This window comes from Arenicella chitinivorans (genome assembly GCF_014651515.1).
Classification (GTDB): domain Bacteria; phylum Pseudomonadota; class Gammaproteobacteria; order Arenicellales; family Arenicellaceae; genus Arenicella; species Arenicella chitinivorans.
In genome coordinates, this window is record NZ_BMXA01000005.1 from 1 (window position 1) to 57,671 (window position 57,671).

The window sequence follows — 57,671 nt, forward strand, 5'->3', positions numbered from 1 at the left end:
TAAGCGCTCAGGTAAACGAAGCATTCGTGGTGGACGGCACAAGATCCGTTCAGTGTTGTTCGTCTCGATGATGTCGGCCATCCAACATCACCCCACGCTTAAACCGATGTATCAACGGTTAGTCGCGCAAGGCAAACCCAAGAAAGTGGCATTGATCGCCTGCGCCAGAAAGCAGCTAATTACCCTGAACGCGATGATGAAAACGAGGACTTATTGGAACGAAAAAATGGCCTGAATACTTGACCTGGGATCATAGTCTCTTGTTATAAAGGCTACTTATCTTCATAGCCTTTAACATTGCCATCCTTATCATATATGGCCTTTTTGCTAGACTTATCAAAATAAGGGTACGGACCCGAACGCCCAGAATCAATCATTTCGGATAGCCAGGAAAAAGCGAATACATTAATGATCGGTGCACAAATAGCCAATAATATTGCAAGGTTATCATGCCCAGCTCTCCATAAATCTGGAACAAAGTACCACCCTACAATGGTTATGCCAAAACAAAGTAGAAACCAAAGAACCGCACCACCAACAGCGATTGCTATAAGAATCGCAATAATTGCTAATATACCTACAATAATATCCATAACTGAACCCCTTTAATCTTTATAACGCCCTGTTAATGGGCAAAATCATGTTGGCTAAAATGTGAAGCGGAGCGAAGCCTAGCCAACGTAATTTTGTCCACTTTAAACAGCTTGTTAGCTTCCCTCTTACTTAATCTAATTTAGGTCGAAGATCCTCAATAAATTTTGCATTAACCCAATACATATCATGGTGTCTATTAAAAAACAGATACTTGCCATCGGGAGTTACATATCCGCCGGCTTCCCAAGATTCTGTATTGACTTTATCTCCCATGTTGATGGCCTCTCCCCATGACCCGTCTTTTTTTCGAAAACTTATGTATAGATCAGAATCGCCATGTCCATCTTCTCTTTCAGTATCCCAGATCAAATAAGATTCATCAGGCGATATAAAGGGGTGTGCGCTATTTTTACCAGTATTGATCGCTGGGGACATCTTTCTAGGTGGTAGGCGTTCGCCATTTTCCAAAGTAGATATGCGGATTCCATCACCTTTATAATCATCTAAAACATAGGTACCATTTTCAGAGGCGGAAAGACGCATTATGCCCCAATCTTCCCCATCAAACATCGGGCCAAGACTTTTTACATCAGTCCAGCCCGTCTCGGTTCGCTCCATATAATACTTGCCCAAATGCATCGTATTACCATCTGGAGAGAGAATGGGCCTACCAACTCGAGGCCCGACTGTAGACTCGCTCCATTGACTATTTTCATTTTTATAAACTATCAATGTCCACTCTTCAGTTTCATTATCCCTCCTTGTGAAATAGAACTCTTGCATATCTGGCGAAAAAAAGCCGCTAAAATCACGATGTTTCGTCGAAACAATACCTGGGGCAAAAACTTCAGCGTTTAACCCCGGAGGTTGCTGCCCCAAATAAGATCCTTTAATAACTAAGCTATCATTTTGACCGATGCTCTTGTTACTTATAGCTGACAAAAAAAGCAAAGAAATTAAACCACATATTTGTTTCACAACTGGCTCCTAGAATTAAAAAGATTCATCACATAATGGGCTTGATATATCCGGCTATAGCTCGCAATCCAGATTGGCAGCTAACGTCGCCAGCACGCGCGGCTTTGTAGTGGAGGCGAAGCCGCAGCGAAAAATCCGTCGCAGTGCCTGGCCTTGTTATGCACCAGCACCGTTTTCTCTATGAAAAACAGCTATTTTGTTACCGTCCAGGTCTCGAAAGTAAGCACCGAAATAGGCACCGTTGTTTCTTGGCCCGGGCTCTCCCTCGCATTTAGAGTTAAGGCTTATGGCGAGCTTGTAGATTTCAGTAACACATTCCTTGCTACCTGCTGTCAGAGCAAGCATGGTCCCATTTCCATTAGACGCTAACTGACCATCGTAAGGCCTGGATATGGCTAGCTTAGTCGTGGAGTTTGGGAATTGATAAAATACGACATTTTCAGTTTTAGCAAGTTGTTTAGCCTCAAGTAAGCCCAAAATTTTGTCGTAGTATTTAGTTGCGAGCAGGAGATCATTCGTCCCCAAAGTTACGTGAGAAATCAATTTCAATGTCTCCTTGATGCATAACGCCTCACAAACGGGCGCGCGACTTGGCGCGTCCGAGCCGCAGGCGTTGAGTTTTGTGACTTGTTAGTGTTTTTAGTTTTTAGGCTCATTAGGTTTTTTAATTAATGTGTATATCGAACCTAATAAAAACAAAATGCCTCCTATTAATAATGATTCTTGAGCAGATTCATAAGTTTCGCTTCCGAATACCCGACGTATATTCCAAGCGCTTGCCAAAAATACGACGCCCAAGAGAATTCCAGTAATACCAAATATTTTATCTCTCATACTATTCTCATATATTCTTGTAACACTAACGCCGCAAACAGGGGCGCGGTTTACCGCGTCCCAACGAACGCAGTGAGTTATGGTGGTTTGCCTTGTTATGTAGTTTTTTCAAGTTCATCTATGCATTTGCTGTAAATGGAAATAAGGTTTTTTACTACAATATTTGTTGTGACTTTATTTCCATTGCCCAATTTACAATGAAGTTGTATTTCTTCAGAGTTTCTTATTGTAAATCTACCAACAAAATCATCCGTGGTAGGCCCCCAATGGAGAGCGGCGTACCATTTCGGTAAACGCTTATTTCTTAGTATTTCTATCTCTCGTCTGACCGAAGTGACGAACTGAGGAACATAAACCAAATTATCGATATAAGTTAGGTTCACACCACCTGCCCATATATCTACATATTGTTGTTTTGGATTAATTTTCTTTCCAATAACGAAAGAGAATATATCTCGCTGTCCGATTTCCATTTCAATCTACATAACGCCCCGCTTAGGGGCAGCCTTGTAGTTGATTGTGTTGCGCTGGCGTAGCGAAAAGGCACAAAGCAAGCAATGGAGTGGAGGTCGCATTGAGCCGATTGTTATGTGCCCGCAAAATATCTTATAAGCTTTTTACCTTTAGCATTTATAACTATTACGCTAACAAATATAAATACCAAGCCGATAGCAAACAGCCATTTTTGGAAAACAATGCAGAGAATCAGCCCCACCATAGCGATACATTGCAAATTATTAACTAAAGCCTGAACTCTATAACATCCGTCACACCAAGCATCTGAATAAGGATGACATCCGGGTGCATGTTGCAAATGTCCTTGTGCGCCACATATGGAACAAATGCCACAAAATCCAGGCTTTACGCCTTGCTTTTGTAGTGTTGCGGGCGATTTTTCCCAGAGACTACAATAGCAATTCCTATTTTTAATTTTCATACGCTTAATTGTTCACACACATAACGCCAAGTGCAGCTGCAGTTTGGGCGGGGCGGAGCTTTGTGTAAACTGGCGCAGCCATACACAAAGTGAAGCACCGCCCAAACTGTCAGCTGGCACGCCTTGTTAAAACGTTTGTGATTAAAGATCGCGTACAACACGAAATCCATAGTCGACGGTACGGAAACTTGCTTCGTCTTTATTTCGGTAGCTCGATGTGATACCGACTGGCTGGCTTGCCCACGAGGCACCTCTTAATGTGCGCTCTTTACATTCTGCATTTATATGATCTAATGGGTCAGCACTTATGTCTTCGAGGTTCGGTTTATAGCAGTCCAACACCCATTCCCAAACATTCCCATACGCATCATATAGGCCGAAACCGTTTGGAGGAAACTTGCCAACAGGAGATGTTGTGAGATAACCATCATCACATGTTGATACAGCAGTATCTGCGCCCCATGCTTTGATCATTTGATAATCCGCGTGATTAATATATTGGCAGACAGTAGTGGCGTCATTTCCGTAATAATATTTACCTTCTGATCCACCACGCGCCGCAAACTCCCACTCAGCCTCTGTGGGTAAGCGATATCTAAACCCGGTTTCCGCTGTAAGCCACTTCGTATATGCTTGAGCGTCGTTCCAGCTAACACAAACAACAGGATGGCTTTCATCCTGATTTAGTCTATTAGTTTTCCAGTTTTCAGTTGGCAGCCATCCAATTGAGAGATCTGTTTTAATACCCCAGCACCCTTCGTCAGAACGCATTTCTGCCTCTGTAACATATCCCGTAGTAGCTACAAAGGTTTGAAACGATCCGACGGTAATTGGATACTTCGACATGGCGATAGGGTTTTTGAGAGAAATTATTTGTTCTGGTTTCTCGTCAGCTCGTCCATCACCTATCAGATCACCCATTTTAAACTGTCCCAGCGGTATCAGCTTCATTATTGGGCAGTCGTTACAATCGGTAAACTCAGAAGAATGGGAATTTTGATTAACCGGATGGATACATGATGTCAATACGGCTCCACCTAAAAAGATCAAACTAAATTTAATTGTGCTCATGAGCTCCCTATGGTTTTAACGATATGTGTTCAGTGGCGTGCCGACAGGCGCGTCCATCTGCAAGTTCTTGTTAGGTCTCAAAGCACTCCTTTCTTCCAGTTTATCGCTTACTTTGCTACTACTTTCGCTTATGGCCATCTTTCTATCCTAATTTTGATTTCCAAGTAATAGGCAAAAAATAGTGAGGCGGGCCTTCCCTGCTTAGCCGTGAGACGGACCTCAACGTCTGATTGAACCACGGGTCACCAGCGTGAGGTCCGTCTCACGGTAACATCGAAAGGCGGGTTTGGCCAGCTTCCTTATTGTCTTTTAATTTAGCAACCTAGGGCGATACACACAGCCTTTTGATGAACTTCATTTAGAACAGCATTATTAAATGATGCTCCTCGGTCATGAGCTGTAGTAGACCTGACGCCGCGAACACGGGCGCGGGCACCGCGTCCGAGCGAAGCGGCAGTGTTTTGCCTTGTTATAGCTCATTTATTGATCGGCCCATTTCTTAAGTACACCACTAATTCTCGAATCATTTTTAATCAATACTTCTTTAAATATTCCAAACACTACTTCATCAAAGCCTTTTTCTAAAACTTCCACTCTAGGCAGCGTTTCTAACAACCAATCGAAGCCATCCACTACGAGTGGGTACTTATCCTTATACGTTAAGATCGCTTGATCTTCTAGGCTCACCAAAAGCCCACAAACTATATAGTCGGTTTCTCTATTGATCTTTATGAAGAGAAGAAACCTATTTGAATGCTGGGGATCAAGGCTAATCAAATATTCTGAAAACTGACTTTCATCATTAACGATACTACCCGAGTAGGACTCATGAACTTTTAAGCACTCGTTGCATTGAGCGTCAATTGTTCGATGGTCTTCGATTACCTTCATATCTCTAAGTAGCTATAACACCTTAATTCTGTGCATGCGCGTATGCACGGGACATGGGTTCTGAGCTTTGCTTTGCAAGTTACTGTTTTTGCTGTCTTAACGTTCAATACCAATCTCCTTTGATTCCGTGTAAATGAGCGTGCTCACTAATTATGGTAACAGTGCGCATTATCCTAGACAACGAATTTATAAATCCTTGTTTATCAATGCATTTTTTAAGTGATATAAAAATATGCGCGCGCAGATATTCTCGTGTGAGGCTTAAGAAGGACTTGGTTTTATAAATATACTGTTTAAATATACAGCACTATGAATAATTGGTAATGAAGCCTGAGAGTCCTGTTATGGAATCTATTCAGTACTAGAGAAGAATCCGAGTCGATTTAGTCTCGTGCAGATTTTTGTTCGGCAGCTATTTTTGCGCAACCAACTTAAGGCCAAATATCAATTAGGAATGATTGTAATAAGAGAGAACAAGGAATGGTGCCCGGGGCCGGACTTGAACCGGCACGGTGTTGCCACCGACGGATTTTAAGTCCGTTGCGTCTACCAATTTCGCCACCCGGGCCAACGGGATACATGTGCAGGGATTGGCTCCCTATCCAAATTTTTCATTGCAGCTTGTTGCAAGCTGCTGTCTACCACAACGTCACCCGGGCCAACGGGATACATGTGCAGGGATTGGCTCCCTATCCAAATTTTTCATTGCAGCTTGTTGCAAGCTGCTGTCTACCACAACGTCACCCGAGCCAACGGGATACATGTGCAGGGATTGGCTCCCTATCCAAATTTTTTATAGCAGCTTATTGCAAGCTGCCGGTGCCGCGTTTTTTGCGGGCTTTAGATTGCCACGTCGCTTCGCTCCTCGCAATGACGAGTATTTAGCTCCGCCTTTCGCAATCACGGGGGAGATATTTCACTCCTCGCAATGGCGAGCGGTTAGCGTTGGCTGCTCGCACAAAAACGAAAGCTTTGCCACTTCGCAATGGCAAGGTGTCGACTTGACGCTCCCCGCATTGACGAGGTGGACGCCTTGGCCGCCGATCACTTAGTGATCTTTGTACAAAGCATTGGAGGCTCGAGCCGGAGTCGAACCGGCGTACACGGCTTTGCAGGCCGCTGCATAACCACTCTGCCATCGAGCCAATGCAATGAGGCTAATTTTAGCCAAAAAAATAGGGTAAAGAGAACTTTTCTTTACCCTATTCTACTTCGTCCAACATCGGGCCTTGATTTCTCTTGGCCAATGTTTTCTGCGCGGTTCGGGCGTTGCCGATCGTGATTTGCATCACCGCGATTGAAACTTGGAGCGGGAAACGAGATTCGAACTCGCGACCCCAACCTTGGCAAGGTTGTGCTCTACCACTGAGCTATTCCCGCTTGAGTGGCGCTATTATATGCAGATGAATTAACTAGTCAATCATTGATTTCAGATTTATTTCAAAAATTTTTGATTGGCCTAATCATGTTGCACAGCCTTATAGGCAGCGCGCAAGTAAATGCTCATTGACCAGATCGTCAGAACCCCTGCTGCATACAGCATGAGCTCGCCAATCAGTAAAATAGGCAGACCGATGAAGTCGTGTTGGAACAGCAAACAGCCGATGGCACCCATTTGAATCCCGGTTTTGTACTTGCCGACCACAGACACCGCCACGTTGGCGCGCTTACCGATTTCAGCCATCCATTCTCGCAAAGCCGATACGGTGATTTCACGGCTAATGATAATGATGACCGTGATGATGAACAGCAACTCGTTCAATAAACCACGCTGCAATTCGACATTACTCACCACCAGTAACAACATCGTGGAGACTAGCAATTTGTCGGCCACGGGATCGAGAAAGGCCCCCAGTTTACTAGTTTGGTTCCATTTACGGGCCAGATAGCCGTCGAGTGCGTCACTGATGCCGGCCAAGGTAAAAATTATGGTGCAGTACCAGTTTCCAAAACGAACGTCGGAAAAGTAAATGATCGCGATCAACGGAATCGCGATTATTCGAAACAAAGTTAAGCAATTGGGTATGGTTAGGCTCATGTTCGGCATCAACCGGAAGTGATGTTTAAGTGTGCTCTCTAAGGCGCGAGTTTACCATTAATGCGCCATAGCTGTTGAACAGACATATGGATAGACGGCATTATTTTTTCAAGTGCTGGTAGATTTTGTTCGCTAAATCCGCGTTAATACCTGGCACTTTCATCAGATCCTTGACCCCTGCCTGTTGAATGCCTTGCAAACCACCAAAATGCTTGAGCAGCGCCTGCCGACGTTTGGCCCCCACACCGGCCACCTCTTGCAACACCGATTGGGTTTGCGCCTTGCCACGCCGAGCGCGGTGTCCGGTGATAGCAAATCGATGCGCTTCGTCGCGAATTTGTTGCACCAAATGCATGGCCAGTGAGTTGGCGGGTAGTTTTATGCCCATTGATTGCCCTTCAACAAACAAGGTTTCCAAGCCTGGTTTTCGCCCCTCCCCTTTCGCCACGCCAACGAGCCGCACGTTGTTGATCTGTAATTCGCGCATAATCTCCGCGGCCGATGACAACTGCCCTTTACCACCGTCGATCAGTAATACGTCGGGCAGTTTGCCCTCTTCTTTCAATACGCGCTGGTAGCGGCGCTGAATCGCCTGACGCATCGCGGCGTAATCATCACCGGGTGTGATGCCTTTAATGTTGTAACGGCGGTAATCGGACTTGGTGATGCCCTTTTCGGTGAACACCACGCAGCTGGCCACGGTTTGCTCGCCTTGGGTGTGGCTAATATCAAAACACTCAATGCGTTTGATGGGTTCGTCGGTGTCAAACACTTTGGCAAAGGCTTGCAGACGTCCGGCGACACTTTCTTTTTCTGACAAGTGCCGCTTTAGACGCTCGCTCACATTCAGTTGCGCCATTTGCAGCCAGTCTCGACGGTGTCCTCGCACAGAGTGCACGATCGCGACTTTTCGATCCGATTGCTCGGTCAGCCAGCCAGCAAGACTGTCAGTGTCATCGAGTGCCACGCCGACAATGATTTCTTTTGGGGCCGGACGACGATGATAATACTGGCTGATAAAAGCACTGAGGATTTCGGCTTCGGTAAAATCGAGTGGCACCTTAGGAAAATGTCCATTACTGCCGCTATGACGACCGCCACGAATAAACGTGACCTCCACACACACCTTGCCGTGCAAACTGGCCACGGTGATGATGTCGATGTCACTGTGACCCGATGTGATGGCTTGATGTGACTGCACACGCCGAAGTGCGTTGATACGATCCCGCCATCCAGCTGCTTCCTCAAACTTTAATTGCTTGGAAGCCTGCTCCATATTGCGTTGCAGCAGTGTATTTAATGATTCGTCTTTGCCTTGCAAGAATAAACCGGCCAGATCAACATCCTTGCCATACGCTTCTTGCGAGATCAGCCCGACGCACGGGCCGCTACAGCGCTTGATTTGATATTGCAAACATGGTCGCGAGCGATTGCTGAAAAACACGTCATCACACTGACGCACCGGCAGCACTTTTTGCAGCAGCGCCAGCGTTTCGCGGATCGCAGTCACGCCTGGGTACGGCCCAAAATAGCGCCCCGGCTCGCTGCGGTCACCGCGATAAAAACTCAAACGCGGATACTCATGCGAGTCATCAATATGAATAAATGGGTAGCTTTTGCTGTCGCGCAGCAGAATGTTGTAGCGTGGCTTATGTTTTTTGATTAAGTTGGACTCGAGAATCAGCGCTTCGTTCTCGGTGTGTGTTACCACCACCTGAATGTCGTCCACTTTTTGCATCATGGCTGCGGTTTTGATCGGCAAGCCGGTGGCACGAAAATAGCTGCTCAAACGCTTTTTAAGATTCTTAGCCTTGCCCACGTACAATAAGGCCCCCTCGGCATCAAACATTTGATAGATGCCGGGCGATTGCCCCACGTGTTGCAAAAAGGTTTTATGATCAAACGCCAAGAGAGAATCCACCAACTAAGTTAAAACTGCTGCATTATAGCGTTATTCCGGCTGGTCTTCCGACGCTCCGTTCACCTATAATCGCGGCTTAATTAATTTCCCAGTACCCTGTTTAAAATGGCAAAAATCTCGGCAAACGAAATTCGACTTGGTGGACTGATTGAGCATCAAGGCAATCTGTGGCGTGTGCTTAAAAAGAGTCACGTAAAGCCTGGTAAAGGTGGTGCTTTCGTTCAATGCGAACTGAAAGACATCATCAATGGCACCAAACTGAATGAGCGCTTCCGTTCGACTGACAAGGTCGAAAAGCCCCACGTGGAACCACGTAAAATGCAGTACTTGTATGCCGACGGTGACACGCATATTTTTATGGACAGCGAAACCTTCGACCAACTCACACTTAATGCGGAAGACATTTCTGAGCAAGCGGGCTATCTGCTGCCAAACACCGATGTGCAAATCAACTTCTATGACGAGACGCCCATCGGCCTAGACTTACCCGCCAACGTGATTCTTGAAGTCGTCGATACCGAAGGTGTGGTCAAAGGTCAAACGGCAGCCAGTGGCGGTAAACCTGCAGAGCTGGAGACCGGCATTCGCATCACGGTGCCCACCTTCGTCAATATCGGCGAAAAAGTAAAAGTAAATACCGAAACTGGGGAATACGTCGAGCGCGCGTAAGCCTCGTATGTGCTTGGCATGACACCGCGTCTGTGAACAGCAACTCGCTCGTCGCGGTGTCGGATGTCCTGGTAGCTCAGCTGGATAGAGCAGCCGCCTCCTAAGCGGCAGGTCGGAGGTTCGAATCCTCTCCAGGACGCCAGCCCGCCCCGCTCTTCAAGGATGAATTAGATGTTGACCCGCCGGTCAGACGCTTGCAGCACGCTCCAATAGCATTGCATCACCGTAGCTAAAGAATCGATACTTCTGCGTAATCGCGTGTTGATACGCCGAACGAATTGTTTCTGGACCCGCGAACGCACTGACTAACATCAACAAGGTTGATTCCGGTAAGTGAAAGTTGGTTTGCAGCAGATCCACTACTTTGAATTGAAATCCTGGGTAGATGAAAATGTCGGTGTCACCAGTAAAAGGGGCGATGAGTGCTGCGTCGCCAGCGGCGCGCGCTGCAGTTTCCAACGATCGTACTACGGTGGTCCCAACCGCAAGCACGCGTCCACCATGCTGTTTCGCCGCAATTATGGCTTTGCAGGCCGCGTCAGAAACTTCGATATACTCAGAGTGCATCACGTGCTCTTCCACTGAATTAACACGGACTGGCTGATAGGTACCAGCTCCAACGTGCAGCGTAATCGTCACAATCTCAACGCCTTTGTCGCGTATTGCCGCCAGCAAGGTGTCGTCATAATGCAAACCGGCGGTTGGCGCGGCCACTGCGCCCTTCTGTTCTGCGAAAACGGTTTGATAGCGCTCCTGATCAGAATGCTCATCGGCACGCTCAATATAGGGCGGCAGCGGCATATGACCAACTCGCTCCAACCAATCAAACAATGAGGCCTGCAAACCATTGACTTGCAGCTCGAAAAAAGTATCTTGCCTGCCCAGCACCGTGAGACGTACCTGGTCGTCCCCGTCGATCATTAGTTTCTGGCCGGGCTTAGGGGCACGACTGGCGCGAATTTGCGCTAACAGAGAGTCTTCACCTGTGACCCGTTCAAGCAGCACTTCAATGCGGCCACCTGATTCCTTTTGTCCAAACATGCGTGCAGGAACAACTTTGGTGTTGTTTAACACCATCACATCGCCTGCGCGCAGCTCGTGCAGTAAATCGCCAAAGCTGGCGTCCATAAAAGGCTGACCTTGGCGCACTTTCAATAAACGGCTGGTACCCCGTTTCTCAGGCGGATATTGTGCGATCAGCTCATCCGGCAAATCGTAAGTAAAGTCGCTAACGTTCATGCGCGCGGATACTATCAGGTCTTCAATCTGAGCACTACAGTCGAACGACAAGCGGACTATTTTCCGTGAACGGCACGACCACCCGGCATCGGCATGGCGTTGTTAACGGGTGGCAAATTCTGCGCTCGCTGACGCCCGATAAACAACAATGGTGCAGACACCACACAAGCTACCACCAGACCAATACTCAGCGCACTTGGAATAGGACTCAACAACGCCAATGTGAACAAAGTGACTAGACGCATCCACTCCAGCACACCGGCAAAATGGCGATTCTCCAACACCGCGCCGATGGAAAAACTACTGAGCAAAACGAACGCCACCAACATAGCGCGTTGTCCTATGGTCATCTCTAAGGCAGCGATCGAAAACAAAATACCCACCGTGGCCGTGGCCGTATATTGAATGATGCTGTACAGCTTCAGTGCGCCAGGAATCTGAATATCGAATTTAACAAAGTCTTCTAACTCATTCTTTTCTAACGGGTATTTATCTACAACATCCGGTGGACGCCAGCCAGTGCGACGAAACCAGATGGTCAGTTTGTGCCACCAGTTACGCGTGTGCACGGCATCCCAGAACAATAGATTGTAGATTTGAAAGTTGACCCAGAGAGGGTTAAATGAACGCACCGCGCCACGAATACCGAAAACCGGTAAATCGTCGTCCAGCTCCTCCTGATACGTGCCGAACAAACGATCCCAAAGAATAAAGACGCCACCGTAATTTTTATCAATATAGACCGTGTTTTGCGCATGGTGCCCGCGGTGGTTTGACGGGGTCACAAAGATCCATTCGTACCAGCCCAATTTACCGACATGACGTGTATGCACCCAAAACTGATAAATCAGATTCAGCGCACCAACAGAGAGAATCATCAGCGGATCAAAACCCAGAATCGCCAGTGGCAAATAGAACACAAAACTCAGTGTGCTGGTGCCAGTTTGTCGCAACGCGGTGGTTAGGTTGTACTCTTCGCTCGAATGATGCACCACATGCGCCGCCCATAGGATATTCACCTCATGGCCCATGCGGTGATTCCAATAGTAACAAAAGTCGTACAACACAAAGGCGAGCGCCCAAGTCCAGATTGAATCCGGCCAAGTGTAGAGCGCCACGCTGTCATACAACATGACGTACACTGTAAACGGGATCAGTTTGTCGATCACGCTTACCAATTGATTGATCGTTCCCGTGGCGAGACTGGTAAGCGAGTCGTTGATGCGGTAATAATTGGTACCACGCCAGCGTTCAGCTAACAGCTCAAGACCAATGAGTAGAAAAAAAGCCGGAACTGCATATAGAATTAAGTTCATATATATTCCGTAAACGATTGATTAAATTAAAAATACCTGCATGAAATCAAGCCCACCTTAGGCAGTATAGAAGCGAGTTCCTTTTTTAGCATGCTTGCGCAAAATTGGCGCAGGCTCGAACCGCAAGCCAAATTCGGCTTTAAGAGCTTCTAGCTTTTCAACCACGGCCGCGGCACCGAGTGTATCCATATAACGGAATGGCCCGCCGAGGAATGGTGGAAAACCAAGCCCAAAGATAGCACCGATATCGCCGTCACGCGCAGAACGCAGAATACCATCTTGTAGACAGTACGCCGCTTCATTGAGCATCGTCAATATGATCCGTTCAGCGATGGCCTGACCACTCAGTTCGGTGCGCCCGTGGTTAGGCAGGTTCAGGACATCGTAGATGGTTTCGTCCACCTGTTTGCCTTTAGATTTCTCTGAATAGTCGTAAAATCCTCGACCATTTTTGCGTCCTTTACGATCATCTGCCAGCACTCTGTCGACACCATCAATCAGTGGAATACGATCACCGAACGCTTGATTTAATGTGGTTACGATGTGTGCGCCCACATCAATACCAACTTCGTCCATCAGCTTGATCGGACCAACTGGCATGCCAAAGTGCTCAAGTGCCGAATCGACCTCCTCGATTGCCACGCCCTCTAGGACCATGCGCACGGCTTCCATGTTGTAGGGAACCAGAATACGGGTAGTGTAAAATCCGGGGCCATCGTTCACCACGATCACCGTTTTGCCCTGCTGCTTGCCCAATTCCACAGCCGTGGCAGTCACCCAATCAGCGGTTTTGCTGCCGGTCACCACTTCCAACAAGGGCATTTTTTCGACCGGGGAAAAGTAATGCATACCGACCACACGCTCCGGGTATTTGGCGTTAGCCGCTACCGAATCAATCGGAATAGCCGAGGTGTTAGTGGCGAAAATTGTCTTCTTCTCAGTGTTCAGCGCTTCGATATCGGCAACCATACCTTGCTTCAGGTCCAGGCTCTCGAACACGGCTTCGATCACCACATCACTCGTGGCAAATCCACGATAGTCGGTGCCGCCAGTTAAGCGCGCTAGGTGTGCCTGGCGATCCAACGCGGTCATGCGTCTCCGCGCAACCTGTTTATCCAGAATCTTACCGGTATAAGCAATGCCTTTGGCAACGCCCTCGTTGCTGATATCTTTCAAGCGCACGGTTTTTCCGGCTTTGGTGGCAGAGACATACGCTATGCCCGCGCCCATTAAACCCGCACCAAGCACGCCAACCTGCTCTACTGGCACCGCCGTGGCATCACTGTCGACGCCGGTATCTTTTTTTAAATCCGTGCTAGCGAAGAAGATATTCACCAACTGCTGAGACTCTGGCGTCATCAACATATGACCAAATGCTTTGGCTTCGTTCTTTAGACCTTTTTTCAACCCCATACGCAAACCACGGTTCACCACCTTCAATATTTTGATCGGCGCCGGGTATTTTCCCTTGGTCGCTTTCAGCGTTTTGCTGCGCGCCTGCGAAATCACATATTTTCGGATTGGGCCAAATTTGAACAACCAGTTTTTAGCACTTTGACGGCGCTTTGGTTTACCTCTTGCAATATAGCGAGTCGCGACGTCGGTCAGGATCGACGCCGGCACAACTGCATCCACAATGCCTGCTTTATGGGCACGCTTGCCATTGAGCTGTTTGCCGGTCAATAGCAGGTCCAGCGCAGTAGGCAAATCGATTAAACGCGGCAGACGCTGAGTGCCACCGCCGCCCGGAATCAGGCCCAACTGAACTTCGGGCAAACCAATTTTAGTCGCCTTATCGTCCGACGCAATGCGATAGTCAAACGCCAACGCCAACTCCAAACCACCGCCCAGACACACGCCATCGATGGCGGCCACGGTTGGTATTTTCAGCTTGGTGATGCGGTCAAACATGGCGTGCAATAACTCCGAAGACTCGACTGCCTGCTCTTCAGAAGTAATACCCTGCAACATAGAAATATCTGCGCCAGCCAAGAAACAACCGGGTTTACCAGACTGAAAGATCAGTCCTGCGAGCGAGTCGTCCAGTTCAATTTGACTGAACACCGCTTCGTACTCGGTCTGAATACCAGAATTCAGCACGTTCTGAGGCTGACTCGGATCGTTCATGGTGATGGTCGCAATGCCATCCTGTGTGTCTAAGGTAAATATGCTCATTGTCTGTTCCTGTTCTCGCCTACCGTTAACCCTACGCTGATTCCAGCACCATAGCCGCACCCAAACCACCGGCTGCACACGCGGTGATTAAGCCGTGCTGCTTGCCGGTACGTTGCAAGTCATACAGCATTTGCGTCAATTGACGCGTGCCCGTGGCCGCAAAAGGATGACCCAGCGAAATCGAACTGCCAGTGATATTCAATTTGTCGAAGTCAATTTCGCCAATCGCCTGTTCGCGGTTAAGCCGTTCCTGCGCGAACTGCTTGGAGGCAAACGCCTGCGTGTTTGACAATACTTGCGCAGCAAACGCTTCGTGCATGTCGATCAGATCAATATCGGCCAACGACAATCCAGCTAGATCCAGCGCCTTCGGTGTGGCGAACGACGGCCCCATTAGCATTTGCCAATTAGGGTCGAGCGCAGCAAACGCAAAACTCTTAATGTAACCGAGCGGTGTGTAACCAAGTGCCTTCGCTTTATCTTCGCGCATTAGCACCACGGCCGACGCACCGTCAGTCAAGGGGGAACTGTTCGCCGCAGTCACCGAGCCGTATTGGCGATCAAATACCGGTTTCAGCTTGGCGTATTTACTTAGTTCCGAATCGGCACGGAATAAATTGTCTTTACTCACCGGGGTATAATCACGACCGGTCAAAATTGGGGCCACCTGAGCATCAAACCAACCTTGTTCCCAAGCCTGGGCGGCATTGGTGTGCGAGCGATGTGCCAGTGCATCTTGGTCTGCGCGACTGATGCCGTTTTCTTTGGCCATTTTTTCGGCCGCCTGTCCCATCGTCAGCTCAGACGAAGGCTCTTTGATCGCCGGTTGCGTCGGCATTAAATCACGCAAACCGATGCCTTTGAACGCCTTTAATTTTGAACCTTTGCTGTAGCTCGAACGAACCATTGCTTCGGTCATTTTCTTATTGAAGCTAATGGGAGGCTGGGACATCACATCACAACCGCCAGCGATACCGGTATCGATAATACCGGATTGGATATTCAAGGCGATGTCTGCCGCCGATTGGTAACTGCTGGCGCAGGCACGAGACACACTGTAAGAATCGGTGGATGTCGGCAAATTTGCACTCATCACAATCTCACGAGCGATATTGGGTGCGTCTGGCGCCATCACCACTTGGCCAAACACCAGTTTCTCGACGGTGCTGCGATCAAGATCAGCACGCTGCACTAACTCTTTAACCAGCTTGGCGGCCAAAGTGCGTGCCGGTAGTTCGCTAAACCCCGTCGCGATGCGCAAAAATGGAGTTCGTGCGCCAGCGACCACGGCGACGCGGATGTTCAGTGAATTCATGGTGTCTTCCAGATTGATGATTGTTGCTTAACCCTGTTAAGCATACTACCAAATTGTGATGAATCAACGCACTTAATACTGACACTATGTCCAATATTTAGCGGGCAAATACGCGTTGCCAATCAAAATATGGACCGGGATCCGGTTTTCGAGTCGGTGCGATGTCGCTGTGGCTAAACAGCTGCGTATCGTTGATCTTTGGATGCGCGGTTTTGAGTGTTGCTATGAGCGGGTTGAGGGCCATATATTGTGCGTCAGTAAAGCCATTAGGATCTGTATCCAGCCCTTCAAGTTCAATGCCAATGGAAAAATCATTCACACGCGGGCGTTGCAGGCACACAGATTCCCCGGCGTGCCAAGCGCGATCATACGTGGAGACAAACTGAGTTACATTACCGAGCCGATCGATTAAAAAGTGTGCAGATACTTTAAGGTTAGCGATACCGGCAAAATATGGGTGCGCCGCTGTTGGCAGCGTGTTCAGAAAAAAACGGGTGATGTAGTCCTGTCCGTACTCACCCGGGGGCAGTGAAATGCAGTGCAAAATAATACACTCGGGTTCTGCGCCTGTGGGCCGCTGATCAAAATTAGGCGACGGTTCGATACGCGCCGTGTCCAACCAGCCAGTGATCGGATCCAGTCTCACGACACAACTCTTGCCGAGGCATTCACGTCACTAAAACTTTGCGTGACCGATACCATTAAGGTAGGTAAGGCTGCGCAAAATAGAGCACAGTGGCCGCAATTACACCAGCAACAACGTCGTCGATCATGATACCCAAGCCACCATGTACATGTTTATCGAGCAGCTTGATTGGCCACGGCTTAACAATATCCAAGACACGAAACAGCACAAAACCGAGGGCCAAATTTAACCAGCTTGGCGGCACCATTGCCATAGTTACAAAATAGCCAACAAACTCATCCCAGACAATACTGCCATGATCATGCACACCAACATCACGCGCCGTTTGGCCACAAACATACACGCCAAACAAAAACGTCACCGCCAACATCATGGCATAGCCAAGTTGCGCTGGCGGCAAGAATTGCACAATCACCCAAAAGACAGGTACTGATGCCAGCGTACCCCACGTGCCAGGCGCTGGTTTAATCAAGCCGGAACCAAAGCCAAGGGCAAACAAGTGTATCGGGTTGCGAAGCTGAAATTGAACGGCGTCGGTCATATCATGGTGTTCAGAAATTAATAGGGTTAATCAAAATGCTGGTAGCTAGAGTGGCTCAATTCAGGCGCCGGTTTGCCATCAAGCAACACGACCACCGGGGTCGAACTGAGTGGCACGATTCGACCAATGCATGTTACCTCAACGCCCAACTTAGCAGCCTGCGCCAGGACCGAATCACGATGCTGAGCGGATGCCGTGAACGCCAGCTGGTAGTCATCGCCGCCAGCCAAAGCAAGACTCAAATCCCCACCAGCGTTCTGATACTCGCGATACACCTGTGACACGGGTACCGCATCAGCATTCACTTCAACGCTCACTTGGCTCGCTTTAGCAATGTGCGCAAGATCGCCCAACAAGCCATCAGAAATATCCAGCCCGGCACTGGCGAAACCAAGTAAGGCCTGCCCCAACGCAACCTGCGCCTGGGGTCGATGCAATTTCGCTTCAACGACACGACGCTGCACCGCACTCAACGCGACGCGTTGCTCAATGGCCGCCAACGCGAGCGCAGCATCGCCAAGGGTACCAGATACATAAAGATCGTCACCGGGCTTAGCACCGGAACGTGAAATCACATCATCTTTTGGCAGCAAGCCCATGATTGTCAATGATATATTAAGTTGTCCGCGCGTTGTATCACCACCAATTATCTGTACACCAGCCTGCGTTGCAGCACGGTGTAACTCAGCTGAAAAATCAGCTAGCCACAGGTGGTTTTCCTGCGGCATGGTCAAGGTCACTGTGGCCCATTTGGGTAGCGCGCCCATGGCAGCCATATCACTTAGGTTGACGTTCAAAAGCTTCCAAGCCAGATCGTTTGGCGCTGCATCCTGAAAGAAGTGGACGCCTTCAACCATAGAGTCCACGCTGACCGCCAAACGCATACCTGGCGGCACAGCAACTACGGCGGCATCATCACCGACGCCGATTTCGGTGCCCGAATGCGACGCACCCAGAGCGGTGCAATATTGCTCAATTACGCTGAATTCCGACACGTGGAATAAAGGAGGATTCCGGCGGCGGTTAACATAAACAGGCGAAACTATCTCGCCGAGCGAATGGCAGTCGCCATTTTGTCCATGACGCCGTTAATAAATTTATAACTGTGCTCAGACCCGAACACTTTGGCCAATTCGATCATCTCATTGAGTACGACCTTAGTTGGCACATCTTGGCGATTATGCAACTCAAACGCGCCAAGACGCAAAATCGCGCGCTCTACCGGGTCTAGGCTGGAAAATTCCCGGCCGATGTGTGGTTTGATTGATGCTTCCAACTCGCTGGCCTGACCAGGCAGCTCTGCCATGATCATGCGCAGGTACTTTCGATCCACGTTTTGCATATCATGAATCTGACTGAATTGCTTTTCAATGTCCTCTGCAGCCTGTTTGGTCAGATCCCATTGATACAGCGCTTGAACCGCGGCACGACGTGCGTTGTGGCGATTGGACGTGGCCTTCTTGGCAGTCATCTTACAGTTTCGCCATCACATTGATCATTTCAAGCACGGTCATTGCAGCCTCAGCGCCTTTATTCCCCGCTTTGGTGCCTGCACGCTCAATCGCTTGTTCGATGGTGTCTACAGTCAACACGCCGAAGCCGACCGGTATGCCGGTATCCAGCTGCGCCGTGTTTAAACCCTTGGCACATTCGCCGGCCACATAGTCAAAATGCGGTGTTGAACCACGAATCACAGCGCCCAGTGCCACCACACCGTCGTACTTGCCGCTGGCTGCCATTTTTTTAACCGCTAACGGGATCTCAAATGCACCTGGAACATACGCTACGGTAATCTGGTCGCTGGGCACGCCGTGGCGTTCTAATACGTCAATGGCACCGCCGAGCAAGGCATCACCAATGAAGCTGTTAAAACGTCCCAGAACGATGGCGATTTTTTGGCTGTTACCGTGTAACTCGCCGGTGATAACTTTGTGACTCATAATAATTCGGTAGTGTTAGCTGCGGTGAGAGTGCCGACCTTATGCCAGACTCAGGCCCACAGTGTTTTTATTTTTCAATATATTCAACGATTTCGATATCAAAGCCAGACAAACCGTGCGTTTTGCGCGCGCGGCCCATTACCTGAATCTGACGGGCTCCCAGACTAGACAAAATCTGACTGCCAGCACCCAGCAAGCGCAGATGCCCCTGATTTCCGGGGCGCTTATTGTCTTTGATTTGCTCGATATCGTAAATCACTTCTTCAGCATTTTGCGCATAACGCAAGATCACAACAATACCTGTGCCGGCTTCTAGAATGTAGTCTACTGCATCCTGTACCGGGAATGTGGCTTTGTTGTTCAATCCTTTTAGCACAGCCAACAGGTCGGACTCGACATGAATCCGTACTGGCAGTGGCACGTCGGGTTTCACCTCACCAGCGATTAATGCCGCATGCGTCTCATCGCGCTCGGTGTCCTTGAACACCACGCAGCGAATCTTGCCGCGCTCGGTTTCTATTTCAGTGTCTTCAACCGGAACTACGGTTGGCTCTTTTTCGAGGCGATAACGAATCAATTCCGCAATCGAGCATATTTTGAGATCGTGTTCTTCAGCAAACTTCACCAGATCCGGCATACGTGCCATGGTGCCATCTTCGTTTAATATCTCACAGATCACGCTGGCTGGCTCGCGCCCAGCTAAGCGCGCGAAGTCGATACCAGCTTCGGTATGCCCTGCGCGACTCAATACCCCGCCAGGCTGTGCCATGATCGGAAAGATATGACCCGGCATGACAATGTCACCGGGCTTGGCATCGTGTGCCACCGCGGCTTGTACTGTCCGCGCTCGATCCGCCGCAGAAATGCCAGTTGTAACACCTTCAGCTGCTTCGATCGACATGGTGAAATTAGTCGAAAATCGTGCGCCGTTGTTGTCACCGACCATCAACGGCAGCCCCAGTTTTTCGCACCGCTCCTCGGTTAAAGTCAGGCAGATCAGACCACGCCCATAGCGCGCCATAAAGTTGATGTCTTCTGGCCGCACATGGTCAGCCGCCATCATCAGGTCGCCCTCGTTCTCACGGTCCTCGTCATCGGTAATGATAACCATTTTACCGTTACGGTAGTCTTCCAAAATTTCTTCGATACTACTCAAAGCCATAATTAGTCTCAGTATTTCTCAGCAACGCGTTAAATCGAAGCCGGTAGATAGAAAATCAACAGTTGCACAGAGGCAATCGCGATGACAGCCAAGGTAACCACCATGCCAATTTGCCGGCAAATCAACATGCTTTTTGGGTAAAGCATACCAAACACATGCAGCACGCGTGCGACCAACAGTGCCGCGCCCAGCCAAAACACCAGCATGGATGAAAACGTCATGCTCTCAACAATCCACATTAAAATCAGCGCGATTGGCACGTACTCAGCAAAGTTCGCGTGTGCTCGGACAGCTTTAATCAGATCACCGTGGCCCCCTTCTCCGTACCCAACGCGGTAGCGAAATCGAAGGCGAATAACATTCAGGGCCAAAAATACATACAGCAAACCAAATGCGGCGGCGTAAAGTGGTGTGATAAACATCGTCAGTCTCCCCTAACGTGATAGTAGCGAGTGATTAACTGGATTTAAAGCCATGCTCAGCCAGAAAACCCGCAGTCAAGCTTGAGTGCTGCGGCTGCTCGCCGCTCATTAGACGTTCCAGATAGCGCGCAATCAAGTCCACCTCGATATGCACCTTATCTCCTATACCGAGACCGCCAAGCGTGGTCACTTCAAACGTATGCGGAATCACATTCACGTCGAATTCATCGCCCGCCACGGAATTCACCGTGAGACTGACACCATTGATCGTAATACTACCTTTGCGTGCAATGTATCGACTCAAATCTGCCGGCGCACGAAACACCATCCTAGTTGATCGCGCATCGGTCTCCAGTTGACACAACTGTGCCAAACCATCGACATGACCTGACACTAAGTGACCGCCCAGGCGTGTGGTGGGCAACATCGCCATTTCAAGGTTCACACGCGCACCGACTTTCCATTCACCAATTAACGAATGGGTAATGGTTTCGCGTGAGACATCAAACACAAATGCATCACCATGTTGTTCAATCACGGTGAGACATACACCATTACTTGCGATGCTGTCGCCTAAGGCTACGTCACGCTCAGCAAAGGCTGGTGCTTGGACGGTAATTCGAATATCACCACCGAGTTGTTTGGTCGCGATAACGGTGCCGATGGTTTCAATAATTCCAGTAAACATACACTACCTCAGTTCTGATTCAGCGACTGCCAGCTGTGTTGATTCAATGCTTGCACGAACACGTCGGGGCCGATCATTTCGGCATTGTTTATTACAAACTCCGCACGCTGATCAAAGGGCACGGGTTGCTCAAATTGAAACATGCTTTGGGCCTTATCCCCTAAAATGCTACCCGCATAAAATAACGCTAACTCATCGACCAGCCCGGATTCAATAAACGCACCACTTAAGGTGGAACCGGCCTCGATAAGTACTTCATTACATTGCCATTTCGCCAATTCAGCCAGCATTTCCGGCAGACTGATACGCCCTGAACTCAGATCCGATAATGCCACCACTTCGACACCAGCCGCGCTCAGCGCATCAATTCGCTGCTCGTCTTGCGACAACGTAAACACATGACAGTGGCCATCCTGACCAATAACTCGTGCATTGTCAGTCAATTGCAGATGGCTATCCAGCACCACACGTAAAGGCTGACGTAGCGCTCCGTCAATACGCACATCCAAACTGGGATCATCCGCCTGAACTGTTCCAATACCGGTGATGACGGCCGAGCTGGCGGCGCGTAATTCTTGGACTCGGATTCGCGCTTCTGCACTGGTAATCCATTTGCTGGTGCCGTCATAAGCTGCGGTGCGTCCATCCAGAGTAGCGCCAGTTTTTAGCGTTACCCAAGGGCGTTCGCGCGTCATGCGACTGACAAAGCCGCGATTTAACCAACGCGCCTGTTCCTCCATCAAACCGTGCTCTACTTCAATTCCGGCTGCCGCTAGCATCTCGAAACCGCCACCTTCGACTAAGGGGTTTGGATCACGCATTGCAGCAATCACTTTGCTGATACCAGCGTCGATCAACCCATCGGTGCACGGTGGGGTACGGCCTTGATGACAACATGGCTCGAGGTTCACATACGCGGTTCCGCCACGAGCACGCTCACCGGCTTGTTCCAACGCGAGTCGCTCAGCATGCGGCTCACCGGCGCGCTGGTGAACGCCTTCACCAACGATTTCACCATTATTCACGATCACACACGCAACTCTAGGGTTAGGTTGCGTACTCGCAGTCCCTTGAGCAGCAAGCTCTAGAACTCGCTGCATAATCGACTCACCGGGGTCCACGCTGGTATTAGCTATACTATGACTCATGATGCGAGAGGATAGCGGGTCGTGTGTCAGGATTTGTGAGTATCATCGCGATCTTTTTCTTGCAGTTTCGCGCGCGACTCACGCCGCCCTCGAACCGTCTGCCGCTGTAATCGACGAATTTCATCGCTAAACGCGTCGACATCCTGAAAAGAGCGATACACAGACGCAAAGCGTACGTAGGCGACCTGATCAACTTCGCGCAGTTCGTTCATTACCAGTTCTCCGATTTCACGGGCTGGAATCTCGCGCTCTCCAGAAGTCAAAAGATTGCGTTTTATGCGATGCAATATTAGTTCGATTTCGCGCGACTCAACAGGGCGTTTTTCGAGCGCCCGCTCAAGACCGCGCGCCAATTTAGATTCATCGTAGTGCTCTCTATCGCCGTTGGACTTGACGATATAAGGTAGTTTCAGACTCGCCTCTTCCATGGTCGAAAAGCGTTCCCCGCAGGCCTCACAGGACCGCCGACGGCGCACCGCATCACGGTCCTCAGTAAGACGAGAATCAATGACTCGGGTATCTTCGTTTTGGCAAAACGGGCAACGCATCTTGAATCAGTCTTGGCAAGCCAATAAGGTACGCACGCTTAATCGACGTAATCGTAAACCGGATACAATCCGCACAAGGCCAGCACTTCGCCCTTAACGCGTTCGATCACCGCAGTGTCATAGCCACCTTCGGCATCGACCGTATCCATCACATCTGCCATCCAGGTCGCCAATTGGTCCATATCCTTTAGACCAAAGCCACGCGTGGTCACCGCTGGCGTGCCAATCCGAATGCCGCTGGTCACGAACGGACTTTGCGGGTCGCTTGGTACGCTGTTTTTATTGACGGTAATGTTGGCTGCGCCCAGAGCTGCTTCCGCGGCTTTACCGGTAATGCCTTTTTCGACCAAACTAATCAAGCTTAAATGGTTATCGGTACCACCAGAAACCGGCGCATAGCCACGGGCTTTCAGCCCCTCTGCCAAGCGACGTGAATTCGCCAAAACCTGCTCTTGATAAGTTTTAAATTCCGGCGCGAGTGCCTCCTTGAATGCAACCGCTTTGGCTGCAATCACATGCATCAATGGACCACCTTGCGAACCCGGAAAAACACGCGAATTAAGTGCTTTTTCGAGCTCTTTATTGGCCTTCGCCATGATCACACCGCCACGCGGACCGCGCAGTGTTTTGTGAGTTGTTGTGGTGACGACATCGGCGATTTGAACGGGGTTTGGATACAAGCCCGCCGCAATCAGACCCGCCACATGAGCAATGTCGCACATCATGACCGCACCAACTTGATCGGCAATATCACGAAAACGCTGCCAATCCACAACACGCGAATACGCACTGAACCCAGCCACGATCATTTTGGGTTTGTGTTCCAACGCCAAGGCTTCGACTTGGTCATAATCAATCTCGCCCGTCGCTTCGACCAGACCGTATTGCACAGAGTTGTACAAACGTCCTGAAAAGTTGACCTTAGCACCGTGTGTAAGGTGACCACCGTGATCCAGGCTCATGCCTAGCACTGTATCACCCGGATTGAGAACTGCTTGATACACTGCAATATTGGCCGAGGAACCAGAGTGTGGTTGCACGTTCGCGTAATCGGCACCAAACAGCTCTTTCAGCCGAGCAATCGCAAGATCTTCGGCAACGTCTACGTACTCGCAACCGCCATAGTAACGCTTACCTGGGTACCCTTCAGCGTACTTATTGGTCAATTTTGTGCCTTGTGCCTGCATCACTGCTGGGCTGGCATAGTTTTCCGACGCGATTAATTCGATATGCTCTTCCTGACGAGTATTTTCGTCACAAATGGCACTCCAGATTTCAGGGTCCAGCTCAGCAATGGTATTGGCTTTCTTAAACATGTGGATATCTCCGCTAAAATTTTAAAATCTGTCAGGCCATCAGCGCGCGAGCATGTCTGCAACTACGCGCGGGGCACGTGCTTTCAGGTTATGGGAGGTATTGGCTCGGTTGATCCGCGCCCTCCTTCTCAACCACTTCCACTATCAAGTCTTCCGGTTTCGCGCCCAGCATCAACACCGATGGACTGGCAACGAAAATCGATGAATAGGTACCAATGACCACACCAATAATCAGCGTCAGCGCAAAACCTTGCAATGCTTCACCACCGTAGACATACAATGCCAGCAACACCAATAAGGTGGTCAGGGAAGTCAAAATAGTTCGTGGCAATGTCTGATTGATCGAGGTATTCATGATCTGCTCGGTATTCACTTCGCGTAAACGACGAAAGTTTTCGCGAATACGGTCGAACACCACGATGGTGTCGTTCAAGGAATAACCAATCACCGCCAACAAGGCCGCCAGCACTGGCATGGTAAATTCCATTTGAATCAACGAAAAAACACCCAGTGTGATAACCACATCGTGGACCAAGGCGATGACCGAACCGAGAGAAAATTTCCACTCGAATCGGAACGCGACGTAGATCATGATACCGATCAGTGCATAGACCAGTGCCAATATTCCTTTTTCAAACAACTCTTTGCCAAAGGTCGGCCCAACGAACTCAACGCTCTTCACTTCTCCAGCGCCAACGGCTGAAGCTGCCAACAGATCAACGATACGCGTACTGACTTTGTCGTCGTTTGTCTCGTCACTTAATGGCACTCGAATCAACACATCTTCATCACTGCCAAAATACTGCACCACGGCCTCAGTAAAACCACCTTGTTGCAGCACACTGCGGATATCCGATACTTGCACCGTGTCTTGGTAGATCAGTTCCACCTTGGTACCGCCGGAAAAATCAATACCGAAGTTCAAGCCTTTGGTAGCCAGCGAATAGATACCTGCCGACAACAATACGGCAGAAATCACCAGCGCAATCAAGCGTTTACCAATAAAGTCGATGCGCGTCTCAGTTTTAAATAATTGCATAGTTCTGTTCCGGCCGCTTAAATGGCGAGCTTCTCCAATCGACGATTACCGTAGATAAAATTAATCAACACGCGTGACACAAAAATCGCGGTCACCATTGAGGTCGCAATACCGATACTCAACGTGATTGCAAAGCCTCGGATAGGGCCAGTACCGAAATTGAACAGTACTAGCGCAGCAATCAAGGTCGTCAAATTGGCGTCAATAATGGTTGAGAAGGCGTTGTCATAGCCGCGATGAATCGCCATCTGCGGTGACGCACCATCGGCAATTTCTTCCCGAATTCGCTCAAATATCAGCACGTTGGCATCCACCGCCATACCGACGGTCAAAACCAGACCGGCCACACCGGGCAGCGTTAAAGTCGCCTGCAGCAAGGACAGCACACCGACAATAATCACTAGATTCAGCACCAGCGCAAAGCTCGCAACCAGACCAAAAACGCGATAAAAGATTGCCATGAACACCAGCACCAACATAAAGCCGATGGCAACCGACTTGAAACCCTTGCTGATATTCTCAGCCCCCAGGCTTGGACCGACTGTGCGCTCTTCAATAATGTAGACCGGCGCGGCCAGCGAACCAGCACGCAGCAATAAAGCGATATCTTGCGCCTCTTTACTGCCGTCCAGGCCAGTAATAATGAAACTTTTACCCAGCTGGTCGTTGATACGCGGAGCCGTGATCACTTCTTTGACTTCTTTAGTGACAATTTTGACTTCACCGTCCGGCCCGGTCACCGTCTCAGGTATTGACTCCACATACACCACCGCCATGCGGTTGCCGATGTTGTCGCCTGTCACATCGGCGTTGATAGTCGTTCCTTTTGCGTCCAGGCGGATATTCACTACAGGACCGCCATCTTGCTGACTAAAGCCGGCACTGGCGTCAATAATGTTCTCACCGGAATACAACACGCGCTTTTGCAGCAAAATCGGCGTGCCATCTCGGAAATAAAATCGCTCTGAACCGCTTGGTACACGACCACGTACATTTGAAGCTTGATTGTCTTCGTCCACTAGGTGGATCTGCAGAGTGGCCGTTTTACCTAAAATCTCTTTGGCAATTGACGGATCTTTAACACCGGGCAACTGCACCACAATCCGATCCACGCCTTGTTGTTGAATCACCGGTTCAGAGACACCCAGTTGGTCGATTCGATTGCGCAAAGCCAACATATTTTTCTTCAAGGCGGCGCCGCGAATCTCGGCCAGCGCAGTCTCGTTGACTTCGATCGTTAAAATGTAGCTGCCATCCTGTTCACTCTCTAAACGCTGTAACTCAGGATACTTGGCCGAAACTTGGTCATAGGATTGGTCGCGCACCTCTTCATCGGTAAAACGAATGGTGATACTGCCGTCTGCCTGTTGATTGATACCCGAATAACGTAAGCCTTCTTCACGTAACAGCTTGCGAATGTCTTCGTAGTAGTCGTCATTGGCTTTCTTTTCTGCCGCGTCCATGTCGACTTGCAGCAAAAAGTGAACGCCACCACGCAGATCCAGCCCAAGATACATCGGCGCACCACCGAGGCTTTGTAACCAATCTGGTGTGGTGGTCAAATCCGCCATCGCAACCGGATACAAGTCTCCAAGCTCTTCTTTCAAGATTCGCTGACCGCGAGTTTGATCGTCTTCAGACCCTAACCGAGCTCGCACTTTGCCTGGCTCAAGTGTAATGGATTTGACTTCAATACCAGCCGTTTCGAGCGTGGTCTTGACCCGCTCCATCACGGTGTTGTCGACTTCGGCAGTCCGTGCGCCAACAACCTGCAAACCAGGTTCGGCTTGAAACAGATTTGGGGTTGCGTATATCACGCCGAACGCGATGATGAACAACAACAGTAGATACTTCCAGGTAGGGTTTTTATTCATAATTTATAACGACGGTGCTCAGCTCGAAAACACTGACTGCACAAAGCTGGCGTACAGTCACGCTGCGTGTAAGAGGCTTGGTGGGACTGATGACATGGCATGCTTAGTTGCACCAGCCCGCGTCAACACTCTGACAACTGGATTAATACGTGCCCTTTGGCATCATGGCCTGAACTGACATGCGCTGTACACGAATTTCAGTGCCCTGCGCTATTTCAACGGTAAGAAAGTTCTCATCAACCTGAGTGATTTTGCCCAGCACACCACCCATGGTGACCACTTCATCGCCTTTGCTTAATCCGCCAACCATATTGCGATGTTCTTTTTGACGTTTTTGCTGCGGGCGAATCAGCAAAAAATAAAATACCACGAACAGAAGAATCATTGGCAACAGGCTCATGATACTGCTGGACCCTGATGCACCGGCAGTTTGTGCCGCGGCGTCTGAAATAAAAAAACTAAGTAAGTCGTTCATTAGGCTTTACCTGTGTACCTGGTTATTTTCAATAGTTTGTGTGTTCCTAGCGCCATACTGTCTATGCACTGGGCGTCGGATGACCCAAAAAATCAAGGGCGAATTATGCCACAGTTGGGTCAGGTTGACCGCGCATCTCGAAGAAATTTGCACGAAATTCATCGAACTGGCCTGCCTCAATGGCGTCACGCATCTGCTGCATTAAATCGAGGAAAAAATGCAGGTTATGTACGGTTGCCAATCGAGCACCTAAAATCTCATTGGTTTTCAGTAAGTGCTTAATATAAGAGCGCGAAAACTGTTTACAAGTGTCACAGCCGCAGGTTTCATCTATCGGACGGGTATCCATCTCATATTTGGCATTGCGGATCTTGACCACGCCGGTTCGCGTGTACAGCCAACCATTGCGCGCATTGCGAGTTGGCAAAACGCAATCAAACATATCCACACCATAGCTGACTGCGGTGACCAAATTCTCCGGCGTGCCCACACCCATCAAATAACGTGGGGCATGCTCCGGCATTTTGTGCGCCAGATGGCGCAGTATGCGATACATATCTTCCTTTGGCTCGCCAACCGATAAGCCACCAATTGCATAACCATCAAAACCGATTTCCTTGAGACCGGCCAAGGATTCGTCGCGCAAATGCTCGTACATACCACCTTGAATAATCCCAAACAACGCTGAGCGGCTATCGCCATGGGCGTCTTTAGAGCGTTTAGCCCAGCGCATCGACAATTCCATGGACGACCGCGCTTCGGCTTCAGTGGCCGGAAACGGCGTACATTCATCGAAGATCATCACAATATCCGAGCCCAGCTTGCGCTGGATTTCGATAGCCTCTTCAGGGCCGAGGAACTTCTTGCTCCCGTCGATGGGCGAACGAAAGGTCACGCCTTGCTCTGAAATCTTTCGAAGCTCAGCCAGCGACCAGACCTGGAATCCACCCGAATCGGTCAATATTGGTTTCTGCCACTGCATAAAGTCGTGCAGATCACCGTGCGCCTGAATAACATCGGTACCCGGGCGCAACATAAGATGAAAGGTATTACCGAGCACGATCTGCGCCCCAACCTGCTCCAGCTCCTGCGGCGTTACGGCTTTGACGGTCGCGGCGGTGCCAACAGGCATGAATATCGGCGTCTGAATATCACCACGGGCGAATGAGAGTCGCGCTCGACGAGCCTGGCCGTCGGTTTTTAAGAGATCAAATTTCATGCGCCGGATTATAGATAATTCCCAACACCGGGCAATGCAATTATGGTGGATGCTGGCAATATTTCACCAACAACAAGTAGGATCGTGGCTCAGCCGAGGTGCTGATTCAAAAACGCCAACGCGTCCACATACCCTTGCTTGCCTCGACCGGCAATCTGCGTCAAGCACACATCCTTGATCATGGAAACCTGCCGAAAAGCCTCGCGCGCGTGAATATCGGACAGATGCACTTCCACGGTCGGTATTTGACAGCCGGAAATCGCATCTCGCAGCGCCACTGAATAATGCGTCAATCCACCCGGATTAATGATCACTGCGTCGGCCTCGCGGCGATGCGCTTGCAGATGATCGATAATGACGCCTTCATGGTTGGACTGAAAAAAAACCAGTTCATGCCCTTCCGACTCCGGTTGCGCGCGAATCCAGGCATTCACATCCGCCAACGACTCACTGCCGTATACCTCCGGCTCACGCTCGCCAAGCAGATTCAGATTCGGTCCGTTAACGATCAGAATTTTCATGCCACTTCACCCAGACTGGCGGTGATATCGTCCGCGGTCACATCCGTCGACACGAGCCCGTTGCCCAGCGCATCCAGCACAATAAAATTCAGCTTGCCATTGATGTACTTCTTATCGTGTGCAACCACCTTAAGAATGTCCTCGGCCGCCATTTTCGACAGCGGCGGCAGTTCAAAGCGATCCAGCACGGCTTTAGCACGCAGATAATCGGCTTTAGACAACAACCCCTTGTGATGCGAAATAAAATTGGCGCATTTCATGCCATACAGCACCGCTTCGCCGTGGTAGAGACCTTGATACGCTTCCAGAGTTTCAAACGCGTGACCAATGGTGTGCCCATAGTTGAGCAATCGGCGCTCACCGTTTTCAAATTGGTCTGCCGACACAATGGCCGCCTTGATGGCGCAGCTCTTAGCGATAATTTCACTCAGCAGTGCCTCGTCATTTAGCGCCACCAGGTCGTCAAACCGTGTTTCAAAGGTCTCAAATATAGACACGTCACGAATAAAGCCATATTTGACCGCTTCGGCTAACGATGAAATCACATTTCGTCGCGGCAAAGTTGCAAGAAAGTCCGGATCAATCAGCACCGCTTTAGGCTGGTAAATCGCGCCAACCAAGTTTTTACCTGCCGCCAGATTAACGGCGGTTTTGCCACCAATCGCTGAATCCACCATCGCCAACAAGGTTGTTGGGATCTGTACAAACGGTATGCCACGCATATAGGTCGCGGCCACAAAACCACCTAGATCACCAACCACACCACCACCTAGTGCCAATAAAATCGAAGAGCGGTCGCAACCTAACTCAACCATTTCGGACCAGACCTGCTCGGCATAACGGATGTTCTTGGCCGACTCATCGCCCGGTACGATAATGGGATGAATATTGAACCCGGCCGCGCGCAGCGAATCCACCACGGGGGCATAAATATCAAAGATAGCTTGTTGTGTCAGCACGACCCATTGTTGACCCTTATTCCAAGGTGCAAGGTGTTCGGCTAGCTGGTTCCGCAGGCCGTAGCCCACCTCGATGTCATAAGCGTGCTCACCCAGGTCAACGGGGACACGGTGCAACTGTGAATCAAACTGCATAAGAATAGAATTGGCGTACGACAGATCATCGTACGGGTTAGTTTGCGCCTTGGCGTTATTTTATCGCTTTCTCAAGGTCCCTGACCAGCGCATTCATGTCAACATGCGCCACGATGTTACCGCCCATCCAGATTTCCACTGAATAAACTGCTTGCGCGACCAGCATCTGCAGGCCATTAACTGTGTTCGCACCCTGCTTCTCAGCATCGATCAGAAATTGAGTTTGTTTCGGGTTATAGACCAGGTCAAAGGCCAGACAACCTTCATGAAAAATCGACTTGGACAGTGGCGATACCTTCACATTTGGCGCCATGCCAACAGAGGTGGTATTGATAATACAATCCAGTTCGGGCGCGCGCTGGGCCAACTCGGCCTCATCACACAGGATCACATCAATCGCATCATTAACCGCAAGGATAACCGACTTTAATTGTTCCGCCCTCTCTTGAGTGCGATTAATTATAAGAACGCGTTTTGCCTCGCCTTCAGCCAACACGGCGCCAACTGCCTGCGCACTTCCGCCAGCCCCCAGAATGGCAAACTGATTACCTTCAATCTGAACATCGTTCTGACGGAGAGAGTAGGCAAACCCCAGCAGGTCAGTATTGTAACCGGTCAGTTTATTGCCCACGCGATTAACACAATTGACCGCGTTAATCAGCTTGGCTTTGCTGTCGACCTCGTCAAGCAGTTGGATGACATGGAATTTGTGAGGTGTGGTGACATTAACGCCATCGAAACCGCCAACACGGAAACCAGAGAAAAACCCCTTGAGCCGTTCCTCTGGTAACTCCACCGTTCGGTACGAGGCGTCGTCAATTTCGAGCTGACGGTATATCGCCTTGTGCAGCACTGGGCTTAAGCTGTGGCCCAACGGTTCTCCCAATAACGCAAATCTCTTCAAATTTTACCCTGTCAAACGTAGCGAGTGACTCAGTCCTAAAGCCCCTCAGGATTATGAATAAAGTCGTCTTTCACCACTTAATATCAAGCGGCACGCACTGCACGTCTTGATCGTACCGCATTTGCAAGGTTTCGGCAAAGGTCTTCCGTTTCTTGCCAGCCGATACAGCCATCGGTAATGCTTTGACCGTATACCAGCGATTGTCCTTCGACCACCTTTTGCTTACCTTCAACCAAATTCGACTCGATCATCACGCCAAAAACGCGGCTCTCGCCTTGCTCGATCTGACGACACACGTCCTCACACACAAGGCGCTGCTTGGAAAACTGTTTGTAACTGTTGGCATGACTAAAGTCGATCATGATGTTCGGCCGCAACCCCGCGTCTTCAAGCATTCCGGCCGCCTGATCCACAAAGACTTTCGCGAAATTGGGTTCATCGCTGCCGCCACGCAAAATAATATGCGTAAACTGATTGCCAGTACTCGCCACAATTGCTGTACGCCCTTCTTTGGTCACTGACAGAAAATGGTGCGGATTGCTGGCCGCGCCGATGGCATCTACTGCAATTTTGAGGTTGCCATCGGTACCATTCTTAAACCCAACAGGACACGACAAACCGGAGGCCAACTCGCGATGGCACTGACTCTCTGTGGTACGCGCACCAATCGCACCCCAAGACACGATATCACCGGTGTATTGCGGTGTAATGAGATCCAGATACTCACAGCCTGCTGGGACACCAAGATCATTGATCGAGAGCAACAAGTTACGCGCAATTCCGAGCCCCTTGTTGACGCTAAAACTACTGTTTAAATCGGGGTCGTTGATCAACCCCTTCCAACCAACGGTGGTGCGCGGCTTTTCAAAATATACGCGCATCACAATCACCAGTTCGTCCGCCAATTCCTGCTTCAACTCGACCAGCCGACTCGCATATTCCAACGCAGATTCGGGGTCGTGGATAGAACAGGGTCCGACTATCGCCACCAACCGATCATCATCACCGGCCATCACCGCTTCGATTTCCGCTCGCGCCTGTGCGGTGGTATTCGCTGCGTCATCGGTCAACGGAAACTGTTCGTGGATATGGACTGGGGAAATTAGTTCCTTGGTTTCAGCAATTCTTAGGTCATCTGTACGTTTCATGGTTAGAACAAAATTAAGTTATCTGGCGAAATCTATGAAGACAGCGGTTGTTGACGCTCAAAACTCCGCAACATGGTAAAGTGACTATATCACGCTGGACCCGCAATCCGTTTCCGAATTTGGTGCCAATCTCGACGTAATGTAACAAACAAACCTCAAAATTTGGATTTGCTCGCTGTTGGCGTTGCTCCGCACGATATATAAGACCTATACCGCACAATACGCATGAATGATTTGACCGTAATTCCATCCAATACCACTACGCAGAACACACCACAGTTTCTCAATACGGAGCTGAGTTTATTGTCGTTTCATGAACGCGTATTGAGCATGGCCTTAGATACCCGTGTGCCATTGCTGGAGCGACTCAAATTTTTGTGCATATTCAGCTCCAACATGGATGAGTTTTTCGAAATCCGCGTATCCGGATTGAAAGCCATGGCACAAAGCGCCGTGGCCAACGAAAGCGTGGATGGCATGACACCGCAAATCGCGCTCGACAAAATCAGCGAACGCGCACACCGCTTAGTGGATCTACAGTACAAAACCCTGAATCAACAGGTGCTGCCCGAATTACAAGACTATGGCATCCAGTTTGTGGAAGAACACGAGTGGACCAGCGGTCAAGCGAAATGGATCCGCGCGTACTTCAAACGGGAAGTTCTGCCGATCCTAACCCCGATTCGACTGGACCCGGCTCACCCATTCCCACTGACGATCAATAAAGGCCTAAGCATTGTGGTGGACTTGCACGACCCGGATCGCGATGACGCGCACAATATTGCGATTGTGCCTGCGCCCCGCGCCTTGCCACGCTATATTCGTTTGCCGCCCGAACTGTGCATAAAAGAATACGAATACGTGTATCTGGCGTCGATCATTCAAGCGAATATCCGTAAGTTATTCAGCAATGTGAAGGTATTGGGTTGCTACCAGTTCCGGATCACACGTAATAGCGATCTCTACGTGGACCTTGAAGCGGTGGAAGACTTGGCACGCACGCTAGAAGGTGAGTTACCTCGACGCTTGTACGGCGAAGCCATTCGCCTGGAATTATCGGCCAACTGCCCCAAGAAAATTCTTAACTTTCTCAAAGATAGATTCCAGATATCCGACCAATACATTTATTTGGTGGACGGACCAGCAAATCTCAACCGTTTGATTACCCTGCCAGACCTGGTCAATCGCCCGCAAATCAAATACCAGGGGTTTGCTCCGTCAGCACCTGACAACCTCACACAGCAAAATAATATTTTTGACACCATCAGCCATGGCGATGTCTTGCTACACCACCCTTTCCAGTCATTTGCGCCGGTGGTTGAGCTGTTGCGCCAGGCGGCAAACGATCCAGATGTGTTAGTCATCAAGCAGACGCTCTATCGTACAGGGTCGGAGTCGGTGCTGGTGGAATTGCTTGAGGATGCCGCACGTGCCGGCAAAGAAGTCACGGTTATTGTCGAATTGATGGCACGCTTCGATGAACAAAACAATCTGGACACGGCGCATAAACTGCAATCGGCTGGTGCGCACGTCGTGTACGGCATGGTAGGCAAAAAGACGCATGCCAAAATGCTGATGATTGTGCGTCGCGAACGCAAAAAGCTACGACGCTACGTTCACCTTGGCACGGGCAACTACCATCAAGGGAACACACGGATTTATACCGATTACGGTCTAATCACCAACGACAAAGACATTACCCAAGACGTGCACGAATTGTTCATGCAACTCACCACGCAAGGCCCAAATCCGCCATTGGCACGGCTATTTCAGTCACCGGCTGGCATTAGCGATATGCTGGTGAAGAGAATTCAGCGCGAGGCTGAGCATGCGCGACAAGGTCTCGACAGTCACGTCATCATTAAAGCCAATGGGCTTTCCAGTCCGGTAGTCATCCACGCGATGTACGACGCGTCGCAAGCCGGAGTTAAGATCGAGTTGATCATCCGCGGTATCTGTTGTCTGCGACCAGGTGTCGAGGGCCTGTCAGAGAACATCACGGTGCGCTCAGTCGTCGGTCGATTTCTTGAGCATGGGCGTGTGTTTTATTTCTTAAACGCTGCGGCTGAAAGCGAGCTGTATTTGTCCAGTGCCGATTTGATGCCGCGCAATCTACGCAATCGCATCGAGCAATGCACACCAATTCTGGACACCAACATCAAAGCAACGATTCTCGACGATTTACAGGCTTATTTGGCGGACAACAGTAACGCTTGGCTGATGCAAGCAAATGGAAAATACATTCAAGCCATTCCCGCCGACCCAGAAGATCCAAGCTTCAATGCGCAACAGTCACTGTTGGAACGCCACGCCGACGAGTATTAAGTCAACCGAATCGCCTCGCATACAACTACTGAAACACCAGCTTAAGACCAATCGTTTTTAGCCAACTGCGTTCTTGTTTTAGATCGGCTTCGGTAAGTGGATTGTTGGCCAGCCACTTAGGCTCAAACGTCAGTTTTACTTGCTCGGCCTCGACGCTGATGCCAATGTGCTTGGGCACGTAACTACCGCGACCTCGATGCAATAAGACCGCTAGACGCAACAGCACCGCAACACGCTTGGCTGGCGTTACCAGCGTTGATGGTAAGGCTTCAAAAGTTTGAATAGGGAACTTACGGCGATGCCCGACCACCAGCGCTGCCAGCAGCAGTTGGTCGCGCCGCGCAAACCCAGCTAAATCCGCATTCTCCAACAAGTACGCACCGTGTTTGTGGTACCTATCATGTGAAATCTGCAGGCCAACTTCATGCAATTCTGAAGCCCACCCAAGTGCAGAGCGGAATAAAGACTGACGTATATCCCAGTCAGCAGCCACTTGATCATAAAGCTCAAAAGCGGTATCACGCACTCTGCCAGCATGCTCGGCATCGACCGACCACCGTATCAACATGGCGGCCACCGTGACATCACGAATATCCTCGGCGGAACGTCGCCCAACCAGGTCGTACAACACACCTTCTCGCAAGGCGATGTCCGATACTTGCATCTCATGGATATCAAACAGCTCGAACAAAGCCAATAAAATAGCCAAACCGCCGCCGAATACCGGCAGACGATCAGTGCTCACACCCGGCAGATCCAGCGTATCCACGTGTCCCGCACTAATCGCGTGATCACGCAACTTAAGTAAGCCATCCCGATTTAGGCGATCCTTCGAGTACCCGCCCTGAATGACGGCCTCAGCCATGGATTTCATGGTACCTGAACAGCCGATAATTTGGCTCCAGCCCTGTAACCGGAACTGCTCCACGACCGGCTGAATGGCCAGCTCAGCCGCCAGCGTGGCCTGCTTAAATCGCTTGTTGCTCAGCTTGCCGTCGGCAAAAAACTGCTTACTCAGCACCACGCAACCAACTTCCAGACTCTCGCGACATAATGCGGCCTGACCTTTGCCGGCAATAATTTCGGTACTGCCGCCACCAATATCAATGACAAGTCGAGACTCATCTCCATATGCGGACCATTTCGACACGCCGAGATAGATCAAGCGCGCTTCTTCTCGACCCGCGATAATCTCAATGCTGTGACCGAGTGCCGACTCAGCTCGTTCCAGAAACCCTTTTTTGTCGCGCAAACGACGCAATGCGTTTGTTCCGACCGCTCGCAGATTGTTCCGAGGTATGTGTCGCAGCAACTGACCAAAACGTGATAAACAGCCCAGTGCACGCTCCGCTGCCTCCTCTGTTAACACGCCGTCGTCATCCAATCCCGCAGCGAGACGCACTACCTCGCGCTGCCGGTCAAGCACGATGAACTCGCCATGAATGTAGCGCGAAATTACCAGATGAAAACTATTCGACCCCAGATCAACCGCTGCGTAACAGTCCTCACCCAGTCCAGCGGGAGCCTCACTCGATACGTCGATTAGTAGTGACTCGGCCTCCAATGCCGAACCATCCAAAACTTCATCATTATTGGTGTTCGCGGATGACAATCTCGTGCACTCACTTCTGGGATGATTATTGAAAATATTTGTCTATTGTAGCTAAGTTTCCGCAGACTCGCTAACCCCCCGTAAATTGGTCATCCGACGCCAATTCAAGGGCAACAAAATCCAATTTATTGGCGAAATAACTTGAGTTTGACGCCAACCTTCCTTAAAGTCCGGCTAGCATTTTCAAACAGCTGTTTGAGACAAACTCGCGATCACGAATTCGCGTTCTAACGATTTAGTGTGCTTTACTTATGTTGAATAAAATCTACAAAAATACAGTTGTAACACTTACTTTCGCAGCGGCTGGGTTGAGCGCTGGCACAGTGGCGGCCGCTGGCGACCTTGTTCGTGGCGAAAATCTAGCGCAGACCTGTAACGGTTGCCACGCCGGTGAAGGCTACCGGAATCCCGGCCCGGTCTACAACATTCCCAAAATAGGCGGACAACACGCTGACTATATCGTTACTGCACTGAAGGCATATCGCTCAAAGGAACGCTCGCATGGCACCATGCAAGCACAAGCTGCCAGCTTATCCGATCAAGACATGCAAGACATTGCAGCGTACTACGCAGCAATGGATGGCAAATCAAAACCGGCGCTGGTTAACGCAAAACTCGCCAAGCTAGGTAAAGAGAAATCCGTCACTTGCGCGACCTGCCACGGCGCCACTGGCAATGGCGACCAACCCGGTTTCCCAAAACTGGCTGGCCAGTATGACAGCTACATTGTGCAAGCATTGAAAGATTATCGGGCCGCCGCGCAGACTCAAGGCAAGGAAGGTCGCAACAACGCCGTAATGACTGGATTTGCAAGTGGTTTGAGCATAGATGATATCGAAGCTCTGGCAGCATGGTACGCCTCTCAGGAAGGCGATTTGTCTGCGCCTCAACCCAAGCTATTCAAGTAATTAAGCGAGTAGCCCTTTGGTGAGCGCGCCATTCAATGTATCTGTAGAAAGCCCGCTTAACGCGGGCTTTTTTGTAATTTGACAGCGGGTCGCTGACGATTAACAATCAGCATTCAAACGACTCACGAGTCAACACCACCGACAACGCAACCCATCGGTTATACGTACTATGAAATCTACCTTTACTAACATTTTGTTGATCTGCGCTCTAACCAGCATATCCTTTTCGGCTGTGGCGCGCGATTGCGTAGCACCAACCAACAAGCCCATCATTCCGGACGGTCACGTTGCCAGCAAAGATGAGCTGCTGGCGGCTCAGGACGCAGTAAAAGCCTTCCAAACTCGTAACCTTGAATTCTTGGTGTGTCTGGATAAAAAGCGTGAAGCAATCGCCCCAGACGCCGCAGGAAGTGCCGAAACGCTCGCTAAGTATCAGGCACAGGAAGAAGCCGCGATCGCACTTGAGCAATCTGTGGCGAATGAATTCAACACAGCTCGAACAAACTTTATGGAACGCTAGCAGGAAGCAGCTAATCAGAGCATCGGACCGAATAGAATAGATCAGCTCTGAAATCAAATGAAAAAAGGCGGACTCACAGTGAGTCCGCCTTTTTGTTTTTCAACACAAGTTTGAAAACTACGTAAGCGCAGCTTTCACCATTTGGTGCTGGGCGCGCAATGCCACAGGCAGTCGCTCACCAAAACTATCTAAGTAATCCCCGAACTCGTCCATTTCTTGACGCCACTGGTCATCGTCAATCGAGATCAGTGCGCGCCAAACCGCGGGGTCAATATTGAGGTCTGCGATGTCGACGCCGTCTTCCAGAGGCAGATAGCCAATTGCTGTTTCCTGCGCATCCACGGTGCCTTTGCAACGCTCAATAATCCAGCGTAATACACGCAAATTCTCGCCAAAACCCGGCCACAGGAAGCGACCCTCTGCGTCTTGGCGGAACCAGTTCACATGGAAAATCTTCGGCGGATTTTCTAGGCGCTCGGCGAAACTCAGCCAGTGCGCCCAATAATCCGCAAAATTGTAGCCACAGAACGGCTTCATGGCCATTGGGTCACGGCGGACCACGCCAACCTCACCCGTCGCGGCCGCGGTCGTTTCCGAAGCAACACCGGCGCCAATCAACACACCGTGCTCCCAGGATTTAGCTTGATACACCAATGGCGCTAGTTCACGACGTCGCCCCCCAAAGATAATCGCAGAAATCGGTACACCGTCAGGCGCTTCTGCGAGCGATGAATACGCACGATTTTCTTTAGCAGAAACGGTGAAACGTGAATTTGGGTGGGCCGCAGGGCCATTGCCCGGCGTGTAATCATTCCCCTTCCAATCCACACTCGGCTCACCAACTTTCTTGTCTTCCCACCACGGCTCACCATCGTCGGTTTGCGCCACGTTGGTGAAGATCGTGTTCTGTTGGATCATATCGTAGGCATTGCGATTGGTCTTGGCATTGGTACCCGGCACCACACCAAAGTAACCTGCTTCGGGGTTGATCGCGCGCAGCTGACCATCTTCACCTTTATGTAGCCAGGCGATGTCGTCACCTAACGTCCAAATTTTCCAATCTTTGTATTTTTCCGGTGGAATCAGCATAGCTAGATTGGTCTTGCCACAAGCGGATGGAAACGCAGCGGCGATGTAGTGCGTCTCACCTTCAGGGCTTTCTAAGCCGAGGATCAACATATGTTCGGCCAACCAACCTTCATCTCGCGCTTGCCAACTGGCGATCCGCAAAGCGTGGCATTTTTTACCCAGCAGGGCGTTACCGCCATAACCCGAACCATAGCTCATGATGCTCAGCTCTTCCGGGAAATGCATGATGAAACGACGCTCGGGATCCAGTTCACCAGTCGAGTGCAGACCTTTAACAAAGGTGCCTTCACGCTCGATGCGCGCTAGCGCGCGTGCCCCCATGCGTGTCATTAACTTCATGTTGACGACAACGTACGGGCTATCGGTGATTTCGACGCCGCAGCGCGAATACGGTGAATCGACAGGCCCCATGCAATACGGAATGATGTACATGGTTCGACCTTGCATGCAGCCGTCATACAACGCATGCATCTTTTGCTTGGCGTCGTCGACCGCCAACCAATTGTTGTTGTCGCCAACGGCTTCGGGGTCGTCAGTGCAGATGTAGGTTAAATGTTCTACCCGCGCGACGTCTTGCGGGTCTGAGAGATGCAAATAGCAGTTTGGATGCGTCTCAGAATTAAGCGGCGACAAAGTCCCCTCTTCCAGCATCAGGTCGATCAGACGCTGGTATTCCTGCTCACTGCCGTCACACCAAACCACAGATTCTGGCTTGGTTAACTCAGCAACGCTCGACACCCAACTGGCCAATTCTTGATTTTTCGTGGTCATAATCAGCGCGTTATTTAGGTTTTCGAATTGTCGTGGCACGATGATTTTTACGCTGCAATTACCCTCTGAGAAAAGGCCCTGACAGAACTGAAAATTCCGTCGCGACATGTGTTGGATGTCTAGGATTGCGTAATGCGAGCGCTGTGCCTATTTTTATGGGCGCGAGTCTATCAACCTAATGTCAACTTGCCTAGCCTTTCAGGCAATTAGTCATCATTCACTGTGAGAATCTAAGTGCTCTTAGACACGTTGCGTGCTGATCAAATAAGACTAAAGCTCTCTACTTGGTATGCGTAAACGTTGCCCAACCAGGATTTTGGAAGTCGACGTCAGCTGGTTGGCATCCAGCAGCGCACTGCAACGAACTCGGTACGACTCCGCAATACCGCACGCGGTTTGCCCACGTCGCACAGTGTGCCAACTGCCCGCCGAGGTCACGTGCACGGTTTGCCCCACTCGAATAATGCTGCCGCGAGTTAACCCATTCAAGGCTAGAAATTCAGCGCATCTCAATCCATTCCGTCGCGCTATTGAACAGGAGGTATCACCACGTTTGACGCGATACGTTTGAATGTGTGCGGCACTGCTTGCGGTGATCTGTGTCGTCGCAGTGCCAGGCGTGGTCCCACTGGCATTCTTGGCCAGCACAATACCTCCTGAGCGCGTCGGAACTTTAATACGACGACCAATGTATATGGTACCGCGTTTGTCCAGCCGATTAAGCTTAATCAGTGCTCGACAAGACGCTCGATACTGCTCAGCGATGCCACACGCAGTCTGACCACGACGCACGCGATGCCAGACGAAACCAGCCTCTTCGACTTCTTGAGGTAACGCGTCCATTCTAGCAATCTGCGCGTCCCAACCCGTGGTCTTCTTTGGCAAACGGATAGCGTAGCCAGAAGGCACCAATGCTTTGTGCTTCCAAATCACGGATTTTAGTGCAGGATTCATCGCCCGCAAATCGTCTATATCGACCCGCAGCTCGCTGGCGATACGTTTTATGGATGTGGCCCGGCGCAACACGATGTCGTCGTGCTCGGCAAAACGCGCCGCTGGGCTCGGTGGTATCGAGTCAAAAAACTGGTCTTGGTATTTTGCCACGTGACGCGCAGCCAGAAAGCTGGCGTAAAAGTTCTTCACTGCGGTTTGAAAACTTGGCGACTTATACTCGCGTAATAGCCGCTCATAATCCAAACCAACCTGTTTGATCGCTCGCTGCATGCCTCTGACGCCGTAGTTATACGACGTAATAACGAAGGGGTTCAAATCTTTGGCGGCCACTTCATGCCCATTTTCAAATGCGGTCTCGCTCAAATCATCCACACTATTGCGGAAATACAGTGCGGCAGCGTAGGTTGCCGCAATTGGGTCGTAGCGCTCGTCAATTCGACTGTCTACTCGCAATCCCAATGTGCGCCCCGTGCTCGGCATAATCTGCCACAAACCCGCTGCCCCTACGTGCGATAAAGCCGATGGGTTAAACGCCGATTCAACAAATGGTAGGTACTGCAGTTCCGGCGTCAGATTTTGATCCTCAAGCGCCTCAAGAATGGTCGGTTGATACAGTGTGTACTCTGCCAGGGCGTTGCGCATGCGGTCTTTGTTACCAGACTGACAGCGAATTCTATCCGCAGCCGCGCGAATTTCAGACGGAGACTCATCCTTAAACTGCGCGTACAGAAACGCGTCAGCGTCATTCAAACTGCCATTTTGCGCCACCTTGTCGGCCAAGGAACGCAATTGGCGCTTGAGTCGCTTGCGCTCACGATCAATTGAATCGCCTTTCTTGGAGCGTCGACAACCTTCTTCTCGTTTGACGGTGGAGTACACGCGATGCGGGTTCTCTTTATCGTGAAAAATAGCGGTGCTGGTGTCCCAACGACTAAACACCTCAATCCAAAATGCCACGCGAGGCATGAGCGATTCTGGGCACGAAAATATTTCGTCACATTGCAGGGCGTAGTTGCCCACCGGTGTGACCACGGGCGTCGCTCCTCGGACTGGTGTAACCACAATGCAAGCCGATACCACCAAGGGGGCGTAATAAATCGATCGATGGCAACGCTGTATGATGGCCAGCAAACGTTGAACAACAAAGCTTAGTCTGCCTAACCCAAATTTAGTATGCACTGCGTTAATGTCCTCAAAATAGAGCAAATTAGTTAAATTTAAGACGGTTTAACATCACCTTAAAGGCAAACATTCACAAAAGGTATACACCTGTAGTTTCAGCCGTCACACTGCTGCAAGATAATAACCATTTGGCGCACAAAGTGGATGATTATTGCGAACAATTTAACACTGAAGGCCACCATCTTGAGTAAATCCCGTGGCGTGACCTCGCGGATTTTTTGCCGAAAGACCGAATAACAAAACGTCTGCATTATCCCGCGTTGCCTAAGCGCGCTGAACCGCAGTTCGTACCAACAAATTAATCACTCGAGCGATGAAGAAAGTTGCGATCATTGGCGCCGGCATCAGCGGCTTGGCTACCGCCTACCAATTACATCAGGAATGCGCAGTAACGATATACGAAAAGCAGGATTTCCCTGGTGGGCACACTGACACGCACGAACTTGACATCGATGGCCGCACACTGCGCATCGACAGTGGCTTCATCATATTCTGTCCGCAGTACTACCCGCACTTCTATGCCATGCTGCAAGATCTAGGCGTTGCCTATCAAGCAACTGACATGAGCTTTTCGGCGCACAACCAGCAAACCGGCTTAGTCTACAACGCGACCTCGCTGAACAAGCTTTTTTGCCAGCGGCGTAACCTGCTCAGTCCGCGCTTTTACCGAATGTTGATCGACTTACTGCGTTTCTACGCTCGATCAGCCGATGTACTGGAGTCTGACGATGACTCGCTAACGGTGGCCGACTACTTGACACAACAAGGTTACGGCGATGCATTCTGGCACGATCACCTGCTCCCGATGATGTCAGCCTTATGGTCTTCGCCGCCAGAGCGTGTGGCCCAGTTTCCGATTCGTCATCTGGTGGATTTCTTTAAGGCACACGGCCTGCTGAAAGTGGTCGGCAGACCACAATGGATGGTGGTGAAGAATGGTTCGAAATCCTACGTGGAAGCACTACAAAAACGGCTTAAGGTCGATTGGCGGCTGGGTTGCACGATCCACAGCGTAACGCGTAACAACGCAGGTGTTCAAATTCATTCCGACACAGGGGTCGGACCCGAAGAGTTTGATGTCGTTGTGTTCGCCACCCATTCGGATCAAGCCCTCACATTACTTGCTGACCCATCGCAAACAGAAACTGACGTACTGGGTGCCATCCCATTCGAGCATAATCATGTGGTCGTGCACACCGATGAGACACTTCTGCACCCAAACCGGCAGTCCTGGGCTAGTTGGAATACCGAGGTACCGAGCAATGTGGAGCCTAGCTCGCAGTTTAAATGTACCGCTAATTACTGGATGAACGCGCTACAGAGCCTGCCCGGCCCGACTAATGTGTTTACCACACTAAACAGCAATCATCGGATCCGCGCAGACAAGATTTTGGTGGAGCGACATTACACACACCCTGTGTTTACCGCCGCCAGTGTCGCTGCACAAAAGCGCAAAGCGGAGATAGACGGTCACCAACACACTTATTATGTTGGTGCCTATTGGGGTTGGGGGTTTCATGAAGACGGTGCTCGGACCGCGTACCAAGTCAGTGAAAAGATAAAGGAGCGCCTAGCATGCACGGTCTGACGCTGTTTTCTGGCCAGGTTAGCCACGTCCGTAAGAGCCCGGTCCTGCACCATCTTCGCTACCGTGTGTTTCAACTTTGCCTAGACTTACAGCGGCCAGAATTGATAGATCAGATCAGCCCGCTTTGGTCGAGTCACCGCTGGAATGCCGTGCGCTTCAACCGTCAAAACTACCTACCGAGCAAACGCGACTTGTATAGCGAGGTGTGCCACCAGATTCAGACGCACACCGGACGCGACTTTCAAGGGCAAGTATGTCTGCTCGCAAACCTCAGCTACTGGGGCCACTGTTTTAATCCCGCCGTGTTCTTTTGCTGCTTTGAAAACGACCAGTTGTGCTTTTTGTTAAGCGAGGTCCACAACACACCTTGGGGCGAACGCTTTGTGTATGTCCATGAAGTTGATCCAGACGTGCCCGAATCCAGCCACACTGCTCGGTTCGATAAGCAATTTCATGTATCACCGTTTATGCCTATGACGCTGCGCTATGAGTGGCGGTTTAAGATCACCGATTCAGAGTTTCACATCAGCATGAACCTGCAGCAGGCTTCCGAGGTCATTTTCAATGCGTCAATGCATCTGACAGGGAAACCGCTGACTAGGCAGACAGCAAACTATTTACCGTTTCGGTACCCGTTCATGGGACTGAAAGTCCTCGTTGGCATTTACTGGAACGCCCTAAAACTCTGGTACAAACGCGTGCCTATTTTTGCACACCCGAATTCATCACCAACCAAACGCTGAGCATTGCATCATGACCACCGATCACTACTCGAACTCGCCTGATATCAACGCTGTTTCCGAACCGGAACTCATACCGTCAATCTTTGCTCAGAGCAGGCAACGCATATTCGACGATGCCAACCATCGAGCCATCGACCGTTTCTTTAGGAGTAAATATATTGAGCTATTTCAACGACTTGAAAGCGGTTGCATCACGGTTATCGACCCCCTAGGTACAATCGTGCTCGGCGACCCAGACGCAAAACTACAATGCACGATGACCATCTTTGACCTACGCAGTTACACCAAAGTCGCGTTGGGCGGTAGCAACGGGTCCGCACAAGCGTATATTGAAGGTCTGTGGCGTGTCGATAACCTGAGTCACCTAATTCGAATCTTTGTCATTAACCGAGTCGTATTGGAAGAAATGGAGTCCGGGCTGGCGAAGATCGCTCAATATGTACTGCGCGTCTGGCATCACCTCTTTCGACGCAATACCGTCGCCGGCTCACGCAAGAACATTGCGGACCATTACGACCTTGGCAACGAGTTTTTTCGTTTGTTTCTTGACGAACGCATGATGTACTCCTCAGCGCTGTATCAGCCCGGCGACGATCTTAATTCGGCATCAGAGCGAAAACTACAACGAATTTGTGACGTACTAGCGCTAAGTTCCGAGGATCACGTGGTGGAAATCGGCTCTGGCTGGGGCGGGTTCGCGTGCTACGCAGCGCGTACCACAGGTTGTCAGGTAACCACGGTCACCATCTCACAGGAACAATACGACGAAGCGGTCGCACGGGTTATGCGAGAAAACCTATCCGACCAAGTAACCGTTAAATTGCAGGACTATCGTGATGTCGAAGGCACCTTTGACAAATTGGTCTCCATCGAAATGATCGAGGCAATTGGGCATCAATACCTCGACACCTATTTTCGTAAACTCAACCACCTGCTCAAACCTAACGGTAAAGCATTGGTTCAGGCCATTGTCATCGACGACAATCAGTACCAGAAAGCCCTCAAAGAAGTGGACTACATCAAACGATACATTTTCCCCGGCGGTTTTATGCCATGCTACAGCGTGATTTCACAATTCGCTGGTAATAATCGTCTCATGCTAGAAGACCTGCATGATATGGGGCTGAGTTACGCGCAAACACTGCGTGATTGGCGTAAGCGTTTTTACCATCGGATTGACGATATTACCCAGCAAGGTTACGACGCCGCGTTCCAGCGTATGTGGGAGTTTTACTTGTGTTATTGCGAAGGTGCGTTTGATGAACGCGCCATCAGCGTCGGCCAAATCTTACTACGTAAACAAGCGCATGCAGACTAAGTTTTCCTCAGTCACCAGCGCGCTGCGTTGGCCGACCGTTATTAACGCGGCCCTCTTTCAACTGTTGTGGTTTGCCTGTGTGCTAGGCAGCGCAAACCGATTGTTTATTCCGGCACTGTGCGCGTTTCTACTTCTTGCTGCTTTCCAGCTGCGAGCACACCGACGCGCCGAGGGGGACTACAGTTTACTCGTACTGAGCTTGGCACTCGGAATCCTGATCGACAGCCTCTGGCTGATTCTGGGTTTTGTAGAATTCACCGATCCTCGTCCCCTGCCGTTTCTGGCACCAGCCTGGATATTAGTTTTGTGGGCAGGTTTCGCGCTCACCATCAATCACTCGATGGCATGGGTCAATGCGCACCCGGTTCTGCCGGCTTTACTAGGTGCAATTGGCGGCCCTTTATCCTATATGGCAGGCGAAAAACTGGGCGCGGTGGCGTTCCTGATTGATCGCGAAATCGTGCTCGCCGCTATTGGGCTGGCTTGGGCGTTTGCCATGACCGTGTTCGCTCAAGCGGCTGGACGCAAACTTATTAAATAAGCCGGTGCTCTACATCGACGAGATATGTTTAAATAGGCTCAGGAACAACCTTAACCGATTAAGCCGTACCGAATGAGTCTCGAAAACACCAACATCACCAATCTAGAACGCTTGGTGACCCCACTCGAATTCAAACAACAATTTCCCGTTACCGACGCGATCACCACGCATGTGGAGCGCAGCCGACAAACCATCCGTGACATCTTGGATCGTAAAGACAATCGGCTGTTCGTGGTCGTAGGCCCATGCTCGGTCCACGACACCAAAGCGGCGTTGGAGTACGCGGAACGCCTGAAAAGGCTGTCCGATGAAGTGCAAGACCAATTGTTCATTCTAATGCGCGTCTATTTCGAAAAGCCCCGCACGACTGTTGGCTGGAAAGGTCTGATCAACGACCCCTATTTGGATGGCTCGTTTCAAATTGAAAAAGGCATGTCAATCGGGCGCGAACTGATGATCAAGATCAATGAAATCGGTCTGCCAATCGCGAACGAAGCGCTCGATCCAATTTCACCACAGTACATGCAGGACTTGATCAGCTGGTCGGCGATCGGTGCGCGAACCACGGAATCGCAAACCCATCGTGAAATGGCCAGTGGTTTGTCGGTGCCAATTGGCTTTAAAAACGGAACTGACGGCTCACTCGGTGTCGCCATTAATGCACTGCAATCTGTGAGCAGTGGCCACAGCTTTCTGGGCATCGATCCCCAAGGCAAGGTGTCGATCGTACATTCGTCTGGCAACCAATACGCACACATTGTGCTGCGTGGCGGTGGCGGCAAGCAAAACTATGATTCGGTCAATGTGCGCCTAACGGAACGGGAACTGAGAGATAAGGCCCTGCCCGTCAATATTATGGTGGATTGCAGTCATGCTAATTCGAATAAAGACCCCGAACTACAGCCATTGGTATTAGAGAACATAACCCAGCAAATACTTGAGGGAAATCAAAGTATCATCGGAGTTATGCTGGAAAGTCACCTAAACCCTGGCAGTCAAAAACTGACAGACGACAAGTCCGCTCTTGAGTACGGCGTGTCGATCACCGATGGCTGCATTGGCTGGGACACTACCGAGAGCTGTCTGAAAGAAATGGCATCCAAGCTCAGACAGCTCAAACAATCGGTCAGCCAAAACTACGTATAAGCAGTCCGATCACGATCAGCGGACAAACGAATTTAACGTAAGTAGGCCAGATCTTCCAAAACAGGGTACGCTCCACATGCGGGCTACCCTGTTTTAGTTCTTGCAATAGTTTGTCGCGTTGCCATACCCAGCCAACAAAGACACAGAATAGAATGCCGATCAATGGCTCACTGAACTCTGTGGCGATCCGGACAACCCAATCAAACAACCAAGCAGCGTTGAAGATAATTACCAAGCTGAAGGCGAAGATTCCACTACCAACCAGCCACGCGGCCTTTTTACGCTGAATACCGCGGCTTTCGCTGGCGTAGGCAACTGGCACTTCCAACATTGATATCGAAGAAGTCAGCGCAGCAATACTCATCAATGCGAAGAACAGCATCGCCACTACGGCCCCTGCGCCGCCCATGGTGTCAAACAACGAAGGCAGCACGTTGAAAATCAAGCGCCCGCTCTCAATCAGATTACCGGCATCATCATAAATGACCACGCCGTTGTGTTGTGCCACATACATTGCCGGTATCACCAGCATCCCCGCCAGCACAGCGATCCCAATATCCATCCCTGCGACCGTCGCACCCAGCTTAGGCAGGTTTTCGGACTTGCTGACATACGAGCCATAAATCATCATGGTGCCCACACCAAGTGACAAAGAGAAAAAAGCCTGGCTCAATGCGTCCACCACCAAACCGGGTTCCAAAACCTTAGAAAAATCCGGTTGTAAATACACTCGCCAACCCTCTGCGGCACCAGGTTGCATCGCTATATAAATTATCAATGCAATGATCAGAAGAATCAGTACCGGCATCAGACGCGTGGACCATTTCTCAATCCCGCTGGCCACGCCGTTAGCCACAATTGCAATTGTCAAAACATAGAACACCGCACTGAATAGAATACTGCGTGCGACCGAGTCCGCCACAAACCAAGTTTGCGACTGCCCCAATAACTCTGCAACGGCGCCGATACCGTGTGACACCATCCAGCCAGCGACAATCGCGTAAAAGCTCAGGATCAGACTGGCGGTTAACATGCCCCAGTAACCAGTCAGGAACGCCAATGGCCGAAACCCCGGGGTACTCACAGCGTTGACCGATCGCACCGTGTCTGACTTAGCATAACGACCAATGACCAGCTCGGCCATCAATATGGGATAAGCCAGCAAAAAGGTCAGAATGATATAGGTAAAGACAAACGCCCCGCCGCCGTTCGACGCTACCTTAATCGGAAACCCCCAGATGTTACCCAGCCCAATGGCGGAACCGGATGCGGCAAGTACGAATGCGGTGCGTGAACTAAACTCTCCTCGAGCGGCCATAGTTTGTCTCCAATGATTTCTATATCAATTTTGTTATTCTAATTGTGTGTCGACACGAGGCTAAGCCTGGTTCCCAAGCTCAACGCTGTAATACCTTGGATACGCGATCAATGATAACGGGCAGGTTTTCTGTGGACAGACCAGCAACATTGATACGCGTGCTGTCCAACAAATAAATGCCGAATTCGGAACGCAACGCACGCACGGCGTCCAGTGGGATACCAAGATAACAGAACATGCCCTTACTTTGTGCCACGAAGCTAAAGTCTTTTACGGTCTGACTCTGATTCAATCCATCCGCAAGTTCACCGCGCAATCGATTCATGCGCGCACGGACTTGTTCCAGTTCGCTGCGCCACTCTTGTGTCAACGCCGGATCGCTTAATAGATGACCAACGATACCACCGCCATGGTAGGGAGACATACTGTACGAGCTACGGGCAGCGGTCAGAATGTGTGATTTAGCGGCGGCAGTTGTTTTACTGTCAGGCGTGATCACCATGACCGCACCGATTCGCTCACGATACAACCCAAAGTTCTTCGAACAGGAGCTGGCAATCAGCACTTCCGGTAACCGTTTGACCGCCTCTCGTACGCCGTACGCATCTTCATTTAAACCGTCGCCAAAGCCCTGATAAGCCACATCGATAAAGGGAGTCAACTGTCGTTCAGCCAAGACACTGATCACTTGATCCCATTGCTCAGGCGTAATATCCGCACCGGTTGGATTGTGACAACATCCGTGCAACAACACCACATCGCCAATTGGAATCGCTTGTAAAGAACTCAGCATTTTACTGAAATCCACAGCGTGTGTTTCTGGACTGTAGTACGCGTACTTTTCAAGCTTCAAACCCGCACTCTGGAGTAATGGAAAATGGTTCGCCCAGGTTGGGTCACTGACCCAAACCGTGGCCCCTTCACGCGCGTGCATCAACAATTCAGCACCCATTCGTAACGCGCCGCAGCCGCCTGGTGTCATCACCGCACCAACCCGATCACCCAATTGAGCGCTCAGCGAATCGCCTAACAGAAGTTGCGTCATGTGTTGTAAAAATAATGGATCACCAGCCTGTGGGGCATACGACTTGGTCTCCTGCGCGTCGATTAACTGAGCTTCCGCCTTTTTTACAGCCGTAAAAATCGGTGTCACGCCATGAGCGTTCTGATACACACCAATCGACAGGTTGATTTTGTCGGGGTTCGAGTCTTGCTGAAAGGTTTGATTAAGCCCCAGAATAGGGTCGGCGGGCAGTGTTTCTAATTTTCCAAACATGAGCGAATGTATTCAATACGAAAATTGTTGAGAGTAAACAAGGAGTGGATTATTCCGAGCTATGATTGTCCGCGTCCTCGCTTGTAGGATCGGTTTCCAACCCATCAGGGGCCAGTGTGGGGCGCTTTATTTCAGCCAAATATTTGAATAACAATCGAGCTGACTTCGGCGGTTTATTACGTTTTTGCTCATTGGCAGCATTGCGAACCAGCTGGCGGATATGTTGACGATCGATAACCGGGAACTGGTCGATGAGATCGGTGAGAAGGCCTTCGTCACCTGCGATCAATCGATCACGCCATTGCTCCAGCTGGTGCAACTCGGCTGTCTGCTGTTTTGATGGCTGCTTTTGCCGTGCGAGCTCCAACTGGATAGCCTCAACATCTTCTTCCTGCATCAGTGTCGCAATACGACGCAACTGACGCTGCAACGCGCCACGCTGGAAACGCTTACCATCCTTCACGGCTTGGCGCATGGCGTCGCTTAGGGGCACTTTTTTAAGTGCTGACTCCGGCATTTTTATAAGTTCCTGCCCGAGTTCGTTCAGTACTTTTATCTCGCGTTTAATTTGCGTTTTGTTTGGACGGACGGCGTATTCGCGCTCATTCATGAGGACTAAAACTATGGCGACTTAAACATGCGTTTACAAGTCGCATCTGGCTATCGGAGCAGTGTGATTATCAGCCGAGAATTATGCGCTGTATGCTAACGTATTACCAGCTTTTTCACCGTGATAGCGTTTCAAATCAACGTTTTGTCCAGCGCGATGTTACGATAGATGAGCGTGATGATTCATCGAAAATCACCTCGATGCGCGTACCAACGTTTACCTCACTTTCAACTTCGACAGTCCAGTTAAACCGATTCGATAATCGCTTGACGATTGTCAGTCCAACGCCATAGCCTTTGCGTTGGGTTTTCCCCGGTTGATCAGCTCGGTAATAGGGTTGAAAAATTTTCTTGATCTGATCCTTGGTCATACCGATACCCGTGTCCGCGATCACTACCGAATGTTCTTTGATAATCACGCTCACGGTGCCTTCGTTGGTGTACAGAACCGCATTGCGGATCAAGTTGCCCAACACGATAGACACCACCTTGCGTGCCGTATCGAGTTCCAGCGGATACTGTTCATCAACTTCAATTGAGACAGGCTTGTTATCGAGGTAGATTCCAGCATCACTGATTTCGTGCTCCACGATCTCAGCAATCACGGTGTGCTCGTCTTCAAATTCTTTGTCTGTCTCACGTGCCAAAATCAAGAACGCATCGATCAGCTCTTCCATGTCACGCGCTGCACCTTTGATACGCGTAACATACTTGCGCGAATAGTCGTCTAGATTTTGCTCTGCCAACATCATGTCGCTCGCCATTTTGATAACCGTTAATGGGGTACGAAACTCATGGCTTGCATCGCGCGTGAAAGCGCGCTCGCGCTCCACAAAGCGCCGAATCCGACGTGCGTACGACCCGAAGGATTTGACCAATTTTTCGACTTCCCAGTCCACATCGCCCGGGACGTCCGATAGGTCCTCCAAGCTGGCATTTGGGTGCGCCGGATCAAAACGGTCAAATCGATTCGCGAGCCAAACTATTGGGCTTAACAGGTGATTAGATTCCCGATAAACCCACCAAGCCGCCACATAAATCAGCACCAGCACAATGGTTAACGGAAAGATACCGAAATAGATCGCCAGTCGCAACACACTCTTGCCGTCGAACAAAAGGTGCAACCGTTTGCCGGGATGCGCGTCGGACTCACTGGCATACAGCAATGAGTGCGCGGTCTGCCCATGCATTTTGTGGAAGCCCAAACCATAGCCCTGCAGATCCTCTGGCATACCCAGCTCCGAGTCGCTACTGGTCAGATAACCTTTGAGGTTGTCGGTGTTTGGCGGTGGAAAATCCCGATTTTGAGAGTACGACTCCCAGAAATGTTTTGATTCGCCAATAAGCGCTTGCTTGACCAAAAACTGTTCGATAACCACGCTCGCAAAACCAATACCAAGCACCGCGACCAAGGCGATCAGACACGCCTGTAAGGTCATTTTTCGGCTAATCTTGGAACGAATGATCGACTGCCGCAGATCTGAATTTTTCATTATTTCAATTTCATCATCACACAGTGATCGAGTCGCCTCGAGGCAATCTTGGCGCTCCCTGAACTTCGGCTACCACAGCCCAAGATACATTATGGCGCGTCACCAATGCGATAGCCACGGGACTGAATTGTTTGCAGCAGCGGCTGATCAAATGGCTTGTCGATTTGTTTGCGCAGATTGTACATATGGCTGCGCAATGTATCGCTGTCGGGCAAAATATCGCCCCAGATCTCGTGTTCTAGTTGGTTGCGGCTGACGACTTTTGGCGATTCTTTCATCAAAATGGTTAAGATTTTCAAACCGATTGGCGATAAGTAAATTGGCTGACCGGAGCGCTGCACTTCGAGTGTGCCAGTATCCAGCTCTAAGTCCCCCACCGTCAACACTTCTTGCTGCGCGATCTGCCCTTTACGGCGCATTAGCGCTTTGATGCGCGCTTCGAGTTCGAGGATCTCAAATGGCTTAACTAAATAATCGTCTGCGCCAGTTTCGAGTCCTTTAACTTTATCCTCCAGCGTGTCACGTGCAGTCAGCATCAGAATCGGTGTATAGACTTTGGACTCTTCACGCAATTTTCGACACACATCCAACCCATCCATTTCCGGCAACATTAGGTCTAGCAAGATAATATCGTATTCGTTTTGACTCGCGAGATTGAAGCCCATTCGACCATCACTGGCGTAGTCCATCTCGTAATCGCGGCGCTCGAAATAATCGTAGAGCATCTCGGCGATGTCTTTATGATCTTCAATAATTAAAACGCGGGTATTTTGAGTCATAGTGTAAAATCAAGTTAGTATAATGTTATGAATATTAGGCAAGCAGCAGTGATTTCCGCGTGAATAATACACACCGGTTTACCGCCTCTAAACGCATCTACCAGACCCTGTTGGTCTGCGCTGTGCTGGGCAGCATGGCCGCGTGCGTAGCAAGCCGCTCTTGGCAGACCGACCACCGCGCTTTGATGTCAGACCTGGTATGCAAAGATGCACACCAGTACCGCGACCGCGTGGTTGGCGACGGACACTGTGTATCGCTCATTAAGCGATGCAGCGGCGCACCAGACACCGTCGACTGGCGACCAGGTGAAACGGTTCTCAATGCGGACTTAACTCCTGGCACCATTATCGCGACCTTCAAAGGCAATCGCTACCCTAGCCGACGAGGTTATCATGCCGCAATCTATATCGAGCAAGATGAGCGTGGCATCTGGGTTTGGGATCAATGGGTAGGCAAACCAGTCCATCGACGACTCATTCGAATCCGTGGCGATGATGCGCTGCCGAGCAACTCGGCGCAAGCTTATCGCGTGGTGAAACTGCGTTAATCCGCAGTATTTGAAGGTCACTGCTTACGTTCCGATAGTTACGCAGGCTGTGTGCCCGGCAAATAAACAGCTCGGCCTTGCGTGTCCCCATCAGACTCATGGATCAACGGTTTCGTCACCACGGCTGGATCCGCGATGATCTGCACCTTTAGTCCAGGCATATTGTCAGCAAACTGCAGCTCCAAACGATGCACTTTCAATACCGCAAACACCAGTGCCAGGCCCAAGCCACTGCCGGGCGTGGTGCGACTTTGGTCTAAGCGATAAAAACGTTGTACGACTTTTTCGTACTCTGATTCCGGTATTCCCGGACCATTATCGGCAATCTCAACCAACCATTGGCCTTCCGATTTTGCAGAGCGGATAGACACCTGACCTCGATCAGGCGTGTATTTGATCGCATTATCCAACAGGTTGGCTAATGCCTGAAATAACATATCGCGATCCGCGTAGATTTCCATAGGACCACCAATCTGTACTGACAGCGATTGCCCTTTCTCTTCTATCAAGGGCTCATAGAGCTCCTGCAAGTCTGACAAAATAGAATTGACATCAACCAAACTGAATCCTTTACGCTGCTCGCTGTACTCAATACGGGCAATTCGGAGCAAGGCATTAAACGTGGCAAGTAAGCCATCTGCCTCTTGAATGATCTGGTCTACCGCAGCTTCTTCCTCACTCCCAGGATCCACCCGTAAACGCAGCTCTTCGACCCGATTCTTTAGTCGTGCGAGAGGGGTTTTTAAGTCGTGTGCAATGTTATCAGACACGCGCCGCACGCCTTCCATACCATGTTCGATCTGGTCCAACATGCTATTGAGGTTGTTTGCCAGTTCATCAAACTCATCACCGGTACCACGGGTGGCAATGCGTTTACGTAAATCGCCCTGCATAATCTTACGGCTGGTCTGGTTTATGGCACCCAGTCGACTGCGGAGTGTCTGGCGCATCATAAAACCGCCAATGACACCCAACGCCAAGGTCAAGATCAAACCCCAAATCAGCGCTCTACCGACCAGTGCTTTCAGGGTCGTCAAATCCTTCATGCCCTGCCCGACCAACAAATTAAATCGGTTTTCCACCACGAACGTTTTAGCACGTGCGGTAAACTCACCATCCACACCTTGACGCTCGCCGTCTTCCAGCCGAAATTCAAGCCACCCTTCTTTAACGTCGCGCGCCACTTTTGGCCACGGATAAATGTTACCAACCAAGGGCTGGTATCGGTGATCGGTTAACAAATACAGGGTTGGGTCACCTGGCCGCAAGCGCTCAATGCGCTCCGACAACAGAATCACCAGGCCGGGATAACCTTTCTGCTCGTAGACTTCGGTCAGCTCTAGAATTTCGGCATTGATATCATCGTCGGTCTGCTGGGTCTTATATACGATCGTAGACCAGTATATAAAACCCAGAATAATGGATACCGAAATGCCAAACAGGACGACATAAACCAGCGTTATACGGAACGCTGAACTTTTAAAAGGACTAATCTGGTTCACTCAACATATAGCCGGCGCCACGCACCGTGTGTAACAACGACACATCAAACTCTTTGTCGATTTTACCGCGCAGACGGCTGATATGCACATCAATCACATTGGTTTGAGGGTCGAAATGGTAGTCCCAAACCTTTTCCAGCAACATCGTGCGAGTAACCACCTGACCGCTATGACGCATCAAGTATTCCAGTAAACGGAACTCGCGTGGCTGCAAATCAATTTTTTCATCCGCGCGTCGAACTTCTCGCTTGAGCAGATCCATCTCCAGATCAGCTACTTTCAGCACTGTATCCGGTGATTCTGGCTCAGCGCGGCGCACCAACGCTTCGATTCGAGCTTGCAACTCGGAAAACGCAAACGGCTTTACCAAGTAATCGTCGGCACCAGCCTTTAAACCAACCACTCGGTCATCGACGTCACCTAATGCACTTAACATAAGAATCGGTGTGCGATTCCCACTGCCACGCAAGGTACGAGTCATAGTCACGCCATCGACTTTCGGTAACATGCGATCAGCGACGATCACTTGATACTCGGTGGAGTCTGCCATCAGCAGCCCTTCCCGGCCATCCTGCGCGTGATCAGCGATGTGACCACATTCAGTCAACCCCTTAACGATATAGGCCGCCGTCTCTTTGTCGTCTTCCACGACGAGTACTCGGATCATATTTTTCTTAGTCATTTTATGTTTCCGTCTATTTTACGCTATTTGCCGAACAGCTCCCAGCAATACCAGCCGGGAGCCGCCAGCGATTGGAAATCAAGTGTGAGTATTGACTTGATCCGACTTATTTGAGTTTGAATGCCAGAAAACCAGCATTGCCACGTCGGTTTAGCAACACAGCGACCGAGGTGTCACCGGCTTTTGACGCAGCTTTGAGGGCACGCGTCACGTCGTCCGGTGTGGTTACCGACTGGTTGTCAAAACGAGTGATGACATCACCGACTTGTAAGCCGTTCTTGGCTGCCATACCACCGCGCTTTACCGCCGTGATCAACACACCCTGAGTCGTATCGGCAATGCGATAACGTCCGCGGAGCGCGTCATTGAGTTCACTCAACTCGGCACCCAACAATTCATCACTTTCTTGCTCTACGGGCTTCTCTTGTTGCGGTGCTGCTCCAGCCAGTGTGTCGTCTTCCGGAAAGACCTCGGTGGTAATCTTGAGTTTCTTAACTTTGCCATTGCGCCATACAGTCATGTCATATGTCTTGCCAACTGGTGACTGGGCCACGGTTCGCGGAAGGTTACGCATCTCTTTGATTTTCTTACCATCAAAAGACAGGACAATGTCACCAGCTACCAGACCAGCTTTGTCTGCTGGTGAGCCATCGGCCACCTGTGAAATCAATGCGCCTTCTTCGTTATCACGTCCAAACACCTCGGCCAGCTCTTCGGTGATTTCGCCGATTGTCACGCCGATCCAACCGCGTTGCACCTGCCCTGAGTCACGTAGTTGATCAATAACGCCTTTGGCCATGCTGGCTGGAATTGCGAACCCAATACCAACACTGCCACCGGAAGGTGAGTAAATCATCGAGTTGATCCCAATCACTTCGCCATTCATATTGAACAGTGGACCACCCGAATTGCCTCGGTTGATCGCAGCGTCAACCTGAATAAAATTATCATACGGTCCAGCGTGAATATCTCGGCCACGTGCCGAAATAATGCCAGTACTGGCTGAGCCACCCAGACCGAATGGGTTACCAATTGCCAACACCCAGTCACCGACACGCGATTTCTTGTCGTCGCCCCACACTAAATACGGCAAGCTCGACGCATCTTTAAGTTTCAGTAAGGCAAGATCGGTTTTCGGATCACTGCCCTGAATTTCAGCCTCGTACTCCGTGCCATCTGGCAAGGTAACCACGATCTCATCCGCACGATCAATCACATGATGATTAGTGACGACATAACCGTCAGCACTAACGATGAATCCCGAGCCGATACCCAGTGGCTGCGTTTGTTTCTCATCTTCATCATCGGATTCCAGCTCGTTTTCTTGCGGCATATCCGGAAACTGGTCTGGGAAAAATTCTCGAAAAAAATCTTCAAATCCACGCGGGCCACGGAATTGACGATATTCCGGGCTATTGCGTCCAAATCGGCGACGTTCGATAATCCCTGCGGTCGCCACGTGAACCACCGCTGGACTCACGTCTTCCACCAAATCCGCAAAGCCATCAGATGGGCTCCAAGAGCGTTTTCCCATGGCGTCTGAGCGTAATTGTGCCGCCGGCACAATATCCTCAGCCACAATCGGCGCATCGCTAGAATATAGAGCGGTAGTTGGTTTGTCGCCATCGGCATTGGCCTGGACTGAAATCACCACAGCAGCGGTGGCCACCACCACAGCGCCCCACTTCAAAATTGGAACGATTGAATTTGAAATTAGTTTGTTCATTAACATCTCCTAAATATAGAACCAACCCGATTGAACAATAGTCAGGGTATGCCAAATGTCGATTTGCACGCAAAACATGAGAACATTACTTTCTCAACAAGTGCAAAGTATCGCATTGACTCCCTAGATAGTAAGGGCGCATTTGTTACCCTCCAATGGCCAGTGGATTACTTTTTAGTAATAGCACATCAGATGCCAGTCAGGCGTCTATTTACTGGCACCGGAAATATGAATTCCGCACCTCATCTCCACTCAGAATAGCCGTTGCCTGCGCTGACGTACTGGTTGTATCTTAAAAGGCAAGGTGCACAACGCAGGTAAAGAAAAGCCCGAGTAGCACCAACATACTGGCTAGAAAAAATCCGAAACGTAATGCAA

General features: G+C 50.2%; 55 protein-coding genes, 4 tRNA genes and 1 pseudogene (1 of these 60 running past the window's edge). 12 read left to right on the forward strand and 48 right to left on the reverse strand.

Features of this window, described 5'->3' with window-relative positions; all coding sequences use genetic code 11:
- A pseudogene (locus tag IE055_RS13000) lies at positions 1-235 on the forward strand (IS110 family transposase); the annotation flags it as partial.
- Between the two features lie 37 nt (positions 236-272).
- Here IE055_RS13000 and IE055_RS13005 read toward each other — a convergent pair.
- From IE055_RS13005 to uvrC, 13 genes are all read right to left on the reverse strand, one after another.
- Positions 273-593 (reverse strand): hypothetical protein, encoded by a 321-nt coding sequence (locus IE055_RS13005; protein ID WP_189401935.1) that lies wholly within the window; start codon positions 591-593, stop codon positions 273-275.
- Between the two features lie 130 nt (positions 594-723).
- Positions 724-1,572 carry a TolB-like translocation protein gene (locus IE055_RS13010; RefSeq protein WP_189401937.1) on the reverse strand — a complete coding sequence of 283 codons (849 nt, stop codon included), beginning with the start codon at positions 1,570-1,572 and terminating at the stop codon, positions 724-726.
- A gap of 156 nt (positions 1,573-1,728) precedes the next feature.
- On the reverse strand, positions 1,729-2,121 hold the full coding sequence (locus IE055_RS13015; RefSeq protein WP_229794289.1) for a VOC family protein: 393 nt from the start codon (positions 2,119-2,121) through the stop codon (positions 1,729-1,731).
- A 90-nt stretch (positions 2,122-2,211) separates the two neighbouring features.
- Positions 2,212-2,406, reverse strand: coding sequence for a hypothetical protein (locus tag IE055_RS13020; RefSeq protein ID WP_189401942.1), 195 nt, complete (start codon positions 2,404-2,406; stop codon positions 2,212-2,214).
- A gap of 95 nt (positions 2,407-2,501) precedes the next feature.
- Entirely contained in the window at positions 2,502-2,879 is a 378-nt protein-coding gene (locus IE055_RS13025; protein WP_189401944.1) for a hypothetical protein, read from the reverse strand.
- A gap of 113 nt (positions 2,880-2,992) precedes the next feature.
- Entirely contained in the window at positions 2,993-3,343 is a 351-nt protein-coding gene (locus IE055_RS13030) for a hypothetical protein (protein WP_189401946.1), read from the reverse strand.
- Positions 3,344-3,484: 141 nt separating this feature from the next.
- The gene (locus tag IE055_RS13035; protein WP_189401947.1) at positions 3,485-4,414 is read right to left on the reverse strand and encodes a formylglycine-generating enzyme family protein; all 930 of its coding nucleotides are present in this window, start codon (positions 4,412-4,414) and stop codon (positions 3,485-3,487) included.
- A 480-nt stretch (positions 4,415-4,894) separates the two neighbouring features.
- Entirely contained in the window at positions 4,895-5,305 is a 411-nt protein-coding gene (locus IE055_RS13040; protein ID WP_189401949.1) for a hypothetical protein, read from the reverse strand.
- 481 nt (positions 5,306-5,786) lie between these two features.
- Positions 5,787-5,873, reverse strand: a tRNA-Leu gene (locus IE055_RS13045).
- Positions 5,874-6,376: 503 nt separating this feature from the next.
- Positions 6,377-6,450, reverse strand: a tRNA-Cys gene (locus IE055_RS13050).
- Between the two features lie 160 nt (positions 6,451-6,610).
- A tRNA-Gly gene (locus IE055_RS13055) sits at positions 6,611-6,685 on the reverse strand.
- A gap of 79 nt (positions 6,686-6,764) precedes the next feature.
- Complete coding sequence (gene pgsA, locus IE055_RS13060; RefSeq protein WP_373299223.1) at positions 6,765-7,313, reverse strand: CDP-diacylglycerol--glycerol-3-phosphate 3-phosphatidyltransferase; 549 nt, start codon at positions 7,311-7,313, stop codon at positions 6,765-6,767.
- Between the two features lie 130 nt (positions 7,314-7,443).
- Complete coding sequence (gene uvrC / locus IE055_RS13065) at positions 7,444-9,264, reverse strand: excinuclease ABC subunit UvrC (protein ID WP_229794291.1); 1,821 nt, start codon at positions 9,262-9,264, stop codon at positions 7,444-7,446.
- Between the two features lie 105 nt (positions 9,265-9,369).
- Between uvrC and efp the strand changes: the two genes are divergently transcribed.
- Both efp and IE055_RS13075 read left to right on the forward strand, forming a co-directional pair.
- On the forward strand, positions 9,370-9,933 hold the full coding sequence (efp, locus tag IE055_RS13070; RefSeq protein ID WP_189401955.1) for an elongation factor P: 564 nt from the start codon (positions 9,370-9,372) through the stop codon (positions 9,931-9,933).
- A 65-nt stretch (positions 9,934-9,998) separates the two neighbouring features.
- A tRNA-Arg gene (locus IE055_RS13075) sits at positions 9,999-10,075 on the forward strand.
- Between the two features lie 44 nt (positions 10,076-10,119).
- Here IE055_RS13075 and queA read toward each other — a convergent pair.
- The 23 genes from queA to IE055_RS13190 form a co-directional block, all read right to left on the reverse strand.
- Positions 10,120-11,172 carry a tRNA preQ1(34) S-adenosylmethionine ribosyltransferase-isomerase QueA gene (gene queA / locus IE055_RS13080; RefSeq protein ID WP_189401957.1) on the reverse strand — a complete coding sequence of 351 codons (1,053 nt, stop codon included), beginning with the start codon at positions 11,170-11,172 and terminating at the stop codon, positions 10,120-10,122.
- Positions 11,173-11,228: 56 nt separating this feature from the next.
- Positions 11,229-12,488 carry a sterol desaturase family protein gene (locus IE055_RS13085; protein ID WP_189401959.1) on the reverse strand — a complete coding sequence of 420 codons (1,260 nt, stop codon included), beginning with the start codon at positions 12,486-12,488 and terminating at the stop codon, positions 11,229-11,231.
- A 57-nt stretch (positions 12,489-12,545) separates the two neighbouring features.
- A complete protein-coding gene (gene fadJ, locus IE055_RS13090; protein ID WP_189401961.1) occupies positions 12,546-14,663 on the reverse strand; it encodes a fatty acid oxidation complex subunit alpha FadJ in 2,118 nt (705 codons plus the stop codon).
- 31 nt (positions 14,664-14,694) lie between these two features.
- Positions 14,695-15,978, reverse strand: coding sequence for an acetyl-CoA C-acyltransferase FadI (gene fadI, locus IE055_RS13095; protein ID WP_189401963.1), 1,284 nt, complete (start codon positions 15,976-15,978; stop codon positions 14,695-14,697).
- Positions 15,979-16,075: 97 nt separating this feature from the next.
- Positions 16,076-16,624: a 1,6-anhydro-N-acetylmuramyl-L-alanine amidase AmpD gene (gene ampD / locus IE055_RS13100; protein ID WP_189401965.1), complete on the reverse strand. Its 549-nt coding sequence runs from the start codon at positions 16,622-16,624 to the stop codon at positions 16,076-16,078.
- 55 nt (positions 16,625-16,679) lie between these two features.
- Complete coding sequence (locus tag IE055_RS13105) at positions 16,680-17,165, reverse strand: phosphatidylglycerophosphatase A family protein (RefSeq protein WP_189401967.1); 486 nt, start codon at positions 17,163-17,165, stop codon at positions 16,680-16,682.
- A 26-nt stretch (positions 17,166-17,191) separates the two neighbouring features.
- A complete protein-coding gene (gene thiL, locus IE055_RS13110; protein WP_189401969.1) occupies positions 17,192-18,160 on the reverse strand; it encodes a thiamine-phosphate kinase in 969 nt (322 codons plus the stop codon).
- A 47-nt stretch (positions 18,161-18,207) separates the two neighbouring features.
- The gene (nusB, locus tag IE055_RS13115) at positions 18,208-18,636 is read right to left on the reverse strand and encodes a transcription antitermination factor NusB (RefSeq protein ID WP_189401971.1); all 429 of its coding nucleotides are present in this window, start codon (positions 18,634-18,636) and stop codon (positions 18,208-18,210) included.
- 1 nt (position 18,637) lies between these two features.
- The gene (gene ribH, locus IE055_RS13120) at positions 18,638-19,105 is read right to left on the reverse strand and encodes a 6,7-dimethyl-8-ribityllumazine synthase (RefSeq protein ID WP_189401973.1); all 468 of its coding nucleotides are present in this window, start codon (positions 19,103-19,105) and stop codon (positions 18,638-18,640) included.
- A 67-nt stretch (positions 19,106-19,172) separates the two neighbouring features.
- A complete protein-coding gene (gene ribB, locus IE055_RS13125; protein WP_189401975.1) occupies positions 19,173-20,267 on the reverse strand; it encodes a 3,4-dihydroxy-2-butanone-4-phosphate synthase in 1,095 nt (364 codons plus the stop codon).
- Between the two features lie 29 nt (positions 20,268-20,296).
- Positions 20,297-20,689, reverse strand: coding sequence for an MAPEG family protein (locus IE055_RS13130; protein ID WP_189401977.1), 393 nt, complete (start codon positions 20,687-20,689; stop codon positions 20,297-20,299).
- A 34-nt stretch (positions 20,690-20,723) separates the two neighbouring features.
- Positions 20,724-21,377 carry a riboflavin synthase gene (locus IE055_RS13135; protein WP_189401979.1) on the reverse strand — a complete coding sequence of 218 codons (654 nt, stop codon included), beginning with the start codon at positions 21,375-21,377 and terminating at the stop codon, positions 20,724-20,726.
- Between the two features lie 8 nt (positions 21,378-21,385).
- Complete coding sequence (ribD, locus tag IE055_RS13140; protein ID WP_229794292.1) at positions 21,386-22,525, reverse strand: bifunctional diaminohydroxyphosphoribosylaminopyrimidine deaminase/5-amino-6-(5-phosphoribosylamino)uracil reductase RibD; 1,140 nt, start codon at positions 22,523-22,525, stop codon at positions 21,386-21,388.
- A gap of 26 nt (positions 22,526-22,551) precedes the next feature.
- The gene (nrdR, locus tag IE055_RS13145; protein ID WP_189401981.1) at positions 22,552-23,073 is read right to left on the reverse strand and encodes a transcriptional regulator NrdR; all 522 of its coding nucleotides are present in this window, start codon (positions 23,071-23,073) and stop codon (positions 22,552-22,554) included.
- A 38-nt stretch (positions 23,074-23,111) separates the two neighbouring features.
- The gene (glyA, locus tag IE055_RS13150; protein ID WP_189401983.1) at positions 23,112-24,389 is read right to left on the reverse strand and encodes a serine hydroxymethyltransferase; all 1,278 of its coding nucleotides are present in this window, start codon (positions 24,387-24,389) and stop codon (positions 23,112-23,114) included.
- An 88-nt stretch (positions 24,390-24,477) separates the two neighbouring features.
- The gene (gene secF, locus IE055_RS13155) at positions 24,478-25,428 is read right to left on the reverse strand and encodes a protein translocase subunit SecF (protein ID WP_189401985.1); all 951 of its coding nucleotides are present in this window, start codon (positions 25,426-25,428) and stop codon (positions 24,478-24,480) included.
- A 17-nt stretch (positions 25,429-25,445) separates the two neighbouring features.
- Positions 25,446-27,302 (reverse strand): protein translocase subunit SecD, encoded by a 1,857-nt coding sequence (secD, locus tag IE055_RS13160; protein ID WP_189401987.1) that lies wholly within the window; start codon positions 27,300-27,302, stop codon positions 25,446-25,448.
- A gap of 142 nt (positions 27,303-27,444) precedes the next feature.
- Positions 27,445-27,777: a preprotein translocase subunit YajC gene (gene yajC, locus IE055_RS13165; protein WP_189401989.1), complete on the reverse strand. Its 333-nt coding sequence runs from the start codon at positions 27,775-27,777 to the stop codon at positions 27,445-27,447.
- A gap of 103 nt (positions 27,778-27,880) precedes the next feature.
- Positions 27,881-28,996 (reverse strand): tRNA guanosine(34) transglycosylase Tgt, encoded by a 1,116-nt coding sequence (tgt, locus tag IE055_RS13170; RefSeq protein WP_189401991.1) that lies wholly within the window; start codon positions 28,994-28,996, stop codon positions 27,881-27,883.
- An 89-nt stretch (positions 28,997-29,085) separates the two neighbouring features.
- Positions 29,086-29,517: a type II 3-dehydroquinate dehydratase gene (aroQ, locus tag IE055_RS13175; protein ID WP_189401993.1), complete on the reverse strand. Its 432-nt coding sequence runs from the start codon at positions 29,515-29,517 to the stop codon at positions 29,086-29,088.
- On the reverse strand, positions 29,514-30,611 hold the full coding sequence (gene aroB, locus IE055_RS13180; RefSeq protein WP_189401995.1) for a 3-dehydroquinate synthase: 1,098 nt from the start codon (positions 30,609-30,611) through the stop codon (positions 29,514-29,516). Before aroB ends, aroQ begins: the two co-directional genes overlap by 4 nt.
- 55 nt (positions 30,612-30,666) lie before the next feature.
- A complete protein-coding gene (gene aroE / locus IE055_RS13185) occupies positions 30,667-31,515 on the reverse strand; it encodes a shikimate dehydrogenase (RefSeq protein WP_189401997.1) in 849 nt (282 codons plus the stop codon).
- An 83-nt stretch (positions 31,516-31,598) separates the two neighbouring features.
- A complete protein-coding gene (locus IE055_RS13190) occupies positions 31,599-32,663 on the reverse strand; it encodes a 3-deoxy-7-phosphoheptulonate synthase (protein ID WP_189401998.1) in 1,065 nt (354 codons plus the stop codon).
- Between the two features lie 225 nt (positions 32,664-32,888).
- Between IE055_RS13190 and ppk1 the strand changes: the two genes are divergently transcribed.
- Positions 32,889-34,988 (forward strand): polyphosphate kinase 1, encoded by a 2,100-nt coding sequence (gene ppk1, locus IE055_RS13195; RefSeq protein WP_189402001.1) that lies wholly within the window; start codon positions 32,889-32,891, stop codon positions 34,986-34,988.
- A 25-nt stretch (positions 34,989-35,013) separates the two neighbouring features.
- Here the strand turns inward: ppk1 and IE055_RS13200 are convergent, their stop codons facing one another.
- On the reverse strand, positions 35,014-36,600 hold the full coding sequence (locus IE055_RS13200; RefSeq protein ID WP_229794293.1) for a Ppx/GppA phosphatase family protein: 1,587 nt from the start codon (positions 36,598-36,600) through the stop codon (positions 35,014-35,016).
- A gap of 251 nt (positions 36,601-36,851) precedes the next feature.
- Here IE055_RS13200 and IE055_RS13205 point away from each other — a divergent pair, with 251 nt between their 5' ends.
- Positions 36,852-37,508, forward strand: a complete 657-nt coding sequence (locus IE055_RS13205; protein WP_189402003.1) for a c-type cytochrome — start codon at positions 36,852-36,854, stop codon at positions 37,506-37,508.
- Positions 37,509-37,677: 169 nt separating this feature from the next.
- On the forward strand, positions 37,678-38,028 hold the full coding sequence (locus tag IE055_RS13210) for a hypothetical protein (protein ID WP_189402005.1): 351 nt from the start codon (positions 37,678-37,680) through the stop codon (positions 38,026-38,028).
- Between the two features lie 117 nt (positions 38,029-38,145).
- Here the strand turns inward: IE055_RS13210 and IE055_RS13215 are convergent, their stop codons facing one another.
- Both IE055_RS13215 and IE055_RS13220 read right to left on the reverse strand, forming a co-directional pair.
- Positions 38,146-39,888, reverse strand: a complete 1,743-nt coding sequence (locus IE055_RS13215) for a phosphoenolpyruvate carboxykinase (GTP) (RefSeq protein WP_189402307.1) — start codon at positions 39,886-39,888, stop codon at positions 38,146-38,148.
- 270 nt (positions 39,889-40,158) lie between these two features.
- Positions 40,159-42,021, reverse strand: coding sequence for a LysM peptidoglycan-binding domain-containing protein (locus tag IE055_RS13220; protein WP_189402007.1), 1,863 nt, complete (start codon positions 42,019-42,021; stop codon positions 40,159-40,161).
- 316 nt (positions 42,022-42,337) lie between these two features.
- Between IE055_RS13220 and IE055_RS13225 the strand changes: the two genes are divergently transcribed.
- The 5 genes from IE055_RS13225 to IE055_RS13245 all read left to right on the forward strand — a co-directional run bounded on the left by IE055_RS13225 (position 42,338) and on the right by IE055_RS13245 (position 47,360).
- On the forward strand, positions 42,338-43,612 hold the full coding sequence (locus IE055_RS13225) for an NAD(P)/FAD-dependent oxidoreductase (RefSeq protein WP_189402009.1): 1,275 nt from the start codon (positions 42,338-42,340) through the stop codon (positions 43,610-43,612).
- Entirely contained in the window at positions 43,600-44,355 is a 756-nt protein-coding gene (locus tag IE055_RS13230) for a DUF1365 domain-containing protein (protein WP_189402011.1), read from the forward strand. Before IE055_RS13225 ends, IE055_RS13230 begins: the two co-directional genes overlap by 13 nt.
- A gap of 10 nt (positions 44,356-44,365) precedes the next feature.
- Positions 44,366-45,673, forward strand: coding sequence for an SAM-dependent methyltransferase (locus IE055_RS13235; protein WP_189402012.1), 1,308 nt, complete (start codon positions 44,366-44,368; stop codon positions 45,671-45,673).
- Positions 45,663-46,214, forward strand: a complete 552-nt coding sequence (locus IE055_RS13240; protein WP_189402014.1) for a DUF2878 domain-containing protein — start codon at positions 45,663-45,665, stop codon at positions 46,212-46,214. The genes IE055_RS13235 and IE055_RS13240 overlap by 11 nt, the downstream gene beginning before the upstream one ends.
- Before the next feature lie 72 nt (positions 46,215-46,286).
- Complete coding sequence (locus tag IE055_RS13245) at positions 46,287-47,360, forward strand: 3-deoxy-7-phosphoheptulonate synthase (protein WP_189402017.1); 1,074 nt, start codon at positions 46,287-46,289, stop codon at positions 47,358-47,360.
- On the opposite strand, the gene IE055_RS13250 is transcribed toward IE055_RS13245, so the two are convergent.
- From IE055_RS13250 to IE055_RS13270, 5 genes are all read right to left on the reverse strand, one after another.
- Positions 47,341-48,678, reverse strand: a complete 1,338-nt coding sequence (locus IE055_RS13250; protein ID WP_189402019.1) for a sodium-dependent transporter — start codon at positions 48,676-48,678, stop codon at positions 47,341-47,343. The two genes, IE055_RS13245 and IE055_RS13250, sit on opposite strands and share 20 nt — an antisense overlap.
- A gap of 79 nt (positions 48,679-48,757) precedes the next feature.
- Positions 48,758-49,954, reverse strand: coding sequence for an amino acid aminotransferase (locus IE055_RS13255; RefSeq protein WP_189402021.1), 1,197 nt, complete (start codon positions 49,952-49,954; stop codon positions 48,758-48,760).
- Between the two features lie 49 nt (positions 49,955-50,003).
- Positions 50,004-50,564 (reverse strand): ribosome biogenesis factor YjgA, encoded by a 561-nt coding sequence (gene yjgA / locus IE055_RS13260; RefSeq protein ID WP_189402023.1) that lies wholly within the window; start codon positions 50,562-50,564, stop codon positions 50,004-50,006.
- A gap of 136 nt (positions 50,565-50,700) precedes the next feature.
- Positions 50,701-52,056: a sensor histidine kinase gene (locus IE055_RS13265; protein WP_189402025.1), complete on the reverse strand. Its 1,356-nt coding sequence runs from the start codon at positions 52,054-52,056 to the stop codon at positions 50,701-50,703.
- Positions 52,057-52,145: 89 nt separating this feature from the next.
- Positions 52,146-52,835, reverse strand: a complete 690-nt coding sequence (locus IE055_RS13270; protein WP_189402027.1) for a response regulator transcription factor — start codon at positions 52,833-52,835, stop codon at positions 52,146-52,148.
- A gap of 59 nt (positions 52,836-52,894) precedes the next feature.
- Between IE055_RS13270 and IE055_RS13275 the strand changes: the two genes are divergently transcribed.
- On the forward strand, positions 52,895-53,383 hold the full coding sequence (locus IE055_RS13275; protein ID WP_229794294.1) for a BPSL0067 family protein: 489 nt from the start codon (positions 52,895-52,897) through the stop codon (positions 53,381-53,383).
- Between the two features lie 38 nt (positions 53,384-53,421).
- Here the strand turns inward: IE055_RS13275 and IE055_RS13280 are convergent, their stop codons facing one another.
- The 4 genes from IE055_RS13280 to IE055_RS13295 all read right to left on the reverse strand — a co-directional run.
- Entirely contained in the window at positions 53,422-54,885 is a 1,464-nt protein-coding gene (locus IE055_RS13280; protein ID WP_189402029.1) for a sensor histidine kinase, read from the reverse strand.
- A complete protein-coding gene (locus tag IE055_RS13285; RefSeq protein ID WP_189402309.1) occupies positions 54,872-55,549 on the reverse strand; it encodes a winged helix-turn-helix domain-containing protein in 678 nt (225 codons plus the stop codon). The genes IE055_RS13280 and IE055_RS13285 overlap by 14 nt, the downstream gene beginning before the upstream one ends.
- Before the next feature lie 124 nt (positions 55,550-55,673).
- Positions 55,674-57,293 carry a DegQ family serine endoprotease gene (locus IE055_RS13290; protein WP_189402031.1) on the reverse strand — a complete coding sequence of 540 codons (1,620 nt, stop codon included), beginning with the start codon at positions 57,291-57,293 and terminating at the stop codon, positions 55,674-55,676.
- Positions 57,294-57,585: 292 nt separating this feature from the next.
- Positions 57,586-57,671: the end of an MAPEG family protein gene (locus tag IE055_RS13295; RefSeq protein ID WP_189402033.1), read on the reverse strand. 328 nt of this gene lie beyond the right edge of the window; 86 of the gene's 414 nt are visible here — the last part of the coding sequence; the start codon falls outside the window, past its right edge; the stop codon is at positions 57,586-57,588.

Coding starts and splice junctions, on each gene's coding strand:
- IE055_RS13105 (WP_189401967.1), bottom strand. CDS start 17,165: ATGACCGACGCCGTTCAATTTCAGCTTCGCAACCCGATACACTTGTTT.
- secD (WP_189401987.1), bottom strand. CDS start 27,302: ATGAATAAAAACCCTACCTGGAAGTATCTACTGTTGTTGTTCATCATC.
- IE055_RS13245 (WP_189402017.1), top strand. CDS start 46,287: ATGAGTCTCGAAAACACCAACATCACCAATCTAGAACGCTTGGTGACC.
- IE055_RS13040 (WP_189401949.1), bottom strand. CDS start 5,305: ATGAAGGTAATCGAAGACCATCGAACAATTGACGCTCAATGCAACGAG.
- IE055_RS13230 (WP_189402011.1), top strand. CDS start 43,600: ATGCACGGTCTGACGCTGTTTTCTGGCCAGGTTAGCCACGTCCGTAAG.
- IE055_RS13215 (WP_189402307.1), bottom strand. CDS start 39,888: ATGACCACGAAAAATCAAGAATTGGCCAGTTGGGTGTCGAGCGTTGCT.
- efp (WP_189401955.1), top strand. CDS start 9,370: ATGGCAAAAATCTCGGCAAACGAAATTCGACTTGGTGGACTGATTGAG.
- aroQ (WP_189401993.1), bottom strand. CDS start 29,517: ATGAAAATTCTGATCGTTAACGGACCGAATCTGAATCTGCTTGGCGAG.
- IE055_RS13135 (WP_189401979.1), bottom strand. CDS start 21,377: ATGTTTACTGGAATTATTGAAACCATCGGCACCGTTATCGCGACCAAA.
- IE055_RS13025 (WP_189401944.1), bottom strand. CDS start 2,879: ATGGAAATCGGACAGCGAGATATATTCTCTTTCGTTATTGGAAAGAAA.
- ribD (WP_229794292.1), bottom strand. CDS start 22,525: ATGAGTCATAGTATAGCTAATACCAGCGTGGACCCCGGTGAGTCGATT.
- IE055_RS13255 (WP_189402021.1), bottom strand. CDS start 49,954: ATGTTTGGAAAATTAGAAACACTGCCCGCCGACCCTATTCTGGGGCTT.
- IE055_RS13085 (WP_189401959.1), bottom strand. CDS start 12,488: ATGAACTTAATTCTATATGCAGTTCCGGCTTTTTTTCTACTCATTGGT.
- IE055_RS13210 (WP_189402005.1), top strand. CDS start 37,678: ATGAAATCTACCTTTACTAACATTTTGTTGATCTGCGCTCTAACCAGC.
- IE055_RS13035 (WP_189401947.1), bottom strand. CDS start 4,414: ATGAGCACAATTAAATTTAGTTTGATCTTTTTAGGTGGAGCCGTATTG.
- IE055_RS13130 (WP_189401977.1), bottom strand. CDS start 20,689: ATGTTTATCACACCACTTTACGCCGCCGCATTTGGTTTGCTGTATGTA.
- IE055_RS13265 (WP_189402025.1), bottom strand. CDS start 52,056: ATGAAAAATTCAGATCTGCGGCAGTCGATCATTCGTTCCAAGATTAGC.
- IE055_RS13225 (WP_189402009.1), top strand. CDS start 42,338: ATGAAGAAAGTTGCGATCATTGGCGCCGGCATCAGCGGCTTGGCTACC.
- IE055_RS13250 (WP_189402019.1), bottom strand. CDS start 48,678: ATGGCCGCTCGAGGAGAGTTTAGTTCACGCACCGCATTCGTACTTGCC.
- IE055_RS13030 (WP_189401946.1), bottom strand. CDS start 3,343: ATGAAAATTAAAAATAGGAATTGCTATTGTAGTCTCTGGGAAAAATCG.
- IE055_RS13020 (WP_189401942.1), bottom strand. CDS start 2,406: ATGAGAGATAAAATATTTGGTATTACTGGAATTCTCTTGGGCGTCGTA.
- ribH (WP_189401973.1), bottom strand. CDS start 19,105: ATGAGTCACAAAGTTATCACCGGCGAGTTACACGGTAACAGCCAAAAA.
- aroB (WP_189401995.1), bottom strand. CDS start 30,611: ATGCAGTTTGATTCACAGTTGCACCGTGTCCCCGTTGACCTGGGTGAG.
- tgt (WP_189401991.1), bottom strand. CDS start 28,996: ATGAAATTTGATCTCTTAAAAACCGACGGCCAGGCTCGTCGAGCGCGA.
- IE055_RS13005 (WP_189401935.1), bottom strand. CDS start 593: ATGGATATTATTGTAGGTATATTAGCAATTATTGCGATTCTTATAGCA.
- nusB (WP_189401971.1), bottom strand. CDS start 18,636: ATGACTGCCAAGAAGGCCACGTCCAATCGCCACAACGCACGTCGTGCC.
- nrdR (WP_189401981.1), bottom strand. CDS start 23,073: ATGCGTTGCCCGTTTTGCCAAAACGAAGATACCCGAGTCATTGATTCT.
- IE055_RS13290 (WP_189402031.1), bottom strand. CDS start 57,293: ATGAACAAACTAATTTCAAATTCAATCGTTCCAATTTTGAAGTGGGGC.
- ribB (WP_189401975.1), bottom strand. CDS start 20,267: ATGGCTTTGAGTAGTATCGAAGAAATTTTGGAAGACTACCGTAACGGT.
- IE055_RS13205 (WP_189402003.1), top strand. CDS start 36,852: ATGTTGAATAAAATCTACAAAAATACAGTTGTAACACTTACTTTCGCA.
- yjgA (WP_189402023.1), bottom strand. CDS start 50,564: ATGAATGAGCGCGAATACGCCGTCCGTCCAAACAAAACGCAAATTAAA.
- IE055_RS13270 (WP_189402027.1), bottom strand. CDS start 52,835: ATGACTCAAAATACCCGCGTTTTAATTATTGAAGATCATAAAGACATC.
- queA (WP_189401957.1), bottom strand. CDS start 11,172: ATGAACGTTAGCGACTTTACTTACGATTTGCCGGATGAGCTGATCGCA.
- ppk1 (WP_189402001.1), top strand. CDS start 32,889: ATGAATGATTTGACCGTAATTCCATCCAATACCACTACGCAGAACACA.
- yajC (WP_189401989.1), bottom strand. CDS start 27,777: ATGAACGACTTACTTAGTTTTTTTATTTCAGACGCCGCGGCACAAACT.
- fadJ (WP_189401961.1), bottom strand. CDS start 14,663: ATGAGCATATTTACCTTAGACACACAGGATGGCATTGCGACCATCACC.
- IE055_RS13240 (WP_189402014.1), top strand. CDS start 45,663: ATGCAGACTAAGTTTTCCTCAGTCACCAGCGCGCTGCGTTGGCCGACC.
- secF (WP_189401985.1), bottom strand. CDS start 25,428: ATGCAATTATTTAAAACTGAGACGCGCATCGACTTTATTGGTAAACGC.
- fadI (WP_189401963.1), bottom strand. CDS start 15,978: ATGAATTCACTGAACATCCGCGTCGCCGTGGTCGCTGGCGCACGAACT.
- IE055_RS13190 (WP_189401998.1), bottom strand. CDS start 32,663: ATGAAACGTACAGATGACCTAAGAATTGCTGAAACCAAGGAACTAATT.
- IE055_RS13235 (WP_189402012.1), top strand. CDS start 44,366: ATGACCACCGATCACTACTCGAACTCGCCTGATATCAACGCTGTTTCC.
- glyA (WP_189401983.1), bottom strand. CDS start 24,389: ATGTTTAAGAAAGCCAATACCATTGCTGAGCTGGACCCTGAAATCTGG.